The sequence below is a fragment of the Nonomuraea sp. ZG12 genome, from assembly GCF_052068115.1.
Classification (GTDB): Bacteria; Actinomycetota; Actinomycetes; order Streptosporangiales; family Streptosporangiaceae; genus Nonomuraea.
In genome coordinates, this window is sequence record NZ_JBQHCW010000016.1 from 109,635 (window position 1) to 164,630 (window position 54,996).

The 54,996-nt window shown below is 69.3% G+C and carries 58 protein-coding genes, 2 tRNA genes, 1 pseudogene and 1 riboswitch (1 of these 62 cut by a window edge); of the genes and pseudogenes, 28 read left to right on the top strand and 33 right to left on the bottom strand.

Going from position 1 to position 54,996, the window contains the following annotated elements; translation table 11 throughout:
• The 6 genes in view from ACTMTF_RS33285 to ACTMTF_RS33310 are tightly spaced (at most 32 nt apart) and all read right to left on the bottom strand, a layout consistent with a single transcriptional unit that may run on beyond the window.
• Positions 1–102, bottom strand: partial view of a protein kinase domain-containing protein gene (locus ACTMTF_RS33285; RefSeq protein WP_441114233.1) — the beginning only. Its footprint begins 1,269 nt before the window's first position; the window shows 102 of its 1,371 coding nt (coding positions 1–102); the start codon lies at positions 100–102; its stop codon lies beyond the left edge, outside the window.
• A 32-nt stretch (positions 103–134) separates the two neighbouring features.
• Complete coding sequence (locus ACTMTF_RS33290) at positions 135–1,595, bottom strand: peptidoglycan D,D-transpeptidase FtsI family protein (protein WP_441114234.1); 1,461 nt, start codon at positions 1,593–1,595, stop codon at positions 135–137.
• The gene (locus tag ACTMTF_RS33295; RefSeq protein WP_397015808.1) at positions 1,592–2,986 is read right to left on the bottom strand and encodes an FtsW/RodA/SpoVE family cell cycle protein; all 1,395 of its coding nucleotides are present in this window, start codon (positions 2,984–2,986) and stop codon (positions 1,592–1,594) included. Before ACTMTF_RS33295 ends, ACTMTF_RS33290 begins: the two co-directional genes overlap by 4 nt.
• Entirely contained in the window at positions 2,987–4,282 is a 1,296-nt protein-coding gene (locus ACTMTF_RS33300) for a Stp1/IreP family PP2C-type Ser/Thr phosphatase (protein ID WP_441114235.1), read from the bottom strand. It lies immediately after the preceding gene.
• Entirely contained in the window at positions 4,279–4,749 is a 471-nt protein-coding gene (locus ACTMTF_RS33305) for an FHA domain-containing protein FhaB/FipA (protein ID WP_397015812.1), read from the bottom strand. The genes ACTMTF_RS33300 and ACTMTF_RS33305 overlap by 4 nt, the downstream gene beginning before the upstream one ends.
• A 17-nt stretch (positions 4,750–4,766) precedes the next feature.
• Positions 4,767–5,507, bottom strand: coding sequence for an FhaA domain-containing protein (locus ACTMTF_RS33310; protein WP_397015814.1), 741 nt, complete (start codon positions 5,505–5,507; stop codon positions 4,767–4,769).
• 196 nt (positions 5,508–5,703) lie between these two features.
• On the opposite strand from ACTMTF_RS33310, the gene ACTMTF_RS33315 reads away from it, so the two are divergent.
• Positions 5,704–5,786: transfer RNA gene (locus ACTMTF_RS33315), tRNA-Leu, on the top strand.
• Between the two features lie 199 nt (positions 5,787–5,985).
• Here the strand turns inward: ACTMTF_RS33315 and ACTMTF_RS33320 are convergent.
• Together ACTMTF_RS33320 and ACTMTF_RS33325 are read right to left on the bottom strand one after the other, a co-directional pair.
• Positions 5,986–7,029, bottom strand: coding sequence for a hemolysin family protein (locus ACTMTF_RS33320; protein ID WP_441114236.1), 1,044 nt, complete (start codon positions 7,027–7,029; stop codon positions 5,986–5,988).
• Positions 7,026–8,402 carry a hemolysin family protein gene (locus ACTMTF_RS33325; RefSeq protein WP_441114237.1) on the bottom strand — a complete coding sequence of 459 codons (1,377 nt, stop codon included), beginning with the start codon at positions 8,400–8,402 and terminating at the stop codon, positions 7,026–7,028. The genes ACTMTF_RS33320 and ACTMTF_RS33325 overlap by 4 nt, the downstream gene beginning before the upstream one ends.
• 246 nt (positions 8,403–8,648) lie before the next feature.
• On the opposite strand from ACTMTF_RS33325, the gene ACTMTF_RS33330 reads away from it, so the two are divergent.
• The 3 genes from ACTMTF_RS33330 to ACTMTF_RS33340 are packed head-to-tail and all read left to right on the top strand — an operon-like array spanning position 8,649 to position 11,504.
• The gene (locus tag ACTMTF_RS33330; RefSeq protein ID WP_441114238.1) at positions 8,649–9,914 is read left to right on the top strand and encodes an LCP family protein; all 1,266 of its coding nucleotides are present in this window, start codon (positions 8,649–8,651) and stop codon (positions 9,912–9,914) included.
• Between the two features lie 58 nt (positions 9,915–9,972).
• Positions 9,973–10,578, top strand: a complete 606-nt coding sequence (locus ACTMTF_RS33335) for a TenA family protein (RefSeq protein WP_441114239.1) — start codon at positions 9,973–9,975, stop codon at positions 10,576–10,578.
• Between the two features lie 47 nt (positions 10,579–10,625).
• On the top strand, positions 10,626–11,504 hold the full coding sequence (locus ACTMTF_RS33340) for an Fpg/Nei family DNA glycosylase (protein WP_441114240.1): 879 nt from the start codon (positions 10,626–10,628) through the stop codon (positions 11,502–11,504).
• Between the two features lie 4 nt (positions 11,505–11,508).
• Here the strand turns inward: ACTMTF_RS33340 and ACTMTF_RS33345 are convergent, their stop codons facing one another.
• Complete coding sequence (locus ACTMTF_RS33345) at positions 11,509–12,912, bottom strand: MFS transporter (protein WP_441114241.1); 1,404 nt, start codon at positions 12,910–12,912, stop codon at positions 11,509–11,511.
• Between the two features lie 79 nt (positions 12,913–12,991).
• Here ACTMTF_RS33345 and ACTMTF_RS33350 point away from each other — a divergent pair, with 79 nt between their 5' ends.
• The gene (locus tag ACTMTF_RS33350) at positions 12,992–13,429 is read left to right on the top strand and encodes a winged helix-turn-helix transcriptional regulator (RefSeq protein WP_441114242.1); all 438 of its coding nucleotides are present in this window, start codon (positions 12,992–12,994) and stop codon (positions 13,427–13,429) included.
• A complete protein-coding gene (locus tag ACTMTF_RS33355; RefSeq protein WP_441114243.1) occupies positions 13,426–13,749 on the top strand; it encodes a rhodanese-like domain-containing protein in 324 nt (107 codons plus the stop codon). Before ACTMTF_RS33350 ends, ACTMTF_RS33355 begins: the two co-directional genes overlap by 4 nt.
• Before the next feature lie 150 nt (positions 13,750–13,899).
• Here ACTMTF_RS33355 and ACTMTF_RS33360 read toward each other — a convergent pair whose 3' ends face one another.
• The gene (locus ACTMTF_RS33360) at positions 13,900–14,346 is read right to left on the bottom strand and encodes a hypothetical protein (protein WP_441114244.1); all 447 of its coding nucleotides are present in this window, start codon (positions 14,344–14,346) and stop codon (positions 13,900–13,902) included.
• Between the two features lie 232 nt (positions 14,347–14,578).
• Positions 14,579–14,691: riboswitch (TPP riboswitch) on the top strand.
• Between ACTMTF_RS33360 and ACTMTF_RS33365 the strand changes: the two genes are divergently transcribed.
• The gene (locus ACTMTF_RS33365; protein ID WP_441114245.1) at positions 14,682–16,034 is read left to right on the top strand and encodes a purine-cytosine permease family protein; all 1,353 of its coding nucleotides are present in this window, start codon (positions 14,682–14,684) and stop codon (positions 16,032–16,034) included. (Overlaps the previous riboswitch by 10 nt.)
• Here the strand turns inward: ACTMTF_RS33365 and ACTMTF_RS33370 are convergent.
• The gene (locus tag ACTMTF_RS33370; protein ID WP_441114246.1) at positions 16,000–16,569 is read right to left on the bottom strand and encodes a methylated-DNA--[protein]-cysteine S-methyltransferase; all 570 of its coding nucleotides are present in this window, start codon (positions 16,567–16,569) and stop codon (positions 16,000–16,002) included. The genes ACTMTF_RS33365 and ACTMTF_RS33370 overlap by 35 nt on opposite strands.
• A gap of 142 nt (positions 16,570–16,711) precedes the next feature.
• Between ACTMTF_RS33370 and ACTMTF_RS33375 the strand changes: the two genes are divergently transcribed.
• Together ACTMTF_RS33375 and ACTMTF_RS33380 are read left to right on the top strand one after the other, a co-directional pair.
• Positions 16,712–18,535, top strand: coding sequence for a PAS domain S-box protein (locus ACTMTF_RS33375; protein ID WP_441114247.1), 1,824 nt, complete (start codon positions 16,712–16,714; stop codon positions 18,533–18,535).
• Positions 18,536–18,677: 142 nt separating this feature from the next.
• A complete protein-coding gene (locus ACTMTF_RS33380) occupies positions 18,678–19,109 on the top strand; it encodes an ATP-binding protein (RefSeq protein ID WP_397015840.1) in 432 nt (143 codons plus the stop codon).
• Here ACTMTF_RS33380 and yidC read toward each other — a convergent pair.
• From yidC to ACTMTF_RS33395, 3 genes are read right to left on the bottom strand one after another with little or no spacing between them, the layout of a single operon-like run.
• Positions 19,093–19,737, bottom strand: a complete 645-nt coding sequence (gene yidC / locus ACTMTF_RS33385) for a membrane protein insertase YidC (protein WP_441114248.1) — start codon at positions 19,735–19,737, stop codon at positions 19,093–19,095. The two genes, ACTMTF_RS33380 and yidC, sit on opposite strands and share 17 nt — an antisense overlap.
• 43 nt (positions 19,738–19,780) lie before the next feature.
• Positions 19,781–20,002, bottom strand: coding sequence for a DUF6412 domain-containing protein (locus ACTMTF_RS33390; RefSeq protein WP_397015844.1), 222 nt, complete (start codon positions 20,000–20,002; stop codon positions 19,781–19,783).
• On the bottom strand, positions 19,999–20,172 hold the full coding sequence (locus ACTMTF_RS33395) for a hypothetical protein (RefSeq protein ID WP_397015846.1): 174 nt from the start codon (positions 20,170–20,172) through the stop codon (positions 19,999–20,001). The genes ACTMTF_RS33390 and ACTMTF_RS33395 overlap by 4 nt, the downstream gene beginning before the upstream one ends.
• Positions 20,173–20,266: 94 nt before the next feature.
• On the opposite strand from ACTMTF_RS33395, the gene ACTMTF_RS33400 reads away from it, so the two are divergent.
• A complete protein-coding gene (locus tag ACTMTF_RS33400; protein ID WP_441114249.1) occupies positions 20,267–20,965 on the top strand; it encodes a response regulator transcription factor in 699 nt (232 codons plus the stop codon).
• Positions 20,962–22,071 (top strand): sensor histidine kinase, encoded by a 1,110-nt coding sequence (locus tag ACTMTF_RS33405; protein ID WP_397015850.1) that lies wholly within the window; start codon positions 20,962–20,964, stop codon positions 22,069–22,071. Before ACTMTF_RS33400 ends, ACTMTF_RS33405 begins: the two co-directional genes overlap by 4 nt.
• Here ACTMTF_RS33405 and ACTMTF_RS33410 read toward each other — a convergent pair.
• On the bottom strand, positions 22,054–22,455 hold the full coding sequence (locus tag ACTMTF_RS33410) for a hypothetical protein (RefSeq protein ID WP_397015852.1): 402 nt from the start codon (positions 22,453–22,455) through the stop codon (positions 22,054–22,056). The two genes, ACTMTF_RS33405 and ACTMTF_RS33410, sit on opposite strands and share 18 nt — an antisense overlap.
• Positions 22,456–22,743: 288 nt before the next feature.
• On the opposite strand from ACTMTF_RS33410, the gene ACTMTF_RS33415 reads away from it, so the two are divergent.
• The 3 genes and pseudogenes from ACTMTF_RS33415 to mptB all read left to right on the top strand — a co-directional run.
• Positions 22,744–23,091 carry an STAS domain-containing protein gene (locus ACTMTF_RS33415; protein ID WP_189137419.1) on the top strand — a complete coding sequence of 116 codons (348 nt, stop codon included), beginning with the start codon at positions 22,744–22,746 and terminating at the stop codon, positions 23,089–23,091.
• The gene (locus ACTMTF_RS33420) at positions 23,088–23,816 is read left to right on the top strand and encodes a glycosyltransferase family 2 protein (RefSeq protein WP_441114250.1); all 729 of its coding nucleotides are present in this window, start codon (positions 23,088–23,090) and stop codon (positions 23,814–23,816) included. The genes ACTMTF_RS33415 and ACTMTF_RS33420 overlap by 4 nt, the downstream gene beginning before the upstream one ends.
• Positions 23,817–24,622: 806 nt before the next feature.
• Positions 24,623–25,471, top strand: a pseudogene (gene mptB / locus ACTMTF_RS33425) (polyprenol phosphomannose-dependent alpha 1,6 mannosyltransferase MptB); the annotation flags it as partial.
• 472 nt (positions 25,472–25,943) lie between these two features.
• Here mptB and ACTMTF_RS33430 read toward each other — a convergent pair.
• Entirely contained in the window at positions 25,944–28,568 is a 2,625-nt protein-coding gene (locus tag ACTMTF_RS33430; RefSeq protein ID WP_441114251.1) for a hypothetical protein, read from the bottom strand.
• 360 nt (positions 28,569–28,928) lie between these two features.
• Here ACTMTF_RS33430 and ACTMTF_RS33435 point away from each other — a divergent pair, with 360 nt between their 5' ends.
• The 3 genes from ACTMTF_RS33435 to serS are packed head-to-tail and all read left to right on the top strand — an operon-like array spanning position 28,929 to position 32,385.
• The gene (locus ACTMTF_RS33435) at positions 28,929–30,215 is read left to right on the top strand and encodes a glycosyltransferase 87 family protein (protein WP_441114252.1); all 1,287 of its coding nucleotides are present in this window, start codon (positions 28,929–28,931) and stop codon (positions 30,213–30,215) included.
• The gene (gene pheA / locus ACTMTF_RS33440) at positions 30,161–31,081 is read left to right on the top strand and encodes a prephenate dehydratase (RefSeq protein ID WP_397015860.1); all 921 of its coding nucleotides are present in this window, start codon (positions 30,161–30,163) and stop codon (positions 31,079–31,081) included. Before ACTMTF_RS33435 ends, pheA begins: the two co-directional genes overlap by 55 nt.
• A gap of 41 nt (positions 31,082–31,122) precedes the next feature.
• Positions 31,123–32,385 (top strand): serine--tRNA ligase, encoded by a 1,263-nt coding sequence (gene serS / locus ACTMTF_RS33445; protein WP_441114253.1) that lies wholly within the window; start codon positions 31,123–31,125, stop codon positions 32,383–32,385.
• Here the strand turns inward: serS and ACTMTF_RS33450 are convergent.
• Together ACTMTF_RS33450 and ACTMTF_RS33455 are read right to left on the bottom strand one after the other, a co-directional pair.
• Entirely contained in the window at positions 32,378–33,763 is a 1,386-nt protein-coding gene (locus ACTMTF_RS33450) for a hypothetical protein (protein WP_441114254.1), read from the bottom strand. The two genes, serS and ACTMTF_RS33450, sit on opposite strands and share 8 nt — an antisense overlap.
• Before the next feature lie 203 nt (positions 33,764–33,966).
• Positions 33,967–34,170 carry a cold-shock protein gene (locus ACTMTF_RS33455; RefSeq protein WP_043619750.1) on the bottom strand — a complete coding sequence of 68 codons (204 nt, stop codon included), beginning with the start codon at positions 34,168–34,170 and terminating at the stop codon, positions 33,967–33,969.
• A gap of 223 nt (positions 34,171–34,393) precedes the next feature.
• Here ACTMTF_RS33455 and ACTMTF_RS33460 point away from each other — a divergent pair, with 223 nt between their 5' ends.
• Positions 34,394–35,200 (top strand): HAD family hydrolase, encoded by an 807-nt coding sequence (locus tag ACTMTF_RS33460; protein WP_441114255.1) that lies wholly within the window; start codon positions 34,394–34,396, stop codon positions 35,198–35,200.
• Here the strand turns inward: ACTMTF_RS33460 and ACTMTF_RS33465 are convergent.
• A complete protein-coding gene (locus ACTMTF_RS33465) occupies positions 35,191–35,706 on the bottom strand; it encodes a bacterial proteasome activator family protein (RefSeq protein WP_441114256.1) in 516 nt (171 codons plus the stop codon). The two genes, ACTMTF_RS33460 and ACTMTF_RS33465, sit on opposite strands and share 10 nt — an antisense overlap.
• A gap of 5 nt (positions 35,707–35,711) precedes the next feature.
• A complete protein-coding gene (locus ACTMTF_RS33470; protein WP_441114257.1) occupies positions 35,712–36,668 on the bottom strand; it encodes an NAD(P)H-quinone oxidoreductase in 957 nt (318 codons plus the stop codon).
• A gap of 114 nt (positions 36,669–36,782) precedes the next feature.
• Between ACTMTF_RS33470 and ACTMTF_RS33475 the strand changes: the two genes are divergently transcribed.
• Positions 36,783–39,095 carry a nucleotide-binding protein gene (locus tag ACTMTF_RS33475; protein WP_441114258.1) on the top strand — a complete coding sequence of 771 codons (2,313 nt, stop codon included), beginning with the start codon at positions 36,783–36,785 and terminating at the stop codon, positions 39,093–39,095.
• A 1-nt stretch (position 39,096) separates the two neighbouring features.
• On the opposite strand, the gene ACTMTF_RS33480 is transcribed toward ACTMTF_RS33475, so the two are convergent.
• Positions 39,097–39,183 (bottom strand) — tRNA-Ser (locus ACTMTF_RS33480).
• Positions 39,184–39,234: 51 nt separating this feature from the next.
• Between ACTMTF_RS33480 and ACTMTF_RS33485 the strand changes: the two genes are divergently transcribed.
• A complete protein-coding gene (locus ACTMTF_RS33485; RefSeq protein ID WP_441114259.1) occupies positions 39,235–39,561 on the top strand; it encodes an STAS domain-containing protein in 327 nt (108 codons plus the stop codon).
• Here the strand turns inward: ACTMTF_RS33485 and ACTMTF_RS33490 are convergent.
• Entirely contained in the window at positions 39,544–40,389 is an 846-nt protein-coding gene (locus ACTMTF_RS33490; protein ID WP_397015877.1) for an NUDIX hydrolase, read from the bottom strand. The genes ACTMTF_RS33485 and ACTMTF_RS33490 overlap by 18 nt on opposite strands.
• Positions 40,390–40,652: 263 nt before the next feature.
• Between ACTMTF_RS33490 and ACTMTF_RS33495 the strand changes: the two genes are divergently transcribed.
• Positions 40,653–40,949: a hypothetical protein gene (locus ACTMTF_RS33495; RefSeq protein ID WP_441114260.1), complete on the top strand. Its 297-nt coding sequence runs from the start codon at positions 40,653–40,655 to the stop codon at positions 40,947–40,949.
• 78 nt (positions 40,950–41,027) lie between these two features.
• On the opposite strand, the gene ACTMTF_RS33500 is transcribed toward ACTMTF_RS33495, so the two are convergent.
• Positions 41,028–41,369, bottom strand: coding sequence for a VOC family protein (locus ACTMTF_RS33500; protein ID WP_397015881.1), 342 nt, complete (start codon positions 41,367–41,369; stop codon positions 41,028–41,030).
• Between the two features lie 164 nt (positions 41,370–41,533).
• On the opposite strand from ACTMTF_RS33500, the gene ACTMTF_RS33505 reads away from it, so the two are divergent.
• A complete protein-coding gene (locus tag ACTMTF_RS33505; RefSeq protein WP_441114261.1) occupies positions 41,534–42,286 on the top strand; it encodes a DUF4352 domain-containing protein in 753 nt (250 codons plus the stop codon).
• Between the two features lie 128 nt (positions 42,287–42,414).
• Here ACTMTF_RS33505 and ACTMTF_RS33510 read toward each other — a convergent pair whose 3' ends face one another.
• Positions 42,415–42,798 (bottom strand): hypothetical protein, encoded by a 384-nt coding sequence (locus ACTMTF_RS33510; RefSeq protein WP_397015885.1) that lies wholly within the window; start codon positions 42,796–42,798, stop codon positions 42,415–42,417.
• Positions 42,799–43,138: 340 nt separating this feature from the next.
• Here ACTMTF_RS33510 and ACTMTF_RS33515 point away from each other — a divergent pair, with 340 nt between their 5' ends.
• Positions 43,139–44,035, top strand: a complete 897-nt coding sequence (locus tag ACTMTF_RS33515) for a hypothetical protein (RefSeq protein WP_441114262.1) — start codon at positions 43,139–43,141, stop codon at positions 44,033–44,035.
• Complete coding sequence (locus tag ACTMTF_RS33520; RefSeq protein ID WP_441114263.1) at positions 44,032–44,940, top strand: glycoside hydrolase family 43 protein; 909 nt, start codon at positions 44,032–44,034, stop codon at positions 44,938–44,940. Before ACTMTF_RS33515 ends, ACTMTF_RS33520 begins: the two co-directional genes overlap by 4 nt.
• Here the strand turns inward: ACTMTF_RS33520 and ACTMTF_RS33525 are convergent, their stop codons facing one another.
• From ACTMTF_RS33525 to ACTMTF_RS33560, 8 genes are all read right to left on the bottom strand, one after another.
• The gene (locus ACTMTF_RS33525) at positions 44,941–46,338 is read right to left on the bottom strand and encodes a hypothetical protein (RefSeq protein WP_441114264.1); all 1,398 of its coding nucleotides are present in this window, start codon (positions 46,336–46,338) and stop codon (positions 44,941–44,943) included. It lies immediately after the preceding gene.
• A 204-nt stretch (positions 46,339–46,542) separates the two neighbouring features.
• The gene (locus ACTMTF_RS33530; protein WP_441114265.1) at positions 46,543–46,905 is read right to left on the bottom strand and encodes a beta/gamma crystallin domain-containing protein; all 363 of its coding nucleotides are present in this window, start codon (positions 46,903–46,905) and stop codon (positions 46,543–46,545) included.
• A 334-nt stretch (positions 46,906–47,239) separates the two neighbouring features.
• Positions 47,240–47,725, bottom strand: coding sequence for a hypothetical protein (locus ACTMTF_RS33535; protein ID WP_441114266.1), 486 nt, complete (start codon positions 47,723–47,725; stop codon positions 47,240–47,242).
• A gap of 222 nt (positions 47,726–47,947) precedes the next feature.
• A complete protein-coding gene (locus tag ACTMTF_RS33540) occupies positions 47,948–48,097 on the bottom strand; it encodes a hypothetical protein (protein ID WP_441114267.1) in 150 nt (49 codons plus the stop codon).
• A 12-nt stretch (positions 48,098–48,109) separates the two neighbouring features.
• Positions 48,110–48,838, bottom strand: coding sequence for a M15 family metallopeptidase (locus ACTMTF_RS33545; protein ID WP_441114268.1), 729 nt, complete (start codon positions 48,836–48,838; stop codon positions 48,110–48,112).
• 63 nt (positions 48,839–48,901) lie between these two features.
• Positions 48,902–49,144, bottom strand: a complete 243-nt coding sequence (locus ACTMTF_RS33550) for an SPW repeat domain-containing protein (RefSeq protein WP_441114269.1) — start codon at positions 49,142–49,144, stop codon at positions 48,902–48,904.
• Positions 49,141–49,551, bottom strand: a complete 411-nt coding sequence (locus ACTMTF_RS33555) for a hypothetical protein (protein ID WP_441114270.1) — start codon at positions 49,549–49,551, stop codon at positions 49,141–49,143. Before ACTMTF_RS33555 ends, ACTMTF_RS33550 begins: the two co-directional genes overlap by 4 nt.
• A gap of 86 nt (positions 49,552–49,637) precedes the next feature.
• A complete protein-coding gene (locus tag ACTMTF_RS33560) occupies positions 49,638–51,431 on the bottom strand; it encodes an MDR family MFS transporter (protein WP_441114271.1) in 1,794 nt (597 codons plus the stop codon).
• 66 nt (positions 51,432–51,497) lie between these two features.
• Here ACTMTF_RS33560 and ACTMTF_RS33565 point away from each other — a divergent pair, with 66 nt between their 5' ends.
• From ACTMTF_RS33565 to ACTMTF_RS33580, 4 genes are all read left to right on the top strand, one after another.
• The gene (locus tag ACTMTF_RS33565; RefSeq protein ID WP_441114272.1) at positions 51,498–52,088 is read left to right on the top strand and encodes a TetR/AcrR family transcriptional regulator; all 591 of its coding nucleotides are present in this window, start codon (positions 51,498–51,500) and stop codon (positions 52,086–52,088) included.
• Between the two features lie 122 nt (positions 52,089–52,210).
• Positions 52,211–53,329 (top strand): S1 family peptidase, encoded by a 1,119-nt coding sequence (locus ACTMTF_RS33570; protein ID WP_441114273.1) that lies wholly within the window; start codon positions 52,211–52,213, stop codon positions 53,327–53,329.
• Positions 53,330–53,442: 113 nt separating this feature from the next.
• Complete coding sequence (locus ACTMTF_RS33575) at positions 53,443–53,820, top strand: VOC family protein (RefSeq protein ID WP_441114274.1); 378 nt, start codon at positions 53,443–53,445, stop codon at positions 53,818–53,820.
• 12 nt (positions 53,821–53,832) lie between these two features.
• Positions 53,833–54,201 carry a VOC family protein gene (locus tag ACTMTF_RS33580; RefSeq protein WP_441114275.1) on the top strand — a complete coding sequence of 123 codons (369 nt, stop codon included), beginning with the start codon at positions 53,833–53,835 and terminating at the stop codon, positions 54,199–54,201.
• Between the two features lie 33 nt (positions 54,202–54,234).
• On the opposite strand, the gene ACTMTF_RS33585 is transcribed toward ACTMTF_RS33580, so the two are convergent.
• On the bottom strand, positions 54,235–54,993 hold the full coding sequence (locus ACTMTF_RS33585; RefSeq protein ID WP_441114276.1) for a PIG-L family deacetylase: 759 nt from the start codon (positions 54,991–54,993) through the stop codon (positions 54,235–54,237).
• Between the last annotated feature and the right edge of the window lie 3 nt (positions 54,994–54,996).

A 54,996-nucleotide genomic window follows, 5' to 3' on the forward strand; every position in this document is an offset into this window, starting at 1 on the left:
CGCCACCTCGCGGCCGAGCAGCTCGTCGCGGGCACGCCAGACCTCCCCCATGCCGCCCGTGGCTATGGGGGAGAGCAGTTGGTAGCGGTTACCGAGCCGCATGGTCCAGCACGTTACCGTCCATCACCGATCGATCACTGGTTCAGCACCGCCTCCATTACCACCTTTGCAATCGGCGCCGCCGTCCCGCCGCCGGTGGCCTCGGCGCCCACCTTCGCGGCGCCGGACTCGACGAGCACCGCCACCGCGATCTTCGGATCGTTCGCCGGGGCGAAGGAGATGAACCAGGCGTGCGGCGGCTGGCCGTCAGCGGTCTCCGCGGTTCCGGTCTTGCCCGCCACTTGGACGCCGGAGATCTGCGCCCGGTTCGCGGTGCCGTTGGCGACGACGCTGACCATCATGTCGCGCAGCTTGCCCGCGGTCTCCGAGCTGACCGCCTCGCTGAACTCCTCGGGCTCGGCCTCCTCAAGAGTGTCGCCCTTGGCGTCAGTGATCTTGTTGACCAGGTACGGCTTCATCACCGTGCCGTCGTTGCCGATGCCAGCGGCGATCATGGCCATCTGCAGCGGCGTCATCTGGACGCTGCGCTGGCCGATGGAGGCCTGGGCGACCGCGGCCTGGTCCTCCTTCTTGCCGAAGCTGCTCTGCGCCACCGACATCGGGACGGCCAGCGGCTCGCCCGCGCCGAACTTCACCAGCTGCTCGTTCATCTTCTCGTAGCCGAGGTCCATGCCGATGCTGCCGAACGGCGTGTTGCAGGACCTCTCCAGCGCGTAGACGAGCGTGACCTGCCCGGCGCCACAGGCCGCGCCGCCGTAGTTGGGCAGCCCGGCGGTGGTGTTGGGCAGCTGCAGCACCTGCGGCGCGTCCACGACGGTCTGGGCGTCCCGGCTGGAGTCGTCCTCCAGGAAGGCGGCGGCGGTCACCACCTTGAAGGTCGAGCCTGGCGGGTAGGTGCGGTCGATGTTGCGATTGAGCAGCGGCTGCGACTTCTGCTTGGCCAGTTCGTCGTAACGGCCGAACACCTGGCCCTTGTCGGTCCCCGACAGCTCGGCCGGGTCGTAGGTGGGCAGCGAGACCATCGCCAGGATGGCGCCGGTCTTGGGGTCGATCGCCGCCACGGCGCCGCGCTTGCCGCTCTGCCGCAGCGCGTCGTAGGCGGCCTTCTGCGCCTTCGGGACGATCGTGAGGTCGACGTTGGCGCCCCGGGTCGGCTCGCCGGTGAACAGGTCGATGCCACGCTGCAGCAGCAGGTCGGGGCTGGAGCCGTCGAGCATCTTGTTCTCGCTGGCCTCGATCGCGGAGGCGCTCTCGGGGGAGAAGAAGCCGGTGAGGTGGGCGTACAGCTCGCCTTCGGGATACTCCCGGAGGAACTTGAAGTCGCCCTTGGCCTCCTTGGACTGGGCCAGGATCACCTTGCCGCCGGCCGTGATGCGGCCGCGCTGGACGGCGTAGCGATCGTAGTAGTTGCGGGTGTTACGAGCGTCGTCGCGGTATTTCCCTGCGTTGACGGCCTGGAGAACGTTCACGTTGATCATCAGTAACGCGAACATGGCCAGGCAGGCCACGGCCGCACGCTTGATGGGCCCGTTCATCGCTGGAACACCTGCGTCATTCCTTCGTTCTGGATCGCCTGGGGTGGCGGCTTGCGCGCCGCATCTGACATGCGTACCAGCAGCGCGATAAGGATCCAGTTAGACAGCAACGCCGAGCCGCCCTGTGACATGAACGGGGTGACCAGTCCGGTCAGCGGGATCAGGTTGGTCACGCCGCCGACGATGATGAACACCTGCCAGGCCAGCAGGAACGACAGCCCGCCCGCCAGCAGCTTGGAGAACGGGTCGCGGGCCGCGATCGAGGTGCGCAGGCCGCGCTCGACCAGCAGGGCGTACATCATGAGCAGCGCCATCAGGCCCGTCAGGCCCAGCTCCTCGCCGGTGGCGGGGAAGATGAAGTCGGAGAAGGCCAGCGGGATGAGCTCGGGGTGGCCCTGGCCGAGACCGGTGCCGAGGATGCCGCCCGACCCCATGGCGAACAGGCCCTGCATGAGCTGCGCACTGCCGCCGACCTGGTCGAACAGCACGGGATCGCCGGGGTTGAGGTAGACGTTGAAGCGCTCCTGCACGTGGTTGAAGAGCATGCCGGCCACGATGGCGCCGCCCACGAAGAGCAGGATGCCGATGATCACCCAGGAGCTGCGCTGGGTGGCGATGTAGAGCATCGCGACGAACGTGCCGAACAGCAGCAGCGAGGAGCCCAGGTCCTTCTGCATCACCAGGACACCCAGGCTGACGCCCCAGGTGATGAGCACCGGGCCGAGGTCGCGGGCGCGCGGCAGGTCGATGAAGAGCAGCCTGCGCCCGGCCAGGGCCAGCACGTCCCGCTTGGCGACCAGGTAGCCGGCGAAGAAGACGACCAGCGCGAGCTTGGCGAACTCGGCGGGCTGGATCTGGCCGACGCCGGGGATGCCGACCCAGATGCGGGCGCCGTTGATCTCCTGACCGAGGAAGGGGGTCAGTGGCGAGATCAGCAGGATCAGGCCCACCGCGCCGGCGGTGTAGGTGAGCCGCTGCAGCGCGCGGTGGTCGCGCAGGAAGATCAGGGTGAGGCTGAACATCACGATGCCGACGAACGTCCACATCAGCTGGGTGCTCGGTGAGGCGAGCGTGGCGGACGGCAGCGTCGAGTCCGTCTCGGAGAGCCGGAAGATCATCACCAGGCCGAGCCCGTTGATGAGCGTCACCAGCGGCAGGATCAGCGGGTCCGCCCACGGGGCGAACTTGGCGAGCACCAGATAGGCCGCCAGCATCAGGCCGCCCAGGCCCAGGCCGTAGGTCAGCATGCCCGACGGGATCGCCCCGTCCATCGCCAGCCCCACGTTGGCGTAGGCGCCCATGACGATCACGACGGCGAACGCGAGCATGGCGAGTTGGGCCACGCGCCGCTTGGCGGGCATGGTCACGGGTGCTTCGGCCACTTCGGTCATTTACTGGGGTTTCGTTTTCGTTTTCGTCGGGGTCGCGGATGGTGTCGAGCTGACAGCGGGTGCGGCCTTCTGCTCCGTCGCGTCTTTCGCGAAACTCAACCCGTTGATCTTGGTGAGGCCCTCGGCCACATTGGTGACCTCGATGCCGCCCTTGATCAGGGCCTGGTCGGGCGGCGAGAGCTCGGACACGGACTTGCCGGTGCGCTCGACCACGGAGAAGAGCCGGATGGGGCCCACCTCCTGCTGTATGCCCTGGAACACGACCACCTCGTCGGCCGACGCGCCCACGAAGAACTGGTCCTGGGTCCACTGCCAGCCGAAGTAGCCGCCGACGCCCGCGGCGACGACGGCCACGGAGAGCACCGAGACCAGCACGGGCCAGACCCGGCGACGCTTGCCCGGCCGCCGGGAACTCCTCGGGGCCGGCGCGTCGAAGTCGTCGTCGCTGATCACCGGCTGCGGGGCGGTGGCCGACTCGGCTCGCCCCGGAGAGGTCTCGTGGGGACCGGGCGGCAGGCGCGTCATGCCCGCCGCGCCGACCACGGCCGCCTCGGCGGGCAGCTGCTGCCCGTCGGTGATCTCCAGCACGTCGGCGAGCACGCAGGTGATGTTGTCCGGCCCGCCCCCGCGGTTCGCCAGGTCGATGAGCTGGCGGACGACCTCTTCCGGATCCTCGAAATTGGTGAGGGTGGCGTGCATCGTCTCCGCGCTCACCACTCCCGACAGACCGTCGGAGCAGAGCAGATAGCGGTCGCCCACCTGCGCCTCGCGCAGCGTGAGGTCGGGATCGACCTCGCCGCTGCCGTCGAGCGCGCGCAGCAGGATCGAGCGCTGCGGATGCGTCGCGGCCTCTTCGGGGGTGATGCGCCCGTCGTCGACGAGCTGCTGCACCAGCGTGTGGTCGTGGGTGATCTGGTAGAGCTCCCCGCGTCTGAGCAGGTAGGCGCGCGAGTCGCCGACGTGCACGAGCGCGACCTGGGTGCCGTGCCAGAGCATCGCGGTGAGCGTGGTGCCCATGCCCTTGAGGCTGGGATCCCGACCCACCATCTCGTGCAGCTTGCGATTGGCGTCGCGTACGGCCGCCTCGATGGCGTTGAGCAGGTCACCACCCTGCTGGGCCTCTTCGAGAGAGGCCATTGCGGCGATGGCGACGGAGCTCGCCACCTCGCCGTGAGCGTGCCCGCCCATACCGTCCGCGACGGCGAGCAGGCGGCCGCTAGCGTACGCCGAGTCCTCGTTTCCTTCGCGGAGGAGGCCGACGTCCGAGCGGGCCGCGTAGCGGAGTGCGATGGTCATTTGCGCAATTCAATGACTGTCTTGCCGACACGGACGGGAACGCCGAGCGGAACCGGGGTCGGACGGGTGACTTTCGAGCGGTCGAGATATGTGCCGTTGGTTGAACCGAGATCTTCCACGATCCACTGACCGTCCTGAGGGAAGAGCCGGGCATGCCGGCTGGATGCGTAGTCGTCGCTGACTACCAGCGTGGCGTCGTTCGCCCGGCCAATGGTGATGGGCGTCTCCGTGAGGTTAATGGTGGTGCCTTGCAAGGGGCCACCTGTCACAACAAGCTGGCGTGGCTCGCCCTTCTTGCTCTTGGGCTTTGCCACGGCTTTGGCAGGTTTGACCCCCTTGCGTGGACCAGCGGGAGCCGTACGTGACCCGAACAAGTCAGTCCGGATCACGCCGACTGCGGCAATGACGAAAAACCACAGCACCGCCAGGAAGGCGAGCCGGATCAGCAGCAGCGTGAGCTCGGACATGGACCGTCTGTCTACCCCTAATCGCGCCGGAACACCAGAGTCGTGCGCCCCAGCGTCACTCGCGTGCCGTTCTGGAGCTCGATTCTGCGTACCGGCTGGCCATTGACGAACGTGCCGTTCGTCGATCCGAGATCGACGAGAGCGACCTGTTGACCCTCGACGCGTAGCTCCGCGTGATGACGCGACACGCCGGGGTCGACGAGACGAAGATCGCAGTCGGTGCCGCGTCCTAGCAAGGTCACCGGAGTGGTGAGCTCGTAGGAGCGGTCGCCCTGCGGGTCGTCCTGAGTGGAGACGAGCAGCCGGGGCCGCCCGCCGAAAGCGTTGGGCCTAGACGGTGGCAGATCGCTCGCCGGCTGGCGAATCTCGTCCTGCTCGACCGTCGCGCCGCGGATGACGCCGGACCTGATGCGGAACAGTCCCACAGCCAGGTCGGCGGCGGTCTCGAAACGGACCCGGACCGGTCCCACGAAGGAGTAGCCCTGTTCTTTGGCGTACTCCCTGGCGAGGTTGGCCAGCTCGTGGCTGATGCTGTCGGCGTAAACCTCAAGCCGTTCGCTGTCGGTCGTGGACAGCTCGACCACGAAGTCGTTGGGCACGAGAGTGCGACCCTGGGCGACGATCGCCGCCCGCTCGTCCATCTCCCGCTGCACCGCGCTGGCGACCTCGACCGGCTGAAGGTCAGATTTGAACGCCCGCGCAAAGGCCCCCTCAACCAAGCCTTCGAGCCGTCGCTCGAAGCGCTGAAGGACTCCCACCGGGTACCTCCCTTCTCCGTGCATATGATCGCGGCCCCCAAACGCCGGTGGCGTCCGGTCTCCGCTCGTCCCACGTCGCGGCGGTCCAGGCGCTCGTGGCCCTCGCGCCCAGCTCCTCCGCTCCCGTGTCTTATGCGATCGTATCCGGGTTCAGTACCACTGGCTGTTACGTGCTACTGTTTCTCAGCACCCACAAGGGCGGGTGGCGGAACGGCAGACGCGCACGGTTCAGGTCCGTGTGTCCGAAAGGACGTGAGGGTTCAAATCCCTCCTCGCCCACCTCGGATCTTCCGATCAAATCGGCAGACCCACACTGACGAAAGCAGCCTCGGTTCGCAAGAGCCGGGGCTTCTTCTTTTCCAAGAACCTTTCCGTGTGGCGCGGCCCAGGGGCGAAAAGGTACGCCCGGCCGGTTGCAACCCGCTTACGAGTCACTTTCCGGCCGGGCGATGTGTTTTAGCCCACAGCGAACGCAGGGTCAGACGGCGAGCGTCCGGGTGTCGAGCAACTGGCCGAGCAGATCCGTCAGGCTCACCATGCCGATGACCACGCCGTTGGCCCCGGTGACCAGCGCCAGATGCGAGCGGGCCTCCTGCAGCGCGGTCACGGCCTCCGGCACCTGCGTGACACAGGCCAGCCGGGGCACCGGACGGGCCAGCTCGCCCGCCGTACGGTTGGGCTCCAGCAGGGTGTCACGGGCGTGCAGGACGCCCTCGACGCCCTCCACGGCGGCGGCCCCGTCTGCCGGGTCCACGCCGCGCACGAGCAGCCTGAGGTGGCCGCTGCGCGCGGCCTCCCGCCGGATCTCGGTCGAGCCGGCGGACGACGGCACGGCCGTCACCTTGTCGATCGGGACCATCAGCCGTTCGATGCCCTCGGCCTCGAAGCGCAGCGCCCTGGTCAGCAGGTCGTGCTCCTCCCGGTCGAGCAGGCCCATCCGGCCGGACTCGCCCACCAGCATGGCGAGCTGGCGGGGCGTCCTGGTGGTGGCCAGCTCGTCGCGCGGCTGCACGCCGAACAGGCTCAGCAGCAGGTTGGTGACCCCGTTCAGCGAGGACAGCAGCGGGCGCATCACCCAGGTGAAGCCGCGGAAGGGCAGCGTCAGGATCAGCGCCGCCCGCTCGGGGTTGGTCAGCGCCCACGACTTGGGCGCCATCTCGCCCACGACCATGTGCAGGAACGTCACCAGCGTCAGCGCGATCGTCAGCGCGATCGGCAGCCGCAGCGACTCCGAGACGCCGATGGCGGCGAAGACCGGCTCCAGGTAGTGCTCGATCGCCGGCTCAGTGACCTGGCCGAGCCCCAGCGTGCAGAGCGTAATGCCGAGCTGGGCCCCCGCGAGCATCAGCGACAGCTGGCGGCTGCCGCCCACGGCGGACCTGGCGGCGATTCTGACGAGCCGGTTGCCGCCACCGGCCATCTCCTCCAGCCGGTGGCGCCTGGAGGACACGAAGGCGAACTCCGCGGCCACGAACAGCGCGTTGAGGGCCAGCAGGACGACGCCGATCAGGATCATCGTCATCGCGCCGTCTCCACATGCTTGGCCGACGCCAGCCGCACCCATTCGGGCACGCGGCGGTTGAGCGACATCACGGTCAGCTCCGCGTGGTGCTCGTCCTCGTCCTCGGTGAACGGGTCGTCCTCGGAGACGGTCTCGACCGTCACCGTGTCGCCCGGCTCCGGCATCCGGCCCAGCTTGGCCAGGATCAGCCCGCCGAGGGTGTCGTAGTCGTCGCTCTCGGGCAGTGCGACGCCGGTGGCCCGCTCGACCTCGTCGAGCCGCAACCGGCCGGGCACCTCCCAGGCGCCGTCCGGCCGCCGCACGGCGCCGACGGGGTCCGGGTCGTTCTCGTCGACGAGCTCGCCGACCAGCTCCTCGGCCAGGTCCTCGACGGTGATCACGCCGGCGAGACCGCCGTACTCGTCGATGACGCAGACGATGTCGTCCTTCGCCACGCGCATCCTGTCGAGCACGACCGGCAGCGGCAGCGAGTCGGGCACCAGCAGCGGCGGGCGGGTGATGTCGGCGATCCGGCCCACGTCCAGGCCGACGTCGTCCAGGCCGCCCTTGTTCAGGCCGAAGGTGAGCAGCTCACGCACCCCGGTCACCCCGACCACGTCGCCGTCGCCGCCGAGCACCGGATAGCGGGAGTGACCGCACTGGCGCATCGCCTCGACCAAGGCGGACAGGGGCTGGGAATCGCGGAGTGCGACCACTCTGGGGCGCGGTACCATGATCTCCTCGGCCGAGTGGTCGCCGAATTCCAGAGCCCGCTCCAGCAGTGCTGACAGCCGAGGGGGGAGTTCGCCCGCCTCGGTCGACTCTTCGATGATCCTGGAAAGCTCCTCGGGGGTGGCGCCGTGCTCCACCTCCTCGACGGGCTCGATCCCGAGCTTCCTCAGCAGGCCGGTGGCCGCCGAGTCGAACAGCCGGATCAGCGGGCCCACGACGGCCAGGTAGGCGAGCGTCGAGCCGGCCAGAAACTTGGCCACGGGCTCCGGCCTGGCGATGCCGAGGTTCTTGGGGGCCAGCTCGCCGAGCACCATCTGCACGACGGTGGCCACGAGCACGCCGATGGCGACGGACAGTCCGGCGATCATGGTCTCGGACAGGCCGGCGTCCGTCAGCCAGGGACGTACGATCACCGCGATGGCGGGTTCGGCCAGAAAGCCGACCAGCAGCGCGGTGACGGTGATGCCGAGCTGAGCGCCCGACAGCATGAAGGAGAGACGCGAGGTCACCCGCAGCGCCTTTTCGGCGGCCGCGTCACCGGCGGCGGCCTGCTCGCGCAGCACACCTCGGTCCGCGGCGACGAAGGCGAACTCCTGGGCGACGAAGTAGCCCGTCGCGGCGGTGAGCAGGAAAAGGGCCAACAGCCCCAAATAGGCGCTCACCGTGGCGAGCTCTCAGGGGAACCCGTGCTCGTGCACGGGCAACTACTCCATGAGTCCGGAGCGGACACGATCATCCCTTCGATAGAGGTCGTCCACAAACCTAACGATGCAGCTTGCCTCTCTGTTTCCGGGAGTGACTTAAGGCGCGTTCTGCGTACTTTTCCGTGGGAAAAGCTTGGCGAGAAGACTGCACTGATGGGGGGTTGGACGTAGCGTCTATGCCAAGCGAAGGGAAGTAGAAACCAAGTGTCTGAGGACGATCGGACGCGGGCCATGCGCTCGCCAGGCGACGGCCGGCCGCTGCCACGCGGGAACGACGACGGGTCCCGCTCGGCGGGGGCGCCGGCGCAGCGGTTCCCGCAGCGGCCGGGCGCGCGCCCGACTCCGGCCGGCCCGCCGGTCGCCGACGACGCGACCGTCGTCAACTCGCCGATGGCCGACCAGCGGCCCAAGGGGAGGGTGTACGGCAAGCAGCGGTCGGGCGGCGGCGGCCCGGTCAAGCCGCTGCGCGGGGGTGCTGAGGCGTCCCCCTCGGGGCCGAGGCCGCCCCGCAGGCGCATCCGCGGCCGCACCGTGCTGACGATCATCGCGGCGTTCCTGGCGGTGCTGCTCCTGACGACCGTGGGCCTGTTCATCTGGATCGACGGAAAGCTGGCCGGCATCGACAAGGTGCTCGACGACTACGAGGGCCGCCCCGCCGACACCCCCGGCACCAACTGGCTGCTGGTCGGCTCCGACAGCCGCAAGGGCCTGTCCGCCGCCCAGCGCAGGAAGCTCGCCACGGGCAGGAGCGCGGGCCAGCGGACCGACTCGATGATGCTGCTGCACCTGCCGGAGGGCAGCGACAGGCCGACGCTGGTCAGCCTGCCCCGCGACTCGGCGGTCACCATCCCCGGCCGGGGCCGCAACAAGCTCAACGCCGCCTACGCGATCGGCGGCCCCCCGCTGCTGGTCCAGACCGTCGAGACGGTCACCGGCGTGTACATCGACAACTACATGGAGATCGGCTTCGCCGGCTTCGTGGACATCGTCGACGCGGTCGGCGGGGTCGAGATCGACGTCCGCGCGGCCGTGAACGACCCCAAGGCCGGTCTCAAGCTCAAGAAGGGCAAGCAGGTCCTCACCGGCGGCCAGGCGCTCGGCTACGTCCGCACCCGTAAGGGCGGCGCGCTGCCCGACTTCGAGCGGACCAAGCGGCAGCGCCAGTTCCTCAGCGCGGTCGTGAAGAAGGCGGCCAGTCCGGGCGTGCTGATCAACCCCTTCACCTCGCTCCCGCTGGCCTCGGCCGCCACCGAGGCGGTCGCCGTCGACAACGGCACGGGCGTGTTCGACATGCTCTCGCTGGGCCTGGCCATGGGCGACAGCCCGGTGACCACGGTGGTGCCGTTCGGCGGCAGTGAGCTCGCGGGCGGCGGCACGGCCGTCAAGTGGGACAGGACGAAGGCGCTGGCCCTGTTCAACGCGCTCAAGGAGGACAAGCCGGTGCCCAAGGAGATCCTCGACCCCAACTGACCGTCCCCGGCTCCGGTGCGATGCGCGCCGGAGCCGGCGCGTTCATTACCGTGCTGGCATGACTGTCTCTGAGAAGTTGCACGCGATCGGCCGGCCGCTGCTGGACGCCCAGCTGGCGCATCCCACGGTGGTCGGCATCGGGCGGGGTGATCTGGCCGAGCCGGTCTTCAGGTCGTGGCTGGAGCAGGACTACCTGTTCCTGCTCGACTACGTCCGGGTGTTCTCCCGGCTGGCCTGGCAGGCGCCGTCGGAGCACCTGGGGGATCTGGTGGACCTGGCGCACGCCACCTTCCACGACGAGCTGGATCTGCACAGGTCGCTGTCGGCCGGTTTCGGGGCGGATCTCGACGGGGCCGTCAAGGGGCCGGCGTGTGCGGCGTACACGGCGTTCCTGCTGGAGTCGGCGGCTTCGTACGCGGACGGGCTCGCCGCGCTTTATCCGTGTATGTGGGGATATTCGACGCTTGGCCAGATATTGGCGGAAGATCCGCCGGTTGAGCCGCGGTACCGGGCCTGGGTGGACACCTACGCCGATCCCGGGTTCGCGGCGCTGGCCGGGCGGATCGGGCAGATGATCGACGAGGCGGACCCGGACCCCGCGCGGGCGGAGGCGCTCTTCACCGAGGGCATGCGTCACGAGCTGGCCTTCTGGAGCGTGCCGTAGTCGTCCACAGGCTGTGGACGAAGCGGTGGGATCAGTAGTCTGGTGGCATGCCGGAACTTCCCGAAGTGGAATCTCTCACCGGTTTCCTGCGCGAGCGGGCGGTGGGGCGCACCATCCTGGGCGTCGACGTGGTGGCCTTCCAGGCCCTCAAGACCTTCGACCCGCCGGTCACCGCCCTGGGCGGGCTGACCGTCACGGGGGTGTCGAGGCACGGCAAGTTCCTCGACCTCGACTGCGACGGGCTCCACCTGATCTTCCACCTGGCCCGGGCGGGCTGGCTGCGCTGGCGTGAGGACCTCACAGGCGCCAAGCCGGTACGGCCGGGCAAGGGGCCCCTCGCCGTCCGGGTGCGCCTGGCGCCCGACGACGAAGGGCTGGCGCCCGGCTTCGAGCTGACCGAGGCGGGGACGCAGAAACGCCTCGCCGTCTATGTCACGAAAAATCCGGATGATGTGCCGGGTGTCGCCGCGCTCGGCCCCGATCCGCTCGACGACTCCTTCGACGTGGCCGCGCTCAAGCGCATCGTGGGCGGAAACCGTACCCAGATCAAGGGTTTGCTGCGCGACCAGAAGGTGATCGCCGGCATCGGCAACGCCTACTCCGACGAGGTGCTGCACGCGGCGAAGATGTCCCCGTTCAAGATCGCGGCGACGCTGACCGACGACCAGATCGCCGACCTGCACGAGGCCATCATCACCACGCTGCGCGAGGCGGTGGAGCGGGCGCACGGCCTGGCGGCCAAGGACCTCAAGGCGGAGAAGAAGTCCGGCCTGCGGGTCCACAACCGGGCCGGGCAGCCCTGCGACGTGTGCGGTGACACGATCCGCGAGGTCTCCTTCGCCGACTCCGCGCTGCAGTACTGCCCCACCTGCCAGACAGGCGGCAAGCCGCTGGCCGACCGCCGCCTGTCCAAGCTGCTGAAGTAGCCCCCTACACGCGGGCGGGCACCGGGGCGGGGGTCCGCGCGCGCAGACCGAAGGCGACGATGACCGCCGCGAGCAGCGTGGCCGTCACGGGCACCACCAGGGCCGCGCGCAGGGCGTCGATCCCGGCCGAGCCCCCGGTCAGCGCGGCCACGTTGACGGCGGTGACCGCCGACAGCCCGAGCGCGGCCCCGAACTGGAAGGACGTGTTGATCAGCCCGCCGGCCAGCCCCTGCTCGTGCTCGGCGATCCCCTCGGTCGCGACGATCGTCAACGGGCCGTAGACGAAGGCGAACATCAGCCCGATCAGCAGCATCGACGGCAGCATGGCCGCGTACGTCCAGTCCATCCCGACGCCCAGGAACAGCGCGAAGGCCACCAGCCCGGACACCAGCCCGCCGAAGATCACCCGGGCGTTGCCGAACCGGTTGACCAGCAGGGGCGTGAGGGTGGGCGCGAGGATCACGTCGGCGGCGGCGGCCAGCAGCGCGAGACCGGTCTGGATCGCCGACCAGCCACGCAACTCCTGCAAATAGAGGGTGATCAGGAACTGGAAGCCGAAGAAGGCGGCGGTGAGCAGGATCGCCGCCAGGTTCGCCCGCACCAGCGGCCCGGATCGGAACACGCCGAGGCGGATCAGCGGCTCGGCCGAGCGCCGCTCGATGGCCACGAACGCCGCCACCAGCGCCAGCCCGCCGGCGAACGCGCCGACGGTCCAGGGCCAGCCCTCGGCCGGATGCTCCAGCCGTACCACGCCATAGACCAGCAGCATCATCGCGCCGGTGATGGTCACCGCGCCCGGCACGTCGAACCGGCCGCCGGCGGGCGGCGGCGCGGCGGGCTCCTTGATCAGCGGGACGGCGACGAGCAGGATCGCCAGCGCCAGGATCACCGGCGCGAAGAACACCCACCGCCAGCCGATGGCGGTCAGCAGGCCGCCGATCACCAGGCCGAGCGCGAAGCCGGCGGCGGCCGTCCCCGCGTAGATCAGCAGTGCCTTGTTGCGCTGCCTGCCCTCGGCGAAGCTGGTGGTGATCAGCGAGAGCCCCGCCGGGGTCATGAACCCCGCGGCCACCCCGGTGACGAACCTGGCGACCAGCAGCACCCACCCCTCGTTCGCGAAGCCGCCCAGCCCGGAGAAGACCAGGAACACGGTCAGCCAGAGCAGGAACATCCTGCGCCTGCCCAGCAGGTCGGCCGCCCGGCCGCCGAGCAGCATGAATCCGCCGTAGCCCAGCACATAGGCGCTGACCACGCCGCTCAGCATCGTGGTCGACAGGCCGAGGTCGGCGCGGATGGCGGGCAGCGCGACGTTCAGCATGGCGACGTCGATGCCCTCAAGGAAGATCGCCCCGCACAGCACCATCAGCACGCCCAGCGGGCGGCCTCTGAGTCGTTCGGCAGTAGGCATATCGGAAAACCCCCGGTTACGTTCTCGCATATCAGTTACCTCTTGTAACCGTCCACATCATGGGGCAGCATGAACAGACATGGAAGACGGCACTTCAAAGTCACCCGGTTACTGCGACAGCACCGTCCCCGACGACGACTACGACGTCCGCCAGTGGGACGTCAGGGAGGGCTGCGAGGTCCGGCAGATCCTGGACCGCGTCGCCGACAAGTGGTCGCTGCTCGTCATCGCCCTGCTCGACTGCCAGAGCCTGCGCTTCACCCAGCTGCGCCGCGAGATCGACGGCGTCAGCCAGCGGATGCTCAGTGTCACCCTGCGCCAGCTCGAACGCGACGGCCTGGTGACCCGCACCGTCCACCCCGTGGTGCCGCCGCGCGTCGACTACGCGCTCACGCCGCTCGGCCGCACCCTGCACGAGACGATCAAGTCGCTGGTGACCTGGACCGAGCAGCACCAGCGGGAGATCGCCGAAGCGCGTGCGGAGTACGACTCGCGACGCGAGATGATGGAGGCATGACGGTTCCCGAAGTCGAGGCGCGAGACGTCCCCGCCGAGGCATACCTCCTGGACGTGCGCGAGCAGGACGAATGGGTGGCGGGTCACGCCCCCGAAGCGGTGCACATCCCCATGACGCAGATCCAGTCCCGCCTCGACGAGGTGCCCGGCGACCGGACCGTTTACGTCGTCTGCCGGGTGGGCGGCCGGTCGCTGCAGGTCGCGGCCTGGCTCAACCAGGTCGGCCGCGAGGCGATCAACGTCGACGGCGGCATGCGCTCCTGGGAGCACGAGAAGCGTCCGATGGTGAGCGAGACGGGTCAGCAGCCCTTCGTCGCCTGAACGAACCTGTCAGGATCGTGCCGTCATCGGCCGGTACTGCGTTGAGACGCAGGTCAAGGGCCACCCGCACGGTTGCGGATGGCCCCGCGAACTCGCCGGCGTCAGCAAGCCCTGGTACGCCGACCAGCTGAAAGCCCGAGCGTCAGCGGCTCAGGCGTACTGGTTGTGTCGCCACTTGCCTTCCTTGCAAGCCAGGTGTTGGCCTTTTTTGGTGGAGATGCACACCTTGACGTAGACCAGCTTTATGGACTTGGAGCCCCTGCGGACGAAGTTTCCGAAGTTGGTGCCGTGGGAGCCGCAGCTGGTGTCCTTCTTCCAGGCGCCGTACCCCCTGGTTCGATCGGTGTGTATCCACTCAATCCGGGCCCGCACCCCATGGTTGTCAGCGGGACAGATGTCGCGCACCTTGAAGTTCCGAAAGATGACCTTCTTCCGGTTGACGAAGTCGACGGTCGTCTGGGCGTACCCGGCGCCGGCGCGGTCAGGGTTTGACACGCGGGCGGAGGACACTCCGTCTCTCGCCTGCGCCGGGCTTGCCACCAGCAGCCCGCTCAACGCTGCGATGCCCATCACGGCGCCCAGAATGCGTGTCTTCAACAGTCCTCCAGCAAGAGATGTTGCGGTTCGCCCTGGAGTGAACTCCAGCGCGCGGAGTGATCATCGCACTCGTCGGCAGCACTGTGGAATACGCCGGGAATACGCCTGGTCACCCGGAGTCGAGAGATGACTTCGGGCGAGACGGTCGGTCCGTACAGCCCCCGGTGGTGGCCGATCTAGGACGAATGGTGCATCATGGGGGCGCGAGCTGGGATGATCTCGGCTTCGTGTACCAAACCCCCGCGGGAGCTTGGGGCAACCAGGCTGAGAGGGTAGCTACTGCTGCTGCCGACCGCATGAACCTGTCCGGGTAATGCCGGCGTAGGGAGTGCGCGATGTCGCATGCCGTCCACGACGACGAAGTCCCCCTCACCCTCGAAAGCGCGGCGCCCAAGACATTGGGCGTGCTCGACCAGGGCGCGCTCTGGGCCAACCTGGCCGTCAGCCTGCTGGGCTTCTCCGGCGCGCTGTTCCTGATCGACCCGCTGGGCGGTGCCCCGCTGACGCTGGCCGCCGCGCTGACCGCGACGGTCGTGGGCAGCCTGATCGGCACCGCCATGGTGGGGCTGTCGGCCATCCCCGGCACCCAGACCGGGCAGCCCGCGATGGTGCTGCTGCGCGGGCTGTTCGGGGCCCGGCTGTCCTACATCCCGACGGCGCTCAACATCATCCAGATGATCGGCTGGGGCGCGTTCGAGCTCTGGGTCATCTCGATGGGCGCGATGGCCATCTTCGGCGACACCGTCCCGTACGCGGTGTGGGTGATCGTCGCCGGGGTGCTGACCACGGTGCTGACCATCTGGCCGCTCGGCGCGATCAGGCTGCTGCGCCGCTACATCACCATCGCCGTGATCATCGCGCTCATCTGGTTCGCCGTACGGTTCCTCGGCGACGCGCCGCCGCAGACGGGCGGCAGCTGGACGGCGTTCATGCCCGCGGTCGACTACGTGATCGCGCTGTCGGTGTCGTGGGTGCCGCTCGCCGCCGACTTCGCCAGGCACTCCAGGTCCAGCCGGGCCGCCTTCACCGGGGTCGTCGGCGGCTACACGCTGGCCCAGGTCGCCTGCCTCGGGCTCGGTGTCTACGCGGTGGCCATCGCGGGGGCCGGGGCGGTGGCGGCCGACAGCACGGCGGTGTTCGTGCCCTTCGTGGCCGCGCCGCTGGGCGCGCTGTTCTTCGCCATCCTCGTGCTGCGCGAGGCCGACCAGTCCTTCGCCAACGTCTACTCCACGACCGTCTCGCTGCAGAACCTGATGCCGCGGGTCGACAGGCGGATCCTCAGCACCGCCATCGGCGTGCTCACCGTCGCCATCGCGCTCGTGGTCGACGTGACGTCCTACGGCGCGTTCCTCGGCCTGATCGGCGCGGTCTTCGTGCCGATGTTCGCGGTGCTCGCCGTGGACTACTTCCTGCTCGGCGGCTCGACCCGCTGGAACACCGCCGAGAACGCGCCCGCCCGCTGGTCGATGCTGCTGCCCTGGGCGCTCGGCTTCGCCGCCTACTGGCTGACCACCTCGACCCCCACGATCGCCCAGTGGGACGGGATGTGGGCCGCGGTCCGCGAGGCGATCGGCTTCACCAGGGAGCCGTGGATGAACGGCGCGCTGGGCGGCGCCATCGTGGCGGCCCTGGTCACGCTGGCGGTGGGCGCGCTCAGGCGCCGCGCGACTCGCGACGCTCGACGTTGAGCAGGTGACGCTTGGCGGCCGCGCCTCCCGCGTAGTCGCCGAGCTCGCCGTCCTCCCGCACGACCCGGTGACACGGCACGACCACGCACACGGGGTTGGAGCTGAGCGCGTTGCCGACCGCGCGTAGCGCGCGCGGCCGGCCGATGAGCTCGCCGATCCGCTCCATGGTGGTGGTCGTGCCGTACGGGACCGCCATCGTCTTCTGCAGCACCGTGCGCGCGAACGACGTGGCGAGGGCCAGGTCGACCGGCGTGGCGAAGGCCCGCAGCCGGCCGGAGAAGTAGGCGTCCAACTCCCTGCGCACCGGGTCGAGCCGCCGGGCGTCGGTGCCGATCATGCTGCCGACGTGCTTGGCGACGCGCTCGTACACGATGTTCTCGTCCTCGAAGCTGCACGAGGCGATGCCCCTGGAGGTCACCGCGAGCACCAGCCGGCCGACCGCGCCGTCATAGGTGCCGAAGGCGACATCGAGCGGCCGATCGTCCCGATAGGTGTCGGACGTCACCCGCAGCAGGGCTTCGAGGTCGCCTGACATGCTTTCACCCTCTTCAGCCAGCCACGGAAATGCCGTGACCGCAGCGTATCGGACGGATCGCCCGGCATGAGCGCCACGCCACAGGCACTATGGAGATGTGGGGGACCTAAGGGCTGGGAGTGACGATGAGATAGCCCGCGCTGTGCTCGACAGCTCGCCCAACGCCGTGGTGGCCTTCGACAGGGACCAGAGTGTCCTGGTCTGGAACGCGGCGGCGGAGCGGCTCTTCGGCTGGACCGCCGAGGACATGCTGGGGCGCAGGGCGCCGATCGTGCCGGAGGAGCTGACCGCCGAGCACCACGCCGTGCTGGAACGGGTCCGTACCGGCGAGCAGGTCTCGCTGCGCACCAAGCGAGTGCGCAGCGACGGGGAACTGCTCGACGTGCGGGTGGACATCAGCGCGCTGCTCACGGGCAGCGCGGTGGCCGGCTACGTCTGCGTCTACCACCTGGTCCGGATGGACGACGCCGCCAAGAACCGGATGGCGCGCCGGGCCAGGCTGGTGCGCCGGCTCACCGACGTGGTGGGCGACATCAACGCCGAGCTGGACCTGCCCGCCGTGCTCGAACGGATCACGGCCAGCCTCACCGAGCTCACCGGCGCGGACGCGGGCGGGTTCGTGCTCATCGACGGGGAGCGGCTGCGGCTGGTCAGCACCTACCAGCTCCCGCGCACGCTGCAGGGCACCACCACCGACCTCCACTCCAGTCTGGTCGGGAAGCTGCTGCGCACCGGCAAGACCGTCATGCTGGAGTCACAGGGGCTCGACGGGCTGGTGTGGGCCGAGCTGAAGGGGCTGCACACGATCGCGCTGGGCCTGGCCGCCGTCGGCGGACGCCCGTACGGCGCCCTCTACGCGCTGTTCGCCAAGCGTAAGCCGGGGCATCTGGAGCTGGAGCTGCTGGAGCTGCTCGCCGGTCACGCGGGCATCGCGGTCGGCAACGCGGTCGCCTACCAGGACGCGGTGCGGCAGCGGGCGCACGAGCGAGCGGTGTTCGACGCCAGCGCCGACGGCATCGCGGTGCTCGACGGCGATGGCCGGGTGCTCAGGTGGAACCCGGCGGCCGCCGAGCTCACCGCCGTCTCCGCCGAGGAGGTCATCGGGCAGAAGCCGCCGTTCTCACTGCCCGCCCCTGGCGAGAAGCTCACCTTCCAGCTCGGCACCGGGCGCTGGCTCGACGTGGTCAGCGCGCAGATCGAGGAGACCGGCGAGCTGGTCGTCGACTTCCGTGACGTGACCGCCGCCAAGGAGCTGGAGGAGGCCAAGGACCTGTTCCTGGCCACGACCAGCCACGAGTTGCGCACCCCGATCACCATCGTGCGCGGCTTCGCCAGCACTCTGGACACCCGCTGGGACAAGCTGAGCGACGCCGAGCGGCGGTCGGCCGTGCACACCATCGCCGAGCGGTCCCGGTCGCTCGGGCAGCTCATGGACCACCTGCTGCTGGGGGCCAGGGCGGGCGCGGAGGAGCAGGTGGTCAGGGACGAGCCGTTCGACCTCGCCGAGCGGGTGCACGCGGCCACGTTGGGGCTGCCGGTGCTGTCGGACAAACATCGGGTCGAAGTGAGCATCGAGGCCGGACTGCCGCAGGTGAGGGGGGACGCGCTCGCCACCGACATCGTCCTCGGGCAGCTGCTGGAGAACGCCTTCAAATACTCCCCCGAGGGCGGGCTGATCCGGGTGGCGGCCTGGCCGGAGAACGGCGGGGTGACCGTGGTCGTCGACGACGAGGGCGTCGGTATCGCGGAGCCGGACCGGGAGCGCGTCTTCGAGCGGTTCGTGCAGGTGGACAGTGGTGACCGCAGGAGGTTCGGCGGCGTCGGCCTCGGCCTCTACATCGTGCGCAGCCTGGCCAGGGCGCAGGGCGGCGACGTGAGCGCCCATCCGCGGCCGGACGGAGGCACCCGGATGAAGCTCAAACTGAGGCGCGCATCTTCTATCGGATCCGACACACCGATGCGGTAACGAGGTGGTCACAGTTGAGCTGATCTATCGTCCGATGTGTACAAGCTGTGATCGAGATGCGGTTTCTGGGATCGAGTAACGGGGCATTTCGGTCGTACCGGGGAGTGTTCCCGCGGGGGGCACTGGGAGCGGGGAGGTGGGTGTGTCAAGCGTCGTGCTGCTGCCGTACGCGCCGTCCAGCGTCGCCGTTGCCCGCCAGCGTCTGAGCACTGACCTGCAGGATTGTGGGGTGTTCAGCACCGCGATCGACGATGCCGTCCTCGTGGTGAGTGAGCTGATGAGCAACGCGCTGAGGCACGCGCATCCATTGCCTTCAGGCATGGTGAAGGTCACCTGGATGCGCAGCGATGATCACATTGAGGTCGCCGTGAGCGACGGGGGCGCGGCGACCGAGCCGCGCGCGGGCCGCCCCACGCTGTCCTCGCTGGGTGGCCGTGGCCTCGGCATTGTCGAGTACGTCGCGGAAAGCTGGGGTGTGCGGCACGAAGGTGACACGACGACGGTGTGGGCGATCCTGCCCGCCCCTCATGGATCGATGAACGGGCAGGTCCACGCACTCAGAGAGGCCGGCTAGCCAGCACCGCTCGTTCGCCGGCCGTCCAGGCCGTGGAGACCAGCAGGTAGAGTCCCGCCGCCAGGGGGAGCACGGCGGCGGCGAGCACCGAACCGTACGGCAGCAGCGGCATGATCCTTCGCAGGAGCTCGGGCTGCTCCGCCGGGAGCGTCGACGTGATCTGGCGGGAGGTCAGCCAGGCCACCACCATGAGCAGCACGATGACCAAAGCGAAGACCGAAACCGGCAGGCTGACCAGACCGTAATGAGCGATCACGCTCGCCACCTGCTGACCCAGCGGAGCCCCCAGAAGGTCATGGCCGACGAGCGCGGTCGGATGCGTGGCGACCCGGAAGACCAGCCACATGAAGGGAAGCTGCGCCAGACCCGGCAGAATCCCCGCGAACGGCGAGCTGCCCTCGGCGGCGAAGAGCGCGGACGTCTCCTTGGCCAGCCGCTGCGGATCACGCTCGAACTTCTTCCGCAACGCGCGCAGCCTGGGCGCCAGACGCTCCCTGATCCGCGTGGTACGCGCCTGACGGATGCCCAGCGGCAGCAGCAGGAGCCGCACGGCCAGGGTGAACAGCACGATCCCGAGAGCGGCGTCGCCGCCGGCCATGCCGATGACAAAGGTGACAAGAGAATCCATCGAGAGCCCATCTCACTCAGAGGTCAGGGCTTGACAGCCCCGCTTAACCGGAAGCGGGGCGTGACGATGGAGCTCGTGAGCGCGGCCGTCCCGCCGCGTCGGGATCGCGCTGGCGCAGGAACGCCGTACGCCGCGCGTAGACCAGCGGAAAGCCGGCCGGCTCACCGCCGACGACGGGCAGCAGCCTGGCGGCCCAGGAGGCCAGCAGCAGGACCGCCATCATCGTCACGGCGATGAGCCACGGATCGAACAGGAAAAGCGTCACTGGGATGAAGACGACCTGCTGACCAGGGTGACCGCGATGAAGACGAAGAGAGCGACCACCCCGATGATGAGCGCGATCTTCAGCAGCCCCAGAACCATGGGAATGATGAACGTGAACAGCACGAAGAGCGCCAGCACGGCACCCAACACGAGCATGATGACTCGACTCATGGAGCCACCGTACGTCCTGACACCTAGATCCGCGAGGCTTACGAACCCATGACGTGGGTGTCGATCGAGCAGGGCCGCGCCGTACCGTGAGGTCGTGAAGACCCGCATCCTGGTCGTGGACGACGACCCCACCGTGTCCGAGGTGGTCGCCCGCTATCTGGAGCGGGACGGACACGAGGTGGAGTGCGTCGGGGACGGCGCGGAGGCACTGCGCCGGGCGCTGGCCCGGCCGCCCGACCTGATGGTGCTCGACCTGATGCTGCCCAAGATCGACGGACTGCAGGTGTGCCGGAAGCTCAGGGAGCGCTGGCCGGTCCCGGTGATCATGCTGACCGCGCTGGGCGAGGAGATCGACCGGGTGGTGGGCCTGGAGACCGGCGCCGACGACTACGTGACCAAGCCCTTCAGCCCCCGCGAGCTGGCACTCCGGGTGCAGTCGGTGCTGCGCAGGGCGCGCGGCGCCTCCGTCACCGGAGGCAGCGGGGTGCTGCGCGATGACGACCTGGTGGTCGACGTGGGCGCGCACGAGGTGCGGCTGGCCGGCGGCGAGGTGATGCTCACCGCCCGCGAGTTCGACCTGCTGGCCTACCTGATGCGCAATCCGAGGCAGGCCTTCAGCAGGGCCGCGCTGCTCGACCAGGTGTGGGGATGGTCCTTCGGCGACTCCTCGACCGTGACCGTGCACGTCAGGCGGCTGCGGGAGAAGATCGAGCCGGACCCCACCGAGCCGCGCAGGATCGTCACGGTGTGGGGAGTCGGATACCGGTACGAACCGCTTGAGGGCCCGGCATGACGGACGAACTCGGCATGATCGTGGCCGTCACCGCCGGGCTCGGACTCCTGGTGGCGGCCCTGGGCATCGGGGCGATGTGGTGGCTGCGCACCCGGTCGATCGGCGTGATGCTGGCCGTCGTGGTGGTGGTCGCGGTCGTCGCGACCCTGGCGGGCGTGGTGGCGATCACCATGAGGATGATCATCGAAGGCCCGGCGAGGGACATCGTGCTCAGCGTCGTGGCCGTGGGCGGCCTGGTCGGGCTGGGCGTCGCCTTCGTGCTGGCCCGGCGGGTGGTGGGGGAGAGCAGGCGGCTCGTCGCCGCCGTGGGCGAGCTGCCGTTCACCGCGCCCCGCAAGCTGCCGGCCGAGCTCCAGACGATCGCCAACACGCTGGAGGAGGCGTACGCACGCGAACGCGCCCTGGAAGGAGCGCGGCGCGAGCTCGTCGCCTGGGTCAGCCACGACCTGCGCACCCCGCTGGCCGGGATGCGCGCCATGGCCGAGGCCCTGGAGGACGGCGTGGTGACCGACCGCGAGACGGTCGGCCGCTATCACGGCCAGATCAGGCTGGAGGTCGAACGTCTGTCGGCCATGGTCGACGACCTGTTCGAGCTGTCCAGGATCCACGCCGGGGCCCTGCGGCTGTCGCGGGCCCGGGTCGGGCTGTCGGACCTCGTGGCCGACACCCTGGCCGGGGCCGAGCCGCTGGCCAGGGCCAAGGGCGTGCTGCTGACCGCCGAAGCGACCGCCGCGGTGCCGGTGGAGGCCGACGCGGGCGCGCTCAGCCGGGCCCTGGGCAACCTGGTGATCAACGCGATCAAGCACACGCCGTCGGACCGCTCGGTCGTGCTGCGGACACACGTGGACCAGGGCATGGCCTGCCTGTCGGTCACCGACTGCTGCGGCGGCATCCCGGACGAGGACCTGCCACGGGTGTTCGACGTGGCGTTCAGGGGTGAGGCGGCCCGGACCCCGACGGCGGACGGCGGGGCCGGGCTCGGCCTGGCGATCGCTCAGGGCATCGTGGAGGCGCACGACGGGATGATCGGCGTGGTCAACGACGGGCCCGGCTGCCGGTTCGAGATCCGGCTGCCGCTGGACGACCCATCAGGCCGACTCCGGTAGGGGAGACTCCTGGCTTGCTCCGAACGACTCCGACATCGCACGAAATGTCGGGCAGGGCCAGCGCCACATGCAGCTCCGGCACCGCAGGATCGGATGCGCGGCGTCGCTGGTGATGCCCCCCGCGTCGCGCGGCTGGTGCAGGTCCAGCAGCCGGAGCCCGAGCTCGGAGAACCTGAGCAGCTCGTCACGGGCGCCGGCGAGGAAGTCGAGGTCCTCGCCGGCCAGCTTGGCGCGGACGGGGACGTACCCCTCGTGATTCACCAGGGCGCGCAGGCGCTCGGCCTCGTCATGCCAGGGAGCGGCTTTCTCCGTGCGGATGAAAATGGCCTCCAGCTGCTCGCGGAGCCTCTGACGCTGAGGATCTTCGGCTTGGTCTGTGTTCATCGGTGATCGGGCCCACGAATCTCGCCCAGCCCCTCCTCCTGAGTGAAGTGGTGACCGGCGCGGAGGCGCCGGCGCCGGTGTCACAGTGTCAAGCTTCGCGTACTCTCCGTCTCCGTGATGCCGAAACAGGGACTCTCATCGCCGGATCGCTACCAGGGGCTCCCGATGGCAAAATGTGTCGCCAGGTCACGCCAAGAACCGGTCGTTTCGCCTCGTCGCTTCATACCCGTCGTTCTCCTATCGGCGTGACAACGTGACCCGAGGCCGTCTCGCCGCTAGCCTGCCCATGTGGAGCTCAAGGTCTCGACTCGATCACATGCCGGCCATGCACTCGTTGCGATCACCGGCGAAATCGACCTCTATACGGCACCCCACCTGCAGTCGGAGTTCACCCGCCTGCTGCAGGAAGGGCCCAGCCGCGTGGTCATCGACATGTCCGCCGTGGATTTCTGTGACTCCACGGGGATGAACGTGCTGCTCTCAGCACTCAAACGGATGAAGGAGCAGGGAGGCGCGCTCGACGTGGCCGCCCCCCGTCCCGCCGTGCGCAAGATCCTTCAGGTGACCGGCCTGGACTCGGTGTTCACCGTGCACGATGAGGTGCCGCAGGAGTTCCTCATCACCGAGGGCTCATGACGAGTCCTGACACAGCGGTCGTCATACCGGCCAAGAACGAGGCCGATCGCATCGGCCTCACGGTCAGGTCCGCGCTCGCCCTGCCCGGCGTCGACCTCGTCGTCGTGGTCGACGACGGCTCGACCGACCAGACGGGCAAGGTCGCGCGGGCCGCGGGAGCCAGGGTCGTCCGCCACAGCCGCAACCGCGGCAAGGCCGCCGCCATGGAGACCGGCGCGGAGGCGGTCCGGCTCCTGGACGCCGACACCCCGCGCCACCTGCTCTTCCTGGACGCCGACCTGGCCGGCACCGCTCAGGCCGCGGCCCCCTTAGTCGAGCCCGTCCGCGCCGGCGAGGCCGACATGACCATCGCGGTCTTCCAGACCCGGGTGAAGCTGGCCGGCCACGGCATCGTGGTGCGCCTGTCCCGCGACGGCATCCGCCGCGCCACCGGCTTCCAGGCGTCCCAGCCCCTCAACGGGCAGCGCTGCCTCACCCGAGCCGCCTTCGAGGCGGCCCGGCCGCTGGCCCACGGGTTCGGCGTGGAAACCGCCCTGACCATCGATCTGCTGCGCAAGGGGTATCGGATCACCGAGGTCGAGGTCGAGATGGCGCACCGTGCCACTGGGTCTGACTGGCGGGCCCAGTTGCACCGCGCCAAGCAACTGCGGGACGTGGCGCTGGCGCTGGCCAGCCGCGAGCCGGTGGTCGTCGAGAACCTGGCCAAACTACGTCCCAGACGCTGACGGGCTCGGGGGCGGGCGGCTTGGCCTTGCCGGGTTTTCGGCAGGGAGGCGAGACGATCGCTTTCAGGCGGGACGATCGCCTTCAGGCTGGCGCTTGCCCCCTGGTTCATCCCCCGGCGCGGCCCCCTCCCGAGCGCTCCCGGGCGCTTCGGACGACCTTTCCGTTCGGCCTGCTCGGGTGCCTGAGCGTCTGAGTGCCTGGATTGCCGCTCCACGCGCTCGCGGCGGTTGCCGTCGCCTCTACGTAGCCGTCCCACTGCGGTTCTCTTCCGACGGTTCCCACCGCCACTAAGACGTGCACACCCCCTAGTACCTGCGGCTCCCAGTTTGTGCGGCCCTCTGCCACGCGGCCCATCGCGAGCTGTGCGGGCATCCGCGAGTTGCGCGTCCCTCTGCCTGCGCGGGGCCCCGGCCTGTGCGGGCCTCTCAGTCTGTACGGTTCCGCTCGCAGGGGGTTATCCACAGGCTGGGGATCGGCGGCCGAAGCCCGGTGCGGAGTGTGCTGGAATTTGCGGGTGACTTCCGAGACGCGGAGCGACAGACCGCCTGGCCGGCTCGTGGCGCCGGCCACGGTGTTGATCGCCGCCTCGATCACGCTGACGATCGCCCTTGGTCTGCTCGGCCCGTCAGCCATGATCCCGGCGCTGGGAGGTCCGGGCTGGCACCCGCCCTACTCCCTGGACGCCCACCCTCACCCCTACCTGGCGGTGACGATGGCCGCCGCCGCACTCGTCCTCGGCGGTCTCGGACTGCTGGCGGCTCTGACGGCGCTCCCCGCAGCGGCCACCTCCGCCCGCCTGCCCCGCATGCTCGTGATCGCCGGCAGCCTGGCCGCCGGTCTCCTGGCGTTCCTGCCCCCGGCGGGGTCGGGCGACCATCTCAACTACGCCGCCTACGGCCGCATGGTCACCCTGGGCCTCGATCCTTACACTCACGGCGCGCACACCCTGCCCGGCGACCCCATCGCCGACGCGGTCGAAGCGCCGTGGCGCGAGGAGCCCAGCGTCTACGGTCCCGTGGCAACGGCCGTGCAGGCCCTGGCCGCCTGGATCGGCGGCGACTCGCTCCGGCTCACCATCTTCGTCCTTGCCCTGGTCAACGCCGCCGCCTTCATCGCCACCGGCCTGCTGATAGACCGCCTCACGAGAGCCGATCCAGCCAGGCGCACACGGGCCGCCCTACTGTGGACGGCCAACCCGCTGCTGCTCTACCACCTCGTCGCGGGCCTGCACGTGGACACCCTGGTCATCGCCTGCATGGTGGCGGCTCTCCTCGTCAGAGGCCGGCCTGCGGCCGGAGGAGCGCTGCTCGGCCTGGGGGTCGCCCTCAAGCTCAACGCCGGGCTGGTGGCTCTCGGACCGGCCTGGGAACTACGCCGCCGCCCGGCCCGCCTGGCACTGATGGCCGGGGTCGCCTTGACGGTGGTGGCCGCCGGCTACGCCATCGTCGGACCGGCCGCGCTCGAACCCGTGACCCGGACGAGCAAATCCATCTCCAATGCCTCGTTCTGGAAACTGGTCCAGGGCTGGCTGCAGTCACTGGTCGGCACGGGCAGCGCCTATCGAGCCGAAATCCAGATCGGCTCCCTACTCGTTCTCGCCCTCGTAGCCTGGTCCCTCTTCCGCCTGACCACCCACCGCCAACCCCTCACCGCCAGGCTCTTCACCTTCGGGGCCCCACAAGGCGCCGTTGAGCGCCCGCCGGGCGGCGATCCCGAGCACCCGCCAAGCGGGCGCCGGCAAGCCCACACAGGTGCCAAGGGGGCCGGCAGTGCGGCGGCGGTCGGCCGTGTAACGGTCGCATCCACCTCCAAGGTGCCTGACCCAGCTCTTCGGCAGGCGGACGGGGTGCATACCGACACGGGGTCCGGGGGTCGCGAGCGCCTAGGGCGCGGGGGCGGCGGAGGCAGCGGTGGCGATGAGGCGACGGTTGTGGCCTTGGTGCTGGTGGTCGCCTACCTGTTCGCCTCGCCGTACGTGCTGCCCTGGTACGACGGGCTGGCGTTCGGGCTGCTGGCCCTGGTCGCGGCGTCCGCCGTGGACCGCTTCATGGTCGTACACCTGATCGTGCTGTCGCTGGCCTACCTGCCCGCGCGCGTCGCCGGGCAGCCGCCGGAGCTCGAATGGCTCAGGACCGTCGTACGGGGCGAGCTGGCTCCGTGGGCGCTGCTTGCGCTGACGGCGGCTCTGGTGGCGTGGACTTGGCGAGCTGCAGGGCGCGTACGCAAGCGGCCAGGGTTAGGGGCACCGCGACCGTGAGCGCCATCGACGGGATGGCGATGCCCGAGTCGTTCATCAGGAAGCCGATGAAGGCGCAGGTCAGGGCGCCGATCAGGCCTGCGCGGAGTGCGGGGGCGAGCGCGTAGGTCTGGCCGAGTGCCGAGGCGCCCCAGCGGGAGGGCCTGTTGAGCACCAGGAAGAGGAAGGCCAGCGCGACCAGGGAGAGGAGCGTCAGTGACCAGTTCCCGACGGTTACGCCCACCATCGCAGTGAACTTACGGACGACGACGGTCAACGCCTGACCGTCGATGACCTGCTGCACGAAGGTGCCCAGGTGGGTGCGCTGTGTGGCGGGGCGCAGCCAGTCGAACAGGGCGATGGCGCTGATGAGCCCGCCTCCGGCCAGGCCGACCAGCAGCAGCTTCACCACCGAGACGCGGCGGCCGGAGAGCAGGATGAGGAAGACGGCCAACCCCACCACGAACGCGGGCACCCCGCCGAAGTCCGCGCCCCAGGAGGGCCATCCGTCCGCGAACACCGCCAGTCCGCCGTACAGGCCGCACACCAGCATCGTCACGAACCTCGACGTACCCCTGCCCGTCAGCCACTGCGCGACCCCGGCCAGGCCCAGGATGGTGCCGGTGGCGTAGATGGCGAAGGCGATGTTGCTGAAACCGTAGAACCGGCCGCCGGTGACGGGCTCGTACCCGGAGACGGCGTTGACCTGAAGGGTGGAGCCGGTCATCACATCGACCAGCATCGAAACGGAGGTGACGGCCGCGACCACGGTCAGCGGGCCGAGCACGTGCGTACGCCAGGGGCCGGCGAAGGCCAGGGCGGTGATGAGGCCGGCGATCGCCAGGATGGTGACGATCAGGGCGGTCATCGGCGCGGGCAGGCTCCACCAGGGCACCAACTGCGCGAGGAACGTGGCGACGGCGATGCCTCCGCTCACCACAGAGACCACCTGCACGGCCACCAGCAGTCGAGAGGCGCTCGCCACGTCGAACCCGGCCCGGTTCGTGGGGAGGTCGGCGCTCTCGGCGGGCGGCTGAGTCCGGTGCTCGACTCCGTTGCCGTTGCCGTTGCCCTTGCCGTTGCCGTTGGGCGAAGTAGCGGGCTCTGTCGGCTGTGCTGGGCTCGTGCTCTTGTGGGAGTCAGCGAGCCCTGTTCCAGGCACTGGACTGGGGCTTGAGGCTGTGGAGTCTTCACCCTGTGCCGGGCTGGTGCCGGAGGCGGTGGGGTCTTCTGCGTGTACTGGGCTGGTGCTGGAGGCAGTGAGGTTTGTTGGGTGCGCGGGGACGGCTTTCCCGGAGGACGGGGGGTTAGCCGACGGGGCTGGGGTTTCTGCGTCTCTGCGGGGGGTGTCCTGTGCGGGAGTGGGGGCGGCGGCGCGGCGGCGGCGGAGGGCTAGTGCGGCGAAAGCGTAGAAGAGGAGTTGGACCGTCACGAAAATGGCGAAGAAGGGGCCGCGGACCGTGACGAGGACCTGGCTGGCCAAGTCGGCGTCGGCCAGTTCGGTGACCGCGTCGGTGGGCGGGGCCGGGGTGGCGGCGGATTGCCAGGGACGGCCGACGACCTGGGGTGCGGGTTCGGCGCCGGCCAGCTGGATGGTTGTGGCGGTCAGGTCGGGAAGGGTGACCAGGGCGTCCTGGCGGGTGGAGGTTGCGGTCAGGTGGCTGTGGCCGTACGGGCGGCCGGTGGGGGACGGGCCGGCGGCGATGGCGACGTGGAGGTGGGCGCCCGGGGTGACGTCCGAGACGCCTGCTACCAGGACCGTCGTGCCGGCGGGGAGTGTGGTGAGGAGGGCGCCGATTCGGCGGTCGGCCGCTGCGACCGCTGCTTGGCGGGTGGTCGAGGGCATGGAGGTGGGGATGCCGTACTCGTCCTTGGGTTGTTCGGCCCAGGCGTTGGCGAGGTCGGGGGCCTCCATGACGATCAGGGTGTAGCGGGCCGGGTCGCCCAGGGCTTCAGGTTCTGTGGCGTATTTGGCGATATTTCCGGATTTGTCGGCGGCGGCAAGGGCTGCTCCTGGGCCGATCGCGGCCACCGTTCCGCCGGAGTCGGTGATGGTTTGGCCGAGCGTGCCCAGTTGGGCGGCGTACCCGGTGGTGGACTGGTGTGTCACCAGGTCGCGCCAGCCTGGGATCGCCGCGCCCTCGCCGTTGGGCTGGGGGGTGGGGGTGGCCTGGCAGCCCTTGCCCGGTGTGCCGGCCCGTTGGCCTGCCGACACGGTGAGCCAGCCGCCGACGGGGCAGGTGATGCCGCGGCCCTGGGGCGGCACGGTCCGGGTGGACATCGAGGCGGAGCCGCCCTGGGTGACGAGCTTCCAGAGGTTCGGGGTGCGGGACCGGTGGATGTCGCTCCACACGAGGCCGGGCACGCCGACGAGCGCCACGCGGCCCTGGCCTGGGGCGGTGGGGCTCTGGGTGAAGGTGCTTGAGCTCTGGGTGAAGGCTGAGGCGGTGGCTGGGGTGGGGGTGCAGAGGACCGTGAGCATCATGGCCAGCAGCAGGGAGGTGAAGGTGCGCATGGCTGGGCGCCGTACTTGTTGCGCCGGACTCCGCCGTACCTTGTGCCCGCCGTACCGGCGCCTGAGAGGAAGGGCGCTTCGCTTGAGAGGAAGGGTGCTTCGTCCGAGGGCGGTCGGCCTGACGGGAAGGGTGCTTCGGTCAAGGGTGGTTGGTGTGCTGGGGAGGGTGGTCGAAGGTTGGGTGAGGGGTAGCGGGGGCTGTGGGATGGCGTCGGAGGCAGCGTTGGACGACGCGCCCGTGGATGCGTGGGCGGTGGTGGGGGGTGAGGTGGTGAGCGCGCCGGAGGTGGCTTGCGGCATGTGCGGATCCCCCAGTGTTGGCGCGCTCGACAAACAACAGCCACGGTAACGTGCCACACCGTGACAAGTGTCGAGGCGCCGGTGAAGCGGCGGCAGTGGTGGGCGTGGGCCGTCGTGGTGCTGGTCGTCGCCGCGGCGGTGGCGCCGCTGGTGCAGCAGTGGCTGACGAACCCGGACGACCAGCGCCTCGTCGACCTCGACGTTTACCGTACCGGCGGGCAGATGCTGCTTGAGGGCCGACCGGTGTACGACTATTTCACCCCTGCCCCGCAATTGCTGCCGTTCACGTACCCGCCGATCGCGGCGATGCTGGCGGCGCTGCTGGCGGAGATGTCCTGGGGGACCGCGCAGTGGGTGTGGACGGCGGGGATCTTCCTGGCGCTGGCCGTGGCGGTGGGGTTCTCGTTCAGGCAGGTGCTCGGGCGGCTCGGGCGGTACGCACCCTGGGTGTTCGCGTTCCTGATGGTCGCCTGCACCTACCTGATGCCGATCCGGGACCAGGTGCGGTTCGGGCAGGTGGACATCCTGCTGGTGGCGCTCTGCCTGGCCGACTGCGTGGCGAGGCGGCCGTGGTGGCCGCGCGGGTTCCTGATCGGGCTGGCCACGGCGGTGAAGCTCACGCCGGGCGTCTTCCTGATCTATCTGCTGGTGACGCGGCAGTGGCGGACGCTGTTCATGGCGTCGTTCGTGACGGCGCTGCTGACGTTGCTGCCGTTCGCGGTGGTGCCGCAGGACGCGGTGGACTTCTGGTTCGGGGCGCTGCTGGACTCCGAGCGTTTGGGCGCGAACGCCGCCACCACCAACCAGTCGATGCGCGGCATGCTCATCCGTCTGTACATGCCTGACGCGCTGACGTCGGTGATCTGGCTGGCGTTGGTGGCGGTGGTCGGCTGGTACGGATTCCGCGGCGCGAGGGACGCCTATCTGGCCAGGGAGCCGCTGAGGGCCGTCGCGCTCGTGGGGCTGATGGCGGTGTTGCTCTCGCCGGTCGCCTGGATTCACCATCTGGCCTGGGTGGTCGTGGTGCTGGGCGCGATCGTGGGCGACGGGCGTGATCCGGTCAGGCTGCGGGTGGCCGCGGGGGTGTGGCTGTATTACGTGGTGCCGGTGCCCTGGTGGGGGGTGGCGTTGAAGGCGGCCGAGATCCCGGTCGTCAGCCCGGTCCTCGGCAAGATCGTGCAGAACGGCTTCGGGCTGGGGGCGCTGGCCCTGGTCTGGCTGCTGGCTCACTGGCTGCCGAGGGCGGCCCGAAAACCCGACACCACGCGTCAACCTGCGGATACCCTGGACGCATGCCCAGAATCTCGTATCTCGGACCTGAGGGGACCTTCACCGAAGAGGCCCTGAGGCTCCTGGAGCCCGGCGCCGAGCAGCTGTCCTGCGCCAACGTCACCGCCGCGCTCAACGCCGTGCGCAGCGGGGAGGCCGACGGCGCCGTCGTGCCGCTGGAGAACTCCCTTGAGGGCGGGATCACCACCACGCTGGACGAGTTCGCCTGGGGCGAGCCGTTGCTGATCACCGCCGAGCTGCTGCTGCCGGTGCGGTTCTCGCTGCTGGCCAGGCCGGACACCGAGATCGGGCACATCAAGCGCGTCTACACGCACCCGGCGGCGATCACGCAGTGCCGGGCCTTCACCAGCCGCGAGCTGCCGGACGCCGTCGTGGTGTCCGCGCCGTCGACCGCGGCGGCGGCCCAGGAGGTCGCGCTGCCGGGCTCGCCGTATGACGCGGCGATCGCCGCGCCCATCGCGGGCGAGCACTACGGGCTGGTGGAGCTGGCGGGTGACATCGGCGACCGGGCCGACACCGTGACCAGGTTCATCAGGGTGAGCAGGCCGGGCGCGCTGCCTGAGCCGACCGGGTCGGACCGGACCACGCTGGTCGTCTTCCTGGCCGACGACCATCCGGGCGCGCTGCTGGAGATGCTGACCGAGTTCTCGGTGCGCGGCGTCAACCTGAGCCGGATCGAGTCGCGGCCCACCCGTGACGGCATCGGCCGCTACTTCTTCCACTTCGACTTCGAGGGCCACGTGGCGGACGCGCGGGTCGGCGAGGCGATTTCCGGGCTGCGTCGCATCTGCGCCGAGGTGCGCTTCCTCGGCAGCTATCCGCGTGCCGACGGCGTCGCTCCCCAGATCAAGAGGGGGACGGCCGACCCGGACTTCTCCGAGGCGGGGCAGTGGCTGGCCAGGATCCGGGCCGGACAGGTCTAATGCGGGAGCGGGCCGCCGGTCAACGCCGGTAGCCTTTCCTTGTGATTGACCTGCGTACCCTTCGTGAGGATCCCGACCGGCTACGGGCGTCGCAGCGTGCCCGCGGTGAGGACGACTCCATCGTCGACACGCTGCTCGGCCTTGAGGAGCGCCGCCGTTCGGCGCTGACCTCGTTCGAGACCATGCGCGCGGAGCAGAAGAGTCTGGGCAAGTCCGTCTCCCGGGCGCAGGGGGAGGAGAAGGCTTCGCTGCTCCAGCGGGCCAAGGACCTCGCCTCGCAGGTCAAGTCCGCCGAGGCCGAGGCCGAGAAGCTGGCCGGTGAGCTCGACGAGCTGCTCCAGACGGTGCCCAACATCGTCGAGGATGGCGCGCCTCCCGGCGGCGAGGACGACTACGTCGTGCTGGAGACCCACGGCGAGCCGCGGGTGTTCGACTTCGAGCCGAGGGACCACCTCGACCTGGGCGAGCGGCTCGGCGCCATTGACATGGAGCGGGGCGCCAAGGTGTCCGGCTCGCGGTTCTTCTTCCTCAGGGGCGTGGGCGCGCGGCTGCAGCTCGGCCTGCTCAACATGGCCATGCAGCACGCGATCGAGCGCGGGTTCATCCCGATGATCACGCCGGTGCTGGTCAAGCCGGAGACCATGCAGGGCACCGGCTTCCACGTCGCCCACGACAAGGAGATCTACCGCCTTCCCGACGACGACCTCTACCTGGTCGGCACGTCGGAGGTGGCGCTGGCGGGCTACCACGCCCAGGAGATCCTCGGCGGCGACGAGCTGCCGCTGCGCTACGCCGGCTGGTCGTCGTGCTTCCGCCGCGAGGCCGGCTCCTACGGCAAGGACACCAGGGGCATCATCCGGGTGCACCAGTTCGACAAGGTCGAGATGTTCTCCTACGTGCGTCCCGAGGACGCCCACGAGGAGCACCAGCGCTTGCTCTCCTACGAGAGGGAGATGCTGGCCAAGATCGAGGTGCCGTACCGGATCATCGACACGGCGGCCGGCGACCTCGGCATGTCGGCGGCGCGCAAGTTCGACTGCGAGGCGTGGATCCCCACCCAGGGCCGTTACCGCGAGCTGACGTCCACCTCCAACTGCACCGAGTTCCAGGCCCGCAGGCTCGCCGTCCGCTTCCGGGACAAGGAGGGCAAGCCCCAGCACCTGGCCACGCTCAACGGCACGCTGGCCACCACCCGCTGGATCGTCGCCATCCTGGAGAACCACCAGCAGGCCGACGGTTCCGTGGTGGTGCCCGAGGCGCTGCGCCCCTTCGTGGGCCTGGACGTGCTGGAGCCCGTCAAGTAGACCCGCGTACGACACGCTGACGTGCGCTCCTGCGCAGCGTCACGAGTCCGCCGACCGCGGACCCGAGGCCGAGCAGGAGCGCCAGCGTGAGCGCCGTGCCGTAGCCGTCGATCCAGCCTTCGCCCCAGCCTCTGAAGGGCGCGGCGACGGCGAGCCCGACCAGCACCCCGGCGGCCAGCGCGTTGACGACCCCGCGCGAGCCGAGCCGCGCGTCGGGGACGAGCGAGGCCGCCATGATCACCGAAGTGATCATGAGGACCGCGCCGGTCAGCCCCAGGAGCGCCAGTACGGGGCTGTCCGCCAGGTACGGCCCCGGCACCAGGGTCACGGCCCCGACGCCGCTCAGGGCGACGATGAGGCCCGGCCGGGTGCGCCGGGGGGACGACGACACCATCGCCTGGGTCGCCAGGCCCGCGAGCACGGTCCACAGCGCGGCCAGCGCGGCCGCCCACATCTCGCCGCCGGTGGGCCGGGCGGGCCCGGTCAGCGGCACGGCCGCGTCCTCCGACAGGGTCAGCCCGGAGAAGCCGAGCCTGCGCCACTGCCCGTCCACATCGCGTACGGCCACGCCATCACGACCGTTGGCCACGACCACCACGTGCCCACCGCCCTGCCTCGGCTGGACAGCCAGCGAGGTCGAGCGGATGTCCTCGGCCGACAGGGCGTGTTCCAGTGCCTCCACCCGTTCCGGCGGCACCTCCCAGGAGACGGTCCAGCTCTTGCCCCCGTCGTCGGACTGCATGACGCGCATGGGGCCGGTGATCGAGTAACAGCGTTCCGTCTTCTTCGGCACGCAGGCCGCCCGCTGCGCGCGCCGGCCGTCGTCCTCCGTCAGCAGGCTCTGCAGGCTCCACGTCCAGCCGCCGTCATCAGAGACGAGGTCCGGGGCGCCGTATTCGTCGTATTCGGTGGAGACGACGACGGCGCCTTGGTCCACGACGACGTACAGGGCCGACGGCGGCATGGGCGAGGCGCCACTCCCGGTGGCGGTCACGGAGAGTACGGCCAGCGGCAGGATGACGAGCACTCCCCGGCGGCGCGGGTCCGGCCTGAGGGCGCGCTGCCGTACCCACCAGGCGAGCCCGAGCGCGGGCAGGGCGAGCAGGTCCGTGTAATCGGCCAGGACGCGCGATGGGCCGGCGAGTGCGGTCCAGGCTAGGGAGGCGACCTCCGCGCCCGTCTCCGTGGCTTTCACGAGCGTATAGAGCGCCCCAGTGAGAATGGTGGCGGCCAGGTCGGCGCGACGGCCCAGCAGGAGGGCCACCAGAGGAGACGCGACGACCAGACCGGCGACGTCACTGACTTTGCCGGTGACGAGTCCGGGCCACGCCTCTTTGAGCAGGTGGTCGTTGAGCAGCAGCACGAACAGCGAGACCACAGTTACGGGGTGGCATAACCACGCATATCTCATATGTGGCTTGATGAGGGGAATGCATGGCAGGTTCACTGTCCGTGTGAATCGAGTCACAGTCGTGACAACAAGCGGTCAATACGAGACAGGTTGTCCCAAAAGAGTGCCCGGTAAACGCGAAAGGCCGGAGTCCGCTGGAAGCGAACCCCGGCCAGTCTCGCCGTTACAGGTCAGATAGCACGGACCTGGGAGGCCTGCGGCCCCTTCTGGCCCTGTGTGATCTCGAACTCGACCCGCTGGCCGTCTTCAAGGCTGCGGTAGCCGTTGCCGACGATCTCGGAGAAGTGCACGAACACGTCCGGCGCACCGCCGTCCGGGGCGATGAAGCCGAAGCCCTTCTCAGCGTTGAACCACTTGACGGTTCCCTGAGCCATAAAAGCTCTCCCTCAGGATGTGAATCTATGGGACCCACACCTCGTGGGTCCCGGTGTGTCGTACAGCAAGCACCCCGGGGTGGCTCAGACAAACTCATGCTGGTATTCACTACGGGATCGCTAATACAACGCCACCACATCTAACACCATTCTGCCGCGTTGGTGTTCCTCTCCCTAGGAAGATTTCTGGCCGGTGGCATCACCGGGCAAACTGGAACCTGTTATGCACAGCCTTCCCACGCCCCGCCTTGTGGCCACCGACCTGGACGGCACTGCTCTGCGTACCGACGGAACGGTGTCTCCCCGCACGGCCGCGGCGTTCGCGAAAGTCGAGGAATTCGGCGCCATGCTGGTCTTCGTGACCGGCCGGCCGCCCCGGTGGATGGGCGGTGTGGCGAACACGGTGCGTCACCGTGGTGTGGCCATCTGTGCCAACGGCGCGCTGGTCTACGATTTGCACAGCGAACGGATAGTTGAATCTCACCTCATCGACGTACAGGTGCTCGAGGAAGTCGTCGCTCAGCTTCGAGCGAACGTCCCCGAGCTCGCCTTTTCGGTCGAGTACGAAGGTGGCTTCGCGCATGAGTCGGAATTCCGGCTCGGAAGCTGGGACCGCAAGGCCACGGCGGGGTCCCTGCCGGTCCGGCGGACGCTCACCTCGCGGCCCTGCGCCAAACTGCTGGCCCTGCACCCGGAGATGGGGCCCGACGAGCTGCACGCCACCGTGCACGGCCTGGTGGGCCATCTGGTCACCGCGACGCACTCCAGCGGCAAGGGGCTGATCGAGATGAGCGCGCGCGGGGTCACCAAGGCCACCGCCCTGGCCACCCTGGCCGAACGGCACGGGATCAAGGCGTCACAGGTGGTGGCCTTCGGTGACATGCCGAACGACCTGCCCATGCTGAGCTGGGCAGGCACGTCCTACGCGGTCGCCAACGCGCACCCCGGCGTGCTGGCCACGGTCGATCACGTGACCGCGGCCAACGACGACGACGGCGTCGCCCGGGTGCTCGAACAGCTCTACAGGTAGGGGCCGGAGCCGCCGGGAGGCCGCGGCTGCTCCTCGCCGTGCGGCACGCCGGGCAGCGCTCTGCGCATCTGCTCCAGCTGCGCCCTGGCCGCCATCTGCTGCGCGAACAGCGTGGTCTGGATGCCGTGGAACAGCCCCTCCAGCCAGCCCACGAGCTGGGCGTGCGCGATGCGCAGCTCCGCGTCGCTGGGCGGCGCGCCGTTCTCCTCGGTGAAGGGCAGCGACAGTCGCTCCAGCTCCTCGACCAGCTCGGGCGCGAGGCCGTCCTCGAGCTCCTTGATGGAGGACTCGTGGATCTCCTTCAGCCGCTTACGGCTGGCCTCGTCGAGCGGGGCCGCGCGGACCTCCTCCAGAAGCTGCCTGATCATGCTGCCGATCCGCATCACCTTGGCGGGCTGCTCGACGAGGTTCGTGACCGACCGCTCATCTTCGCCGTTATCGCCCTGACCTTGGAAGTCCGGGCCCACCACCACGATGTGGGGGGTGTTGTTGTCCTCAGCATTCATACGTCTCACCGTACTAGCAGGATCTTCCCGACGTGCTCCCCTGAATCAAGCATTCGATGAGCTTCGGCCGCCTGCGACATCGGCACCTCGGCGTACACCACAGGACGCACCGCACCCCCGCTGACCAGCGGCCAGACCTTGTCGACGGTGCTGCGCACGATCGCGCCCTTGTCGTCGACCGGCCGGGCGCGCAGCGTGGTGCCGTGCACCGTCAGGCGTTTGGCCAGCAGCATGCCCAGGTCGAGCTCGGCCTTGCGGCCGCCCTGCAGCCCGATGACCACCAGCCGCCCGCCGGCGCGCAGCGCCCTGATGTTCTGCGCCAGGTACTTGGCGCCGATGATGTCGAGGATCACATCGGCCCGGACCTTCTCGGAGAAGTCCTCCTGGTGATAGTCGACGGCCTCGTCCGCGCCGAGCGCCAGGACGCGCTCGGCCTTCTCCGCCGAGCCGACCGTCGCCACCACCCGTGAGCCGAGCGCCTTGGCGAGCTGCACCGCGAACGTGCCGATCCCGCTGGTGCCGCCGTGCACGAGCAGCGTCTCGCCCTTGCGCAGCCTGCCGGTCATGAACACGTTGGACCACACCGTGCACGCCGCCTCGGGCAGCCCGGCGGCCTCCACCAGCCGCACTCCCTGTGGCACCGGCATCACCTGCTGCCAGGGCACGGCTACGCGCTCAGCGTAACCGCCGCCCGCCAGCAGGGCGCAGACCTCGTCGCCCACCCGGAACTGCTCGACGTCCGCGCCCACCTCGGCCACCACGCCGGAAGCCTCCAGCCCTGGGTACGGCGACGCGCCAGGAGGCGGGTCATAGTGGCCGTTACGTTGGTGCACGTCGGCCCGGTTGACCGCGGAGGCCGCCACCTCGATGACGATCTCACCCCGCTCCGGGCGAGGGTCGGGCACCTCGCGCCACTCCAGCACCTCGGGCCCGCCACTGCGGGTGATCTCGATGGCTCGCATGAGACCAAGGTAACGGGGCAATGAAGTTGTGGGTTGGCAGGGCTACTCTCAAGTCTTGACGTTAACCTGCGAGAGAATTTGCTGCCCCTTTAGACCCACCCGAGGGGGAACACGGTGGCAAGGCACGATCGAGAAGAATCGCTCGAGGAACAGCTAGCCTGGCTTGACGCGATCAAGGAGACGGAAGAAGTCCCGGTCAAGGTCAGTGCCTCGTCCGCGCCGGCCGACGACTCCGTCGCCTCGCCGTACCCTCAGGACCCCTGGGCGTCGGTCCCGCAGCACGACGCGCCACCCCCGCCGCTGTTCCGCGCCGCGATCGACTCCGTGTACGGCGCGGCGGCGGCCGAGCAGGCTTCCGAGGCGGAGAGCGCGCCCGGTGAGTGGCCGGACAGGGCCGCCGCCGAGGACCGGCCCGCCTTCAACGCGAAGCTGACCTTCCTGGACCAGCCGGCTCCGAAGGACGAGCCCGTCGTCAAGGACGAGCCCGCCGCCCCGCCGACCAGCCTGGGCCCGCCGACCAGCTTGGGTAAGGCGGCCGAGGACGCGTTCGTGGCGCCGCTCAGGCCGCTGCCTCGTCCCGACGACACCGACACGTACTCGATGCTGCCCCTGCCCGGCCAGGCGAAGCTCGAGGAGCAGACGGAGGAGAACCTGCCGTGGCCGCTGCCGCCCGAATGGGCGCGGTCGGCGGAGGCGTCCGGTGAGGCGGCCGTACAGGAGCAGGCGCAGGGGGATCAGGCCGAGCAGGACACCGGGCCGCAGGAGGCCATCGGGCGGGCCGAAGGGCTCAGGGCCGAGCCGCTCGCCGAGACGCCGCCACCCGCCGCCCCGCAGCGGCCTGTGGACGAGCCACGGCACATCTTCGAGGAGCCCCGGCGGCACTTCGACGAGCCGCGCCGGCCTTTCGGCGAGCGCCCCGCCGAAGCGCCCCAGCGCCCCGCCGGCGCGCCCCAGCGCGCCTTCGACGAGCCCAAGCGTCCGGTTTTCGACGAGCCCCAGCGTGCCTTCGACGAGCCCAAGCGTCCGGTTTTCGACGAACCCCAGCGCGCTTTCGACGAGCCCAAGCGTCCGGCTTTCGATGAGTCCACGCGTCCTGCTTTTGACCGGCCCAAGTCTCCCTCCGGGGAGCCGCAGCGGGCTTTCGACGAGCCTGAGCGGCCGATTCGGCCGTCTTCGGACGAGCGCGCCCTCGATGAGGCCGAGCGTCCGTTCGGGGAGCCTCGGGAGGACTTCGACGAGCCCACGCCTCCGTTCGGCAACTCCCCGCGGACCTACGACAAGCCCAAGCGTCCGCCCGTCGAGCCTCAGTGGCCCGCCGACGAGCCGCAGCACGCCTTCGGGCAGCTTCCACCGGTCTTCGACGAGCCGCAGCGTCCGGCCGTCGAGCCGCGACACCGCCAGGCGCCGGAGTTCCAGCGCTCGGTGGAGCCGCGTCACCGCCCGGCGCCGATCCCCGTGTTCAACGCCCCGCCTCGCCCGCCGGTCACCGGCAGGCCGAGCGCCGACAGCCTCGACCCGGAGACGCTGCTGCGCGGCCGCCGCAACGCCCCGTCCAAGGGCTGGCGCCGGCTGATCTTCAAGGCGTCGGGCGGCTGGATCAAGCCGGGCGAACCGCCCGAGGTCAGGCGCCGCCGCGAACTGATGACCAGAGCGCGCACCCCGGTGGCCGCCGGTCACCACCGGGTGGCCGTACTCAGTCTCAAGGGCGGGGTCGGCAAGACCACGACCACGGTCGGCCTGGGCGCGACGCTCGCGCACATGCGCGGCGACCGCGTCATCGCGATCGACGCCAACCCCGACCGGGGCACGCTGTCGGACAAGCTGGTGCTGGAGACCTCGGCCACCGTGCGCGATCTGCTCAACGAGCACGAGCAGGTCAAGAGGTACGTCGACATCAGGGCGTTCACCTCGCAGGCCCCGTCACGGCTGGAGGTGCTGGCCTCCGACCGCGACCCGTCGGTGTCCGAGGCGTTCAGTGGCGCTGATTACCAGGCCGTGTCGCAGGTGCTGGAGAACTTCTACTCCATCTGCATCACCGACTGCGGCACCGGCCTGCTGCACTCCGCCATGGGCGGCGTGCTCGGCCTGGCCGACCAGATCGTGCTGGTCAGCTCGCCGTCCGTGGACGGCGCCAGGGCCGCCTCTGCGACGCTCGATTGGCTGGAGGCCCATCACTACGGCCATCTCGTACGTGAGGCGACCGTGGTGCTGTGCAGCGTCAGGCCACGATCGAAGTCGGCCGTGGACATCAAGAAGCTGGAGGCCCACTTCGCCGCCAGGTGCCGTGCGGTGATCCGCGTGCCGTACGACCCGCACCTGGAAGAGGGCGCGGAGATCGACCTGGACCGGCTGCAGGAGTCAACCAGGGAGGCGTATCTCCAGCTGGCCGCCTATGTCGGCGATGGGTTCGCCGGCACCCAGGAGTGAGCGGAGGGTGTGGGATTCGAACCCACGAGGCCATCGCTGACCTGGCCGCTTTCAAGGCGGCTGCACTCGTCCACTATGCGAACCCTCCAGTGCGCACACAACGATAGCGGCTGTGGTGGCGCCGGTGTACGTTCAAGTGGTGGCGGATCTTAGCTTCGAGGTTCTGCGTGCCGAGGAAACCGTCACCGTGCGCCTGGACGGTGAGCTGGACAAGGTCGCCGCTCCGGCGTTCAGGGAGCGCCTGGGCAGGCTGTCGGCAGATGGCCGGCTCGACGTCGTGATCGACGCGAGCCGGTTGACCTTCTGCGACTCCAGTGGCCTGTGGGTGCTCGTCGAGCTGCAGCGCGGCGTCGCCGAGCGCGGCGGGTCGGTCACCCTCACCGGCGTGCACGGGGTTCTCCAGCGCGTGCTCGACGTGACGGGACTCAAGGCGGTCTTCGACGAGGTGTTACCCGCTCAGCTGTGACAGCAGCCACTTCGGGCCGGCGGTCTCGGCGCCGAGCGCGCTCACCCGCTCCTTCAGCCCCCGGTCGGCGGTGACGACGAGCATCCGCTCCCACGGCCGGGCCCGCTTCACCACGCCCACGATCGCGTCGTCGCCGCTGCCCGTGGCCGCCACCACCTGAATGCCCGGGATGTCCGGCACGCCCTTCGCTGCGCCCTCGACCACCGCCACCATGCGCGGGTACCACTGCACCAGCGTCGGATGCGTCAGCCTCATCCCCGCCACCGATCGCAGCAGCCGGGTGGCCGCGCCCTGCCGGTCGTTCCACCAGCCCTTCTCGGCCTGGGCGCCGACGATGTTCGCCACGTCCAGCACCACGGACTCCGGATTGATCGCGAGCTGGACCTTGTCCCACGTCGCGGCGAAGCCCGGATGCAGCACCCGGTCCGTGATCTCGGGCAGCGGCAGCCAGCACAGCTCGTCGCTCTCGCTGTTGGCGCACACGGCCGCCAGCAGCCTCGCCGACTCGGCGATCACCGTCTCGAACGCCCACCCGCCATGATCGTCACGGTAGACGCCCTGGACACGAAGGCCGTCGGCACCGAGCGCCGCCTCCTCGCGGGCCTCGCGCAGCGCGCTCGCCACGGCGTCCTCGTGGCTGTCGCGGGCGCCGCCGGGCAGCCCCCAGGTGCCGCCGTGATGGCTCCACAAAGCGCGTTTCTGCATGAGCACGTACGGGGTGCCGAGGTCGTCGTGGTGTACGGCGAGCAGCCCGGACGCGCCGTGCACCCCCCAGTGCCGGTGCCCCTGAGCACACTCGGTCCAGCCGTCGCCGTCCTTGTCCGCCATGCCGTGATCCTCTCAGCCGCCTCGCCGGAGGTCCTACCCTCGCCGTTGGGGGACCCGTACCTCCTGTGACCGTACCCACTGACGGCCGGGATGCCAGGGTCGGCGGCCAGGTCTGGCGTCACGCGCCCCTTGCCACCCACCCGTTAGGCAGGTCGTTGCGTATCTGACGTGCCTTGAGGACGGCGCCTGGGCGCGACTGCTGGAGGAGATGCAGGTCAGAACGACTCGGTCGGCCCGGGAACGGGAGCTGGTACAAATGGGGCATGAGCGAGTACGTCGGGCATCCCCCACAGCCGAACGTGCCGTCGACCCGGCGTGTCTACAGTCGGAGGTACCGTGTGTGGGCCCACGTGCTCCTGTGGACGCCGATCGCGCTTACGGTGGTCGGTGTCGTCCTCGGCCTGGGGCTGTTCGCGGCCGCTGATGCCGACGCGACATACAGTTCGTCCGCGCTCGGCTATCTCGGCCTTGTCGTGTGGGGCGGCCTCGCGATCCTGTCGCCGGTCCTGATCGGGTCGTTCATCGCCGGGCTGGTCATGCTGATCCGCACGCGCGGCTGAGATCGCGGCCTGCCTCGACCTGCTCCAGGCCGGCCCTCTGGACGGTGTCGCTGATCCGTGGTCAGGTTCGCGGTGGCGTCACCCCGGGGCGCCGCCGAAGCTGATCTCGTTGCCTTCCGCGTCCCGGTAGATCACCTTGGTCACGCCGCCGTCGTACGTCTCGCGCTCGGTCGGTTCGATGCCCCGCCGGGCGATCTCGGCGACCCGGTCGTCCAGGTCGTCGACGAACGACAGCACCAGGGCGTTCCCCGCCCGTTCCGGCTCCTGCACGATGTAGATGTACCGGTTCTCGGCCACCTCCCACACCGCCTCGATGTCGTTCGGCAGGAAAGACGGCTTCCTGCCGAAGAACTGCTCGTACCACGGCAGCGCCGCGGCGTAGTCGGTGACGGGGATGCCGGCAAAGAGGTCCAACGCCATGTCGTTCTCCGCATGTGCTCGATGTGTTGCTGATACAGACTCCGGCGGCGTCGGGAATTCATCGGTGGGCTCGGTGTCAGTGGACATGCGGTGGTGTTGCGTGTCAACCGGGCGCATGCTTGGGGCGTCCCACCGGGCAATCCCTCTACGACTGGAGTCGCGCCGTGGGTTATCCGCAGCAGCCGCAGGACCCGTATGGGCAACAGCAGCCGTCAGGGCCGTACGGGTACAGCGGGCCCCAGCCGCAGTATGGGTACGGTCAGCAGCCCTCGGGCCCGCCGCCTCGCCGCACCAACACCGGCCTGATCGTGCTGCTCGTGGTGGGACTGCCGCTCCTGCTCCTGGGCGGGTGCGCCGCCGTGGTGTTGGTGCTGGCCGATGCTGGACAGAGGGCCGTGGTGACGGAGGCTGATCCGCCTGCGCAGGTCGTGCCGTCACGTCAGCCGGAGTCGAATGCCGTGCCAACGGAGGATTCTGAATCAGCGGCCGAGGCCCAGTCGTCCGCTGCGGCGGTCGGGGGAGCCCTCACCCTTGCGGGGATCGATCCAGGGCTGAAGATGACGGTGACGCTGACCAAGGTGGTGAATCCCGCCACTCCGGATCAGTACTCGAAGCCGAAGACGGGCAACAAGCTGGTCGCCATCGAGCTGACGCTGGCGAATTCCGGTCAGGCGGTGTACGACGACTCTCCCACGAACGGCGCGACGCTGATCGACGGTGAAGGTCAGCAGTTCCGGCCTACCTATTCCGACGTGGGGGAGGGGCAAGCGTTCGGCGGCACCTCGACGATCAACATGGGCGATTCTCGTAAAGGTGTGATCGTGTTCGAGGTGCCGGAGTCGGCGCAGCCGGCCAAGTTCCAGTTCGCGTTGAACAGCGGGTTCGCTGATCAGAAGGGCGAGTGGGCGCTCAGCTGAGACCGTTGAAGCCCCGCCTGAAGGTCGAGGGGATCTCGCGGAGGCCCGGTCGATGAGGCGCCCGGTCAGGCGGACTTCCTCAGACGGGCCTGAGGAAGTCCGCCTGACCGGATCGCCGGGAAGGGAGGTTACGGCTCGAGGAGGATGGAGTTGATCGGTGAGAGGTTGACGCGGTAGGTGCCGGGGTTCATACGGGGGCCGCAGTTCTGGCCGCCGTAAGCCGTGCAGAGTCGGAAGCCGGCTCCTCCGGTCTGGTTGTTGATGATGAGGCGGGTCCCGAACACGTTGCTGAAGTTGTAGGACCCGTAACGGAAGTACATCGCCGGCCGGCCGTTCTGCGTGGCGTCCGGGTAGACGCACACGTTGCCGGAAGGGCAGGGGACCGCCCTGACCTGGTGTTGCCCTGTGGAGGCGACGGCGGGACCGGCCGACAGGGTGACGGCGACCGTGGCGGTGGCCGCGAGCGTGGCGAGCGTTCCGCGAAGCGAAGGCCGGCGGTTCTGGTTGCGCATCTTGCTGCTCCTTGTCGTGCATGAGGTGGTCGTGCATGAGGTGGGAATCGGGGGGACCGGGTGGTCGCATCCCCCGTGAGCATCAGCAAAATGGCGCGGTCGTGCTGTCCAACAGGGGCGCGGACAGACTCGGCCAGAACAATCCAGGCCGGAGCCACGCTCGGACACGTTGAGTAGCTACGCGTACACTCTTGGCTATGCGATGGTCAAGCGTGGGCAGGCGGCCCAGGCCAGGGGCAGGCAGGGTCGAGGGCCGGTGAGCGGAGACCTGGACGGTGGCAGCGATCTTCGGTCAGGTGGCGCGTCCGCGGTCGGGGCGGTCAACTCCCACGAGGACCTGGTGAAGCTGCTGACCGAGGAGTTCGCGCGGGCGGACGCTTCGCTGCGGGAGTTGCAGGCGCGGGCGGACCGGGCGGGCGGGACCCGGCTGCCGCGGGCCACCTGCGCGGACATGCTGGCCGGGCGGCGCTTTCCCAAGAAGGCCGTGATGATGGCGTTTCTGAGAGCGTGCCGGGTTCCTGAGCACCAGTTGCCCGCGTGGGAGCGGGCGTGGGAGCGGGTGCGGATCGCGCACCTGTCCACCGCGGCGCCTACGGAGCCGGGCCACACGGCTGCCATCGACCGTGCAGCCCATCAGGGGCCGATGCCGGATACCGTCGTGCCTCCCGCCTCGCGTCGGCGACGACGGACGCCTCTCTTGGTGCTGGCCATGCTCTCCGTGCTCGCCATCTCGGCGGCCATTGTCGCCGGCGGCCTCTGGGGCAGGCCGCGCACCATCACCGACGACGGCCGCGCCTTCGGCCCCGGCGGTTCGAGCCGCTTCACCGTGAGCGTCGCCCCGGCCAACACCGGCGTGCGGCTGATCCGTCTCCTGGACGCCAACGTCCCCCAGCAACGTGCCGCCATCACCGTGAACGGAGCTCCGGCCGGAGAGTGGAAGCCGTTGCTGGGCAGCGCCGGGTGGGGCTACCAGAGCGCCGACCTTCCGGCGCGTCTGACCGCCGGCCGTAGCTCGCTGACCATCGTCAACACGTTCGTGTCGTCGCTCTGGGACTTCAACGAGTTCCGCTACGTCGTCCAGCACCAGATCAACGGCGCGTGGTCGACGGCTGACACGGTCGACATCGGTCCTGGCCATACCGACAGTGAAGCCGCGCACGATTACCACATCACCGGCCAGACCTTCCGCGGCAGCCGTACCTTCTCCTATTCGGAAGCAGGGGGGAGCATCGAATGACCTGGCCACTTCCCCTTCTGCTGACGGCCGTGCTCATGGCGGCTCCCGCGGCCGTCATCGCCACCGACTTCCCCGACCCGGACGTGATCCAGGCCGGCTCCACGTTTTACGCCTACTCCACCAGCAGTTCGGCGGGCGTCATCCCGGTCGCCGACGCGCCTTCGGCCACGGGGCCGTGGACCGTCCGCGGGGACGCCCTGCCCGTCAAGCCGTCCTGGGCTGCCGACAAGGGCGGATTCTGGGCGCCCGACGTCTCCCGGCGTGCGGACGGTCGATACCTCATGTACTTCGCCGCCCCGATCCGCGAACCGGGCCCGAGGTGCATCGGCGCCGCGCTCTCGAACGGACCGCTCGGTCCGTTCCGTCCCCTGGGCGACGGCCCTCTCGTCTGTGACACGGGCGAGGGCGGCGACATCGACCCGGCGAGTTTCACCGACACCGACGGCAAGAGGTACCTGCTCTACAAGAATGACGGGAACGCGTTGGATCCCAAGAAGCCCACGATCATCTGGCTGCAGGAGGTCCGCGCCGACGGGGTCACGCTCGTCGGCCCCCGCAGAGAGCTGATCCGCAACGACCGCGAGGACGAAGCCGGCATCATCGAAGCACCCGTGCTCGTCAAACGCCCCACCCAGTACGTGCTCTTCTACGCGGGCGGCGCGTACCGCAGCAACGGCTACTTCACCGGCTACGCCGTCTCCCCTTCGCTGATGGGCCCCTTCACCAAGGCCTCACAGCCCCTGATGACGACCCTCACCCTCGGCAAGGCGGTCCAGGGCCCCGGCGGCGCCGACGTGCTCGGCGACCACATCTTCTTCCACGGCTGGGTGGGCGAGGCACGCTGGATGTACAGGGCGGATCTGGGCTGGGCGAACGACCGCCCCGTCGTCGGCGGGAGCCCGTGATCATCCGGCGGCGTACAGCTTGGCGATGCGCGCGCCGAGGTCCGCGCCGTAGTTCTGGTGGTAGACCTGGGCGGAGCAGTGGACGGGGCCGCCCTGCCGTACCAGGTCGGCGGTCCAGTTGACGGCGTTCTCCACGCCGGGGTCGTTCAGCTGCAGGCCGGTGGCCGCGATGTCGTCCACGCGCACGTCGACGTAGTAGTTGCTCACGCCATTGCGCTCGTACAGCCGCCACTGCAGCGTCGCGCTCGTCGCTCCGGTCAGCCTGGCCGTCAGGTCGACTGTGGCCTTCCGCCACGAGGAAGGATCGGTGGCGGCGTCCTGCTCCCAGACCACCTTGCCGTTGAGGAGGAGCTGCTTCATGTGATAGCCGGCCGGACTGCCGGCTTCGCGGCTGTCCCGATGCCAGAAGCTCACCGTGTACTTGGGCGCGCCCGGCGTGAGCTGAGCCTTCCGTGCGGCGCCGCACCACATCCCGGTCTTCGTGGGACTCGCGTTCTCGACGACGAAGCTGAGCCGTCCCTGGCCGGTGCGGGCGAGATTGTCGGTCGCGGGCCGCGTCCACCCGGTGTCACGGGACATGAAGGGCAGCTTGTACTGCACGACCCCGGCGAGCTCGCCCGTGCGAACGAGTTCGAGCGCCTTCTTGGTGACCGCCTCGACGTAGGCCACTGTCGGCTTCAAGGCGGTGCGGCTCAGCGGATGGGCGTACGGCATCAGGTAGACGTCGGTGTCGGGCAGGCGTTCGGCCAGCTGCTTGACCTGGGCGGACAGGCTCCACGTCCACGCCGTGTCCCGGACCGGCTCGTCCCGGAAGGGGAAGATCACGCCGTCCAGCAGCGGGGCCTGCTCGGCGACGAACGTGTCGGTGAACTGGCTGTAGTAGACCGTCGGGATGAACTTGAAGGACGGGTTGATCGCCTTGGCCGCCGCACGCATCTGCTTGACGTACGCCGGGGTGAACGTCTTGAGATCGAAGCCGTAGTCGTCCACGGTCCAGCCGACCAGGTTCGGGTGGTTCTTGGAGAGAATGGCGAGTTCGCGAGACCAGGCCACGTAGTCGTGCTTGTAAGGCCGGGAGAAGCTCGCCTGGCTCGGTGCGTACACCGTGGCCCACACGTCGATCCCGGCGGCCGCGGCGGCCGGCAGGAACTCCTTGTGCAGGTCGTCCCAGTGATCATTGCCACCGGCCAGCGGGTAGACGTAGGTGTTCACGTTGAGAGCCTTCAACGCCGTGATCATCGCCTTGGTGTCCATGTGCCTGATCCCGTCACCCCGCGGCTCCTCCTCCCGGATGAGGTTTCCCGCAGTCCCCACCACACCAGGGGCAGCGGCGTGGGACACACCGGGGAGCATCGACAGCAGCAGGGCAACGACCACTACCAGCACAGGACGGGGCACGACGTTCCTTCAACACGATCCGTAGGCGAGGGATCGCCAGCGTAGGGATCGCCGGTATGTCGCCGGTATAGCGTTCCGCGCCTGCTAATTCCCGTCCGCGCGAGGATCCAATGTGCCTACGTGCACGACCTGGCGCGGCGCGGGCCGAGCCAGGTCGCGATTAAGCCACGCGAAATTGGGAGATCAGCGGTGCCAGGAAGGGAATTAAGGCATAAGCCAAAGCTGGTAGATTCGCTGAAAAGCCGGTCCGATCGGCGTGCCGTCACCGTGCGTCTGCGAGGTGACCACGACCCATTTATCATATGTCTGAGTATGGTAGGTCCCGTTGCTCTCCCAAGCGACCTGGACCCTGTTGTTTCCCATCGAGAGTCGCTTGACTCCGTGGAGTTCGTAAGAGATCGTCCCCGGATTAGCGAAGCACGTGACGCCGCCTTGGTGCTCGACTACGACGAGATCCGTGCGGTTGTTGCACTCGGTGGTGTTCGTCGCGGGCGCGGCTGCGGCGGTGACGAGGGGTAAGAGGAACGCTGCGGATGCCGTAACGACGGCTTTCTTGAAGGCTTTCACAGTACACTCTTTCGGTGCCGGTCGCGTGCAATTGACTGCGTCGGTTACAGGAATACGATCTCGGATGTAGAGGTACTATAGCCACGCCGACGCAACGTACGAATGGATCACATCCCCCACCCGCCGGACAGGTCTTTACCGTGCACGTCAGGGGCACCACGCCGGCCATCGGCCTGGACGACGGGCCCCGCGCCACCTACTGAAGAGGGCGGTGGGCTCAAGTGACAGCCTGCCGGGCCGTCGGGCACTGGCAGGCTGAGAATCAGGAGCATTCATTCACCGGCGGGTGAGCAGGGGCCGACGTGCCCTGTGCCGCCTCCGCCTCGGTGCGGGGTTACCGGCAATGCAAGTTGAAATATCCCCTCAGGTCGTCGCGCGAGATGAGGCCGTCGGCGGCGGATCTGCGCTGACCGTAGACGTCCATGTCGTCGAACCAATGACTTCTTCTCACCTTGTTCGCAGCCTGCTGCAGTAGGGGGGACGCGCCATTCCTACCAGCTGCGGCAGCCCGCAAATCCGCCTTACTCACCAGGCCGTCCCTGTTGCCGATCGCCGCCGCCACGTCGACCGCATCGAAGTCCGTATAGACGATTCTCAGGGCGGTACAGCTGCCCATAGGCGTGGTCGTGGAGGCTTGGGCGGGGGCGGCGGCGAGGCCGAGGGCCATGATGCCGGCGGTGGCGGCAGTAGCGGCAGTGGCGAGAATCTTACGCATTTCCATCGTTTCCCTTGTCTTGTTGTTATCCGCACTCGGCGGTTTTGCAGTGTTCGATGCAGGGACGACACGGGAAGTTCGGCGGAAAAATGCGACATAGATCACGGAACTACGGGCTCGAAACGAGTCACAGCAGGTCACAGCCGTCGTGCGTACGGTGGTGGGAAGATGCGCTTCCCCTGTCCGTCCGCCACCTGACACAGCCCTCACCCGGGGACACACCCGTCAGCTCGCGGGTGGCGTCTGCTCACCGGAGTGCGGGACGTGTCCCCGGGACGGTCTGGCCAGCAGTGACACGATCTGGATGCGGTCGATGTCGGCGAGTGCCTAGGACGGGCTCGCATACTCCTCGGCCTCGGCGGGGGTGGCAGCGCAGTTTGGCAGGACCTTCCAGGTCTTCAGCGTGGCGAGGGCGCGCTCGCCGAGCGCGCGGATGCGGGCGTGGGAGCGGTTGACGTCCTGCCACATCGTCGCCATCGGGCCCAGGTGTCAGCCGCCGCCCTTGCTGAAGTGCTGGTAGTCCTTGGTGCCGGCCCAGTCGCCGCCCCATTCCCAGCCGACCTGCTGGAAGGCTCGGACCACCCGGTCGCCCGGATTGATCACGCCCTTGCCCTTCACGGGCCGTTCCGTGTACTTCTCGGCGTTCTTGTGGGCGGTGTCGCCGTCCGCGGTGACGTACGGGTTCTCGCGGGGGTTGATGTCGATGGCCTCGCCATAGGCATGGTTCGACCAGTTGCCTGAGCCGGTCGCGCGGCGGCAGTTGAAGGCCGAGGTGTTGTCGGCCTCGATCGAGTCGAAGTCGTCGGCCTTGTAGGCGTCGACCAGCTTCATCTGCCGGATCGGCCAGCGCCAGTCGTACAGCTTCTCGAAGACCTGCACGATGTCGTCGGTGACGGTCTTGCGTACGACGAGCTCGCCCGTGTGAGGCTTGTTGTCGAAACCCCAGTAGGACATGGTGATCAGCCGCAGGTCGCGGTAGTGGACCGGGCATCCCTCACGCCAGGAGTGGGGCAGCCGGTCCCGGGTGACCTTGGTCACCTTGGCCTCGAACTCGGGTGGTTCGGTCCGGGCCGGGGAAGGCGTGGGAGCGGTAGTGGTGGGTGTGGCGGGCATCGTGGGCGAGGCTGGTGGGCTCTGCTCCGAGGACGCGGCCGGCCCCTGCCCGCCGCACGAAACGGACGCGAGCACCACGAACGCCATGGCGGCAGCACGTTTCATCTGGCCACCATATGCCACGTCTTTCCAGGTCAAGCCGTTACGGGTCCGTACGGCACGGCTTTTCTACGAGTCGGCGGCGGAGTGCTTGCCCCGGGTGGTGAGCTCGCGCAGCGCGTCGGCCGCGTACAACACGAGGGTGACGAACGAGAGCCCCGCGAGCCCTCCGCCCACCCACAGGTTGTTGACCGTCGCGGCCGTGTAGGCGGCGCCGGGAGGTTGGTAGCCGACTACGAACGGCGAGGCGACCAGCCAGAGGCCGGCCAGGAACAGCAGGACGAGGGCGCAGACGCCGAGCCGGGCCTTCACCGGTTCTCCTCCGTCCCGACCAGCGGAGCCGACCCGTTCCGGCGGCCGGGACGGTGGTTCAGGTCCTCGCGCAGCGCTTCGACGAGCGGCGCGAGCAACGTGGCCAGCTCGGAGGAAGACGTTTCAGGGGAGGGGGCGGCGGGCGGGGGCGTGGGTTCGGGCTCGGGCTTGCGTGCCTCCACCAGCCCTCGCGTGACCAGCTCGTCCCGGATGGCGATGACGAAGGCGGCCACCCCGGCGAGTGCGACGACGGCCACGCCGAGCCCGGTCCAGAACTGGGAGGTGGTGGCGCTGCTCCAGGAGGCGTTCTCGGGCTGAGCGCCCAGGGCGAACGGCGCGATCATCAACCACAGCCCGGCCATGAAGGCCAGACCTGCCATGACAGCGCCCATGAAGGTGCGAATCATCGGGGAGTCCCTCCGGTCACGAAGTCACGAAGTCACGAAGTCACGAACACGAAGTCGCAGGGGCATGAGGTCACGAGGTCGCAGGGTCATGAGGTCACGAGGTCTTTCCGTGGTGGCGCGGCCTGTTCGATCAGCGCACGGGAGGTGGGGCGCAGCACGTTCTGCGCCACCGATCGGGCGCGTTCGCGCTCGGGCCGGTCGTCGGGTGGCGCCATCCTGGCCACGGCGGTGAGCAGCGCCGACGGCCGGTCGCCGGCCCGGTCGACGCGCTGGGCGACGAGTTCGAGCAGTAGCCCGGCCAGGACGAGGTCCTCCTTGGACGGCGGAGGCGGCGGCGGGGACACGGGAGCGGCCTCCGGGCTGCCTCGCAGCGGCAGTTCCTTGAGGAAGAGCACCGCCAGGAAGCCGAGCACCGCGATCGGCACGCCCACCAGGAAGACGGTCTCCAGGCCGCGGGTGAACGACTCCAGCACGATGGTCCTGACGGCCTCCGGCAGCCGGTGAATCTCCTCGGGACTGCCCAGGGAGATGGCGCCCTCGGGCAGGGTGAGATGCGCGGCGCGAGCCAGCTCGGCCATCTCGGAGGTGAGCCGGCCGTTGAGGATCGCGCCGAACGCGGCCACACCCATGGCCCCGCCGAGCGCCCGGAAGAACGACACGCCTGAGGTGGTGGAGGCCATGTCGCGCACCTCGGAGCCGTTCTGCGCGGCGAGGATCAGCATCTGCATGGTCAGGCCGAGCCCCAGGCCCAGCACGCCCAGGTCGAACCCGATGAGCAACTCGGTCGAGTCCACGTGCAGCCGCGACAGCAGGAACAGGCCGACGGTCACCAGCGCCAGTCCGGCCACCGGGAAGTGCTTCCATCTCCCGGTCCGGGTGACGATCTTGCCGGAGGTGATGCTCGCCATGAGCATGGCCACCACCATGGGCAGCGTCATGAGCCCCGACTTGGTGGGGCTCATCCCCTTGACGATCTGCAGGTACTGCGGCATGTAGATCAACACGCCGAACATCGCGACACCGACGAACAGGGAGGCGGTGCCGGTCAGCAGGAAGGTGCGGTTGCGGAACAGGCGGGGCGGCAGGATCGGGTTGGCGGAGGTGCGCTCGGCGAGCACGGCCAGGGCCAGCGCGAGCAGGGTGATGGCGCCGAGGAAGTAGGACCAGGGAGAGTTCCACGCGAACTGCTGGCCGCCGAGGGTCAGCAGCAGCATCAGGGCGCTCGCGCTGGTCGTGATGGCGGTGGCGCCCCAGATGTCGATCGTGGTGTCACGCTTGACCACGGGCAGCTTGAGCACCCGCTGGATCACCACGGCCGCGATGATCGCGAGCGGCACGCCCACGTAGAAGCACCAGCGCCAGCCGAGCCAGTCGGCGTCGACGAGGAATCCGCCGAGCAGCGGCCCGATGACGGTGGCGACGCCGAAGACGGCGCCCATGTAGCCGGAGTAGCGGCCGCGCTCGCGGGGCGAGACGATGTCGCCGAGGATCACCTGGGCGAGGGCCGACAGACCGCCCACCCCCAGACCCTGTACGGCGCGGGCGGCGATGAGCTGTCCCATGTCCTGCGACAGGCCGGCGAGCAGCGAGGCCCCGACGTACAGCCCCAGGGCGGTCTGGAACAGCAGTTTCCTGCCGAACACGTCCGAGAGTTTGCCCCACAGCGGCGTGGACACCGTCATCGTCAGCATGGTCGCCGACGCCACCCACGGGTACTGCTCCTGCCCGCCGAGCTCTCCCACGATCGTCGGCAGGGCCGTGCCCACCACGGACGTCGAGAGCATCGAGGTGAGCATGGCGAGCATGAGGCCGGCCATGATCTTGAGAATCTCGCGGTGTGTGTACTGCCGCTGCGCCACCGCGACACCACATCCCCTCATTTACTGACTCGCCCTAGGAGTATACGCTCGTTTACTAGCCGCGCGGCAAGTAGATATATTCCTCACATGAAGAGCGAGGCGATCCCGAGCATGGAAGGCCAGCTAGCGGACGCGGTCAGACCGCGGGACCGCGAGGCCACCCGGCAGCGACTGCTGGCGGCGGCCAGAGCGCTGTTCTCGGAGCACGGCTACGAGCACGTGACGGTGCGCATGATCGCCGCCGAGGCGGAGGCCAACGTCGCCCTGGTGGGCCGCTACTTCGGCTCCAAGGCCGGGCTGTTCGGCGAGGTCCTGCAGGGCGAGCCCACGATCCGCCGCATCCTCGACGGCGACCCCGAGGGCCTGGCCGGACGCCTGGCGGAATACGCCGCCAAGCGCATGAACCACGACCCGAAGAGCCGCATCCTGCGCTCGCTCGAACACTCGTCCCAGGACTCCGAGGTCAAGGCTCTGGTACGTGAACGCCTCCGGATGGCCTTCGTCGAGCCGATCGTCGAGGTTCTGGGCGACGACCCCGAGGCGCATGCCCGCGCCCGGATGGCCACCATGCTCTTCCTCGGCATCGGCAGCATGCGCCGCACGTTCGGTCCCGAACCGCCCACGCCCGCCGACGTCGCTCGGCTGACCGCCATGTTCGAGATCTGCCTTCGCGGCTAGTTCCGGTCATGCCACAGTGCGTCGTGCCGTACGACCATAAGACCGAAATAGGGGTCGTTTGGGAGCCTCTCAGGTTGCGTACCAGCCGTTAACTTGACAGCACCCCCCTTCAAGGAGTGCACATGTTGGGTAAACGCTGTGCGCTGGTAGGAGCCACCATCGTGGCCTGCCTCGCAACTCCTCTCCACGCCGCCATGGCCGACCCGGCCCCCCAGGCGGACCCGTCCACCCCACCCGCGGTGATCGACGCGCTCGAACGCGACCTCGGGCTCAACGAGCAGCAGGTCGTCACCCGGCTCGCGAACGAGCGGCGCGCCGCCGCCACCGAAGCCGGTCTGACTACCTCCTTAGGCGCGTCCTACGGCGGAGCATGGCTGAACGCCGACGCCTCCAAGCTCATGGTGGCCACCACCGACGCCTCCGCCACGGCCGCCATCAAGTCCCAGGGCGCCGAGCCGGTCGTCGTCTCGCGTACGCTGGCTCAGCTCAACGGCGTCGTGGAGCAGCTCGACCAGGCCGCGGAGAAGAGCCAGGGCGCGGCGCTGTGGTACGTCGACGTGACGACCAACACCGTCGCCGTCCTCGCCGCCACCCAGGAGGCCGCCGACGCGCTGGTCGACGTCGCGGGCGTCGACAAGAGCGCGGTCAAGACGGCCGCGACCACCGAGACCCCCAAGCCGTACATCGACATCATCGGCGGCTCGCCGTTCTACATCGGCAACAGCCGGTGCAGCGTCGGCTTCTCCGTGACCCGCGGCAGCACCCCCGGCTTCGTCACCGCAGGTCACTGTGGCACCCAGGGCGCGCGGACCACCAACCCGACGGGCACCTTCCAGGGCTCCTCGTTCCCGGGCAACGACTACGCCTGGGTCGCCGCCCCCGGCAACAACCCCACCCCGTACGTACGCGGCTCCGGCGGCTCCCGGGTGACCGTCACCGGCTCCACGCAGGCGTCGGTCGGCTCGTCCATCTGCCGCTCCGGCTCCACCACCGGCTGGCGCTGCGGCACCATCCAGCAGCACAACGCCACCGTGACCTACCCACAGGGCAGGGTCACCGGCCTGACCCGGACCAGCGCGTGCGCGCAGCCGGGTGACTCCGGCGGCTCGTTCATCTCGGGCAGCCAGGCCCAGGGCGTCACCTCCGGCGGCTCGGGCAACTGCACCGTCGGCGGCACGACGTACCACCAGCCGGTCAACGAGATCCTCTCCACCTATGGTCTGACCCTCACCAGAGGCTGACCCCGTACCTCTGACGCAGCGTGTCCGGCACCGCGCCGGGCACGCTGCGATGAGTTTCGGCCGCCCGCCGAGTCTCCATGGTTGACAGCACGTCGACCGACAGGAGGAACGGTATGAAACGGCCAGTTCTAGGCAGCATGCTTCTCGCCAGCACCGACCCCGAGCGCCTGCGTACCTGGTACGTCACCGCGCTGGAGCCGGCGGAGAACGCCGATGTCGCGGCTTACGGGGTGCTCAGGTTCGGAGACTTCCACCTGTTCATCGACACGCGGGCGGACGTCGGGGACAAGAATCCGGAGCCCGGCAGGATGATCATCAACTTCGATGTGCCGGACGCCCGCGCCGTGGTCGCGCGGATGAACGACCTCGGCGTGACCTGGCTGGCGGAGCTGGAAGACCGCGACGGCAGCCTGTTCGCCACCGCCATCGACCCGGACGGCAACTACGTCCAGATCATCGAGCTGAGCGAAGCGCACCGCGCGGGCATGTGAAGGGGGTCGATCATGTTCGGCACGACCAGGGCGTTCAGCGGGTTCTCCGTTGACGACATCGCCGCGGCCAGAGCGTTCTATGGCGAGACGCTCGGGCTGAAGGTGTCGGAGGAGAACGGCATGCTGACCCTGCATATCGCCGGAGACCGGGACATCCTGGTCTACCCGAAGGACAACCACTCGCCGGCCACGTACACCGTGCTCAACTTCCCCGTCGACGACATCGACGCGGCGGTGGACGAGCTGGTGCGGCGAGGGGTTCGCTTCGAGCGCTACGAGGGGATGGACGCCGACGAGAAGGGCATCTTCCGTGGCGGGGGCCCGCTGATCGCCTGGTTCACCGACCCGGCGGGCAACGTCCTGTCCGTCCTTCAGGAGTAGTGGTCCCCCATCTGATGCGGCTGCGCTGACGGCCTAGGACAGGGCGGTCTCCGACGGGCCGGTGCAGGCGAGGCGCCGGTACCACTCGTTCGACAGCATCTGGGCCCGGGCCGGCTCCGGCAGCGAAGTGATCATGGTCATGGACGCGCCGCGCTCCACCTCGGACGCGTGCGCGTGCATGGCCGCCCACTTCCGCTCGGCCCAGGGCGCGACGTCGAGATGGGTGGTGACCTGGTCATCCGGGAGGCCGGGCAGGCTCTGGCCAGGTTGTGGAGGCGTCCCGAACACCGCCTCCCACTGCGCCGCCACGACAGAGCGCGGCACCGTCGACAGGTAGAGGGCCCGCGCCCGCCACGCGTCGCCCGTACCGGGGTAGAGCTGGTCATACCCGGCCGCCTCGACCGCGGCCATGGTGACCCGGTGTGCGTGGATGTGGTCGGGATGTCCGTAGGAGCCGTATCCGTCGTACGTGAGCAGCACATCGGGTCTGAAGTCCCTGATGTGCTCGACCACCCGGCCCACGACCTCGTCCAGCGGCACGTCCACGAAGCGGGGGCGGCCGGACGCGGACGCCGGGTTACGCGCGTCGGCGTAACCCAGCAGCCTCGGCTTGCCCGCGCCGAGAATGTCCAGCGAACGCTCCAGCTCCCCGGCCCGCACGGTCCCCTCGGCCCAGGTGCACGTCACCACTGCCGTCCTGGCGCCCTCGTCGGCGTAGCGTGCCAGGGTCCCGCCCGTCCAGATCGCCTCATCGTCCGGGTGAGCATGGACGGCCATGACAGCTAACCCCACGAC

Coding starts and splice junctions, on each gene's coding strand:
- ACTMTF_RS33290 (WP_441114234.1), bottom strand. CDS start 1,595: ATGAACGGGCCCATCAAGCGTGCGGCCGTGGCCTGCCTGGCCATGTTC.
- ACTMTF_RS33295 (WP_397015808.1), bottom strand. CDS start 2,986: ATGACCGAAGTGGCCGAAGCACCCGTGACCATGCCCGCCAAGCGGCGC.
- ACTMTF_RS33300 (WP_441114235.1), bottom strand. CDS start 4,282: ATGACCATCGCACTCCGCTACGCGGCCCGCTCGGACGTCGGCCTCCTC.
- ACTMTF_RS33305 (WP_397015812.1), bottom strand. CDS start 4,749: ATGTCCGAGCTCACGCTGCTGCTGATCCGGCTCGCCTTCCTGGCGGTG.
- ACTMTF_RS33320 (WP_441114236.1), bottom strand. CDS start 7,029: ATGACGATGATCCTGATCGGCGTCGTCCTGCTGGCCCTCAACGCGCTG.
- ACTMTF_RS33335 (WP_441114239.1), top strand. CDS start 9,973: ATGACTGTCTCTGAGAAGTTGCACGCGATCGGCCGGCCGCTGCTGGAC.
- ACTMTF_RS33340 (WP_441114240.1), top strand. CDS start 10,626: ATGCCGGAACTTCCCGAAGTGGAATCTCTCACCGGTTTCCTGCGCGAG.
- ACTMTF_RS33345 (WP_441114241.1), bottom strand. CDS start 12,912: ATGCCTACTGCCGAACGACTCAGAGGCCGCCCGCTGGGCGTGCTGATG.
- ACTMTF_RS33350 (WP_441114242.1), top strand. CDS start 12,992: ATGGAAGACGGCACTTCAAAGTCACCCGGTTACTGCGACAGCACCGTC.
- ACTMTF_RS33355 (WP_441114243.1), top strand. CDS start 13,426: ATGACGGTTCCCGAAGTCGAGGCGCGAGACGTCCCCGCCGAGGCATAC.
- ACTMTF_RS33365 (WP_441114245.1), top strand. CDS start 14,682: ATGTCGCATGCCGTCCACGACGACGAAGTCCCCCTCACCCTCGAAAGC.
- ACTMTF_RS33370 (WP_441114246.1), bottom strand. CDS start 16,569: ATGTCAGGCGACCTCGAAGCCCTGCTGCGGGTGACGTCCGACACCTAT.
- yidC (WP_441114248.1), bottom strand. CDS start 19,737: ATGGATTCTCTTGTCACCTTTGTCATCGGCATGGCCGGCGGCGACGCC.
- ACTMTF_RS33395 (WP_397015846.1), bottom strand. CDS start 20,172: ATGAGTCGAGTCATCATGCTCGTGTTGGGTGCCGTGCTGGCGCTCTTC.
- ACTMTF_RS33405 (WP_397015850.1), top strand. CDS start 20,962: ATGACGGACGAACTCGGCATGATCGTGGCCGTCACCGCCGGGCTCGGA.
- ACTMTF_RS33410 (WP_397015852.1), bottom strand. CDS start 22,455: ATGAACACAGACCAAGCCGAAGATCCTCAGCGTCAGAGGCTCCGCGAG.
- ACTMTF_RS33420 (WP_441114250.1), top strand. CDS start 23,088: ATGACGAGTCCTGACACAGCGGTCGTCATACCGGCCAAGAACGAGGCC.
- ACTMTF_RS33430 (WP_441114251.1), bottom strand. CDS start 28,568: ATGCGCACCTTCACCTCCCTGCTGCTGGCCATGATGCTCACGGTCCTC.
- pheA (WP_397015860.1), top strand. CDS start 30,161: ATGCCCAGAATCTCGTATCTCGGACCTGAGGGGACCTTCACCGAAGAG.
- ACTMTF_RS33455 (WP_043619750.1), bottom strand. CDS start 34,170: ATGGCTCAGGGAACCGTCAAGTGGTTCAACGCTGAGAAGGGCTTCGGC.
- ACTMTF_RS33460 (WP_441114255.1), top strand. CDS start 34,394: ATGCACAGCCTTCCCACGCCCCGCCTTGTGGCCACCGACCTGGACGGC.
- ACTMTF_RS33465 (WP_441114256.1), bottom strand. CDS start 35,706: ATGAATGCTGAGGACAACAACACCCCCCACATCGTGGTGGTGGGCCCG.
- ACTMTF_RS33470 (WP_441114257.1), bottom strand. CDS start 36,668: ATGCGAGCCATCGAGATCACCCGCAGTGGCGGGCCCGAGGTGCTGGAG.
- ACTMTF_RS33490 (WP_397015877.1), bottom strand. CDS start 40,389: ATGGCGGACAAGGACGGCGACGGCTGGACCGAGTGTGCTCAGGGGCAC.
- ACTMTF_RS33495 (WP_441114260.1), top strand. CDS start 40,653: ATGAGCGAGTACGTCGGGCATCCCCCACAGCCGAACGTGCCGTCGACC.
- ACTMTF_RS33500 (WP_397015881.1), bottom strand. CDS start 41,369: ATGGCGTTGGACCTCTTTGCCGGCATCCCCGTCACCGACTACGCCGCG.
- ACTMTF_RS33510 (WP_397015885.1), bottom strand. CDS start 42,798: ATGCGCAACCAGAACCGCCGGCCTTCGCTTCGCGGAACGCTCGCCACG.
- ACTMTF_RS33520 (WP_441114263.1), top strand. CDS start 44,032: ATGACCTGGCCACTTCCCCTTCTGCTGACGGCCGTGCTCATGGCGGCT.
- ACTMTF_RS33540 (WP_441114267.1), bottom strand. CDS start 48,097: ATGGCGACGATGTGGCAGGACGTCAACCGCTCCCACGCCCGCATCCGC.
- ACTMTF_RS33545 (WP_441114268.1), bottom strand. CDS start 48,838: ATGAAACGTGCTGCCGCCATGGCGTTCGTGGTGCTCGCGTCCGTTTCG.
- ACTMTF_RS33555 (WP_441114270.1), bottom strand. CDS start 49,551: ATGATTCGCACCTTCATGGGCGCTGTCATGGCAGGTCTGGCCTTCATG.
- ACTMTF_RS33560 (WP_441114271.1), bottom strand. CDS start 51,431: ATGAGGGGATGTGGTGTCGCGGTGGCGCAGCGGCAGTACACACACCGC.
- ACTMTF_RS33565 (WP_441114272.1), top strand. CDS start 51,498: ATGAAGAGCGAGGCGATCCCGAGCATGGAAGGCCAGCTAGCGGACGCG.
- ACTMTF_RS33570 (WP_441114273.1), top strand. CDS start 52,211: ATGTTGGGTAAACGCTGTGCGCTGGTAGGAGCCACCATCGTGGCCTGC.
- ACTMTF_RS33575 (WP_441114274.1), top strand. CDS start 53,443: ATGAAACGGCCAGTTCTAGGCAGCATGCTTCTCGCCAGCACCGACCCC.
- ACTMTF_RS33580 (WP_441114275.1), top strand. CDS start 53,833: ATGTTCGGCACGACCAGGGCGTTCAGCGGGTTCTCCGTTGACGACATC.